Below are 57671 nucleotides of genomic sequence, written 5' to 3'. Positions count from 1 at the left end.
CCAGATGGCAAGCTGATTGTTACCGCATCTGATGACGGCACTGCCCGCGTATGGGATACCTCTGGCAAACTGCTAGCAAACTTCCAAGGAAATCAGCGCCCAGTAAGGGTAGCCAGTTTTAGCCCAGATGGACAGCGGATTGTCACTGTTGATGGCAATGCCCGGTTGTGGGATTTATCTGGCAAGCTGTTAGCGGAACTCAAAGTTAATCAGGGGTGGATCAACGATGCCAGTTTTAGCCCAGATGGACAGCGGATTGTTACTGCATCTAGTGAAGGTATTGGGCGCGTGTGGGATACCTCTGGCAAGCTGTTAGCAGAACTCAAAGGTCATGAATTGAGCGTAACGAGTGCCAGTTTTAGCCCAGATGGCAAGTTAATTGTTACCGCATCTCATGACAAAACCACCCGCGTATGGGATTTGTCTGGCAACCAACTGGCAATACTCAAAGCCAATCAGGAGTGGGTCATCGGTGCCAGTTTTAGCCCAGATGGAGAGCGAATTGTCACTGGTGGTGACAATGCCCGTTTATGGGACATTTCTGGCAAGTTATTAGTAGAACTCAAAGGACATTCAGGCTGGGTCCGCAGTGCCAGTTTTAGTCCAGATGGCAAGCTGATTATCACTGCATCTGTAGACCAAACCGCGCGTGTGTGGGATTTATCTGGGAAACAGTTAGCCCTTCTCGCTGGACATCAGGAAGAAGTCGAAAGCGCTAGTTTTAGCCCGGATGGCAAGCTTATTGTTACCGCATCCGGTACACAAAAAGTTTTTTTCTCTGAAGACACTGAACAATTCGCTCCCCGTGACGGCATCGTCCGTGTGTGGGATTTATCCGGCAAACTGCTTGCCGAATTTACAAAGCATAAAACCAGTGTTAACAACGCCATTTTTAGTGCAGATGGCAAGATGATTGTTACCGCATCTCAGGACAAAATCGCCCGTGTCTGGGATACTTCTGGCAATCTAGTAGCAGAACTTAAAGGTCATCAAGGATGGGTTAACAGTGCCAATTTTAGTCCAGATGGACAGCGCATTATCACTGCATCAAATGACGGCACCGCCCGTATGTGGAACACCTCTGGTAAGCTGTTAGCCACTTTGAGTTTGACTGCACCCCCTTATTCCCCGAAAGCGAAAGCAGACAGACTGAGGGATTTAGAATTTTATGCTCCAAATTGTGCCTTGGCATTATCTCCTTGGCAACAAGCACTAAAGATTTACCGAGAAATTGGTGATAAGGAGAATGAAGCTTATATTCTGCAAAAATTGGGCAATGCTTACTATTGCCTCAGCGACTATGCCAATTCCATTAAGTCCTATTCCCAAGCCTTACCTATTGCTAAAGAATTCAATTACCTAGAAAAGCAGGTAAAGAATCTCTCAAAACTGGGAACTGTTTACAATTCCTTGGCTGACTATGACAAAGCCATTCAGTCTTACAATAATGCACTCAAAATCTTAGAGCAGAATCCAAACCCAAAAAGCCAAGCACAGATTTTACGAAGTCGAGGCAATGCTTACAACTCTCAAGGCAACGCTGAACAGGCAATTCAAGATTATTTGCAAGCCTTAACTATTGACCAAGCTGAGAGAAACGGTGCTGGCGTAGCAGAAGATAAAGTCAGTTTGGCCCAAATTTACCAGTCCTTGGGTGACTATAACAAAGCCCTTCAATATTATAAAGAAGCATCAGAAGTAAGACCGATTGAAGCCCTGGCAGGTTTGGGAAATACTTACTTAACCCTTGGTGATGCGGCAAAGGCGATCGCTCTACACTCCTCAAGTTTAGAAAAAGCACGGCAACAGGAAGACAAGGAAGCAGAAGGCAATGCTTTGAATAATCTTGCTAATGCTCTGCGTCAAGCTGGCAAGGTCACAGAAGCCGAAAAATACCTCCGTGATGCTATCAAAATTTGGGAAGATTTACGAATTAAATTAGAAGATGCTAATAAAGTTTCCATTTTTGAAAGGCAAGCTCGTACTTACCGCCTACTACAAGAAGTTTTAATTGTTCAGAACAAAACTAATGAAGCACTGGAAATTGCCGAACGGGGCAGGGCGCGGGCTATTGTGGAATTACTGGCTTCTCGATTATCTCCTAACCCGAACGAGCAATTTAGCATTACTCCGCCCAATATTGAACTGATTAAAAAAATTGCCAAGGAACAAAATGCAATTCTTGTTGAATATTCGATTATTTACGATAGTTTCAAAGTTCAAGGTAAAGAACAAACAAAGGAATCAGAACTCTATATTTGGGTTATCAAGCCTACAGGTGAAGTGACGTTTCGGACATCTGACCTCAAACCCCTGTGGCAGAAACAGAATCTTTCTCTACAAGACCTTGTTGCTAACACCCGTGAATCTATAGGGGTAAGGGGGCGCGGTGGCGGTATTGTAGCGGAACTGATAGAGGAAGAAAGCCCGACCAAACGATTACAGCAACTCCATCAACTGCTGATTGAACCCATTGCGGAAGAGCTACCTGTTGATCCAAATGCTCGCGTGATTTTTATCCCACAAGATGCGCTGTTCCTCGCGCCATTTCCAGCTCTCCAAGATGCTTCTGGTAAATACCTGATAGAAAAACATACCATTCTGACGGCTCCCTCAATTCAAATGCTGGATTTAACCCATCAGCGTACAAAACGGGTTTTGGGGGATACACGGACTTTTTCTAGCAAGAATGCGTTGATAGTCGGCAATCCCACGATGCCTAAGGTGGTGCTGAAACCTGGAGAACCCGCCGAGCAGTTATCGAACTTGTCGGGGGCGGAACAGGAAGCTAAAGAGATTGCTAAACTACTTAAGACTCAAGCGATTACAGGGAAGCAAGCGACTAAAGCCGCGATCGCGCAAGCATTGCCTTCTGCCCGAATTATCCATCTGGCAACACATGGGATATTTGATGATATCCAGGGCTTGAACAGTGCGATCGCTTTGGCTCCATCCGGTTCAGATGAGGGTTTACTCACGGCTTCTGAAATCCTCGACCTAAAGCTCAATGCAGAATTAGTCGTTTTGAGTGCTTGCGACACCGGACGAGGCAAAATTACCGGGGATGGCGTGATTGGCTTATCACGTTCATTTATTAGTGCGGGTGTCCCCAGCGTCATTGTCTCTTTGTGGTCAGTTCCCGATGCACCAACAGCCTCTTTAATGACCGAGTTTTACAAAAATCTCCAGATCAACCCCGATCGCTCTCAATCATTGCGACAAGCGATGCTAACAACCATGAAACAACACCCCGACCCCAGAGACTGGGCGGCTTTTACTTTAATTGGTGAATCCGACTGAAACAAGTCGCTCTGGGCGGTTGAAAATTGAAAATTGGCTGAATGATAGGCGATCGCTGAAGTAGGGGTATCTTGGAAGGAAGCCGAGTGCTGTTGAATTTTTATGGCTTCTGTTCCTAATCCCTCTCTGGAAGCTGGTCTAGCAGCCCTGAAACAGGGAAATTATCCAGATGCGATCGCCCACCTAGAAGGCGTTTGCGAGTTTGAGTTGAGTCAAAAGACAGTCCTCCGCGCTCAGATGGGGCTGGTGGTTGCCTATGAACGCACTGGCGAAATCGAGAAAGCGCGATCGCTTTGTCAAACCCTCAGTCAAAGCAAATATCCCAAGGTGAAGGACTGGGGAGAGCGGAATTTGGCTAATTTGGTCAATCGTTATCCTCAACTTCAAAAAACGCCTTCCCCTCCACCAACGTCGGAGGCGACCGGGTTTGTCCCCTTACAAACACCTGCCACTTCACCCGCACAAGGGGCTGCGCCTGCGTCAGATGTCACCGGATTTATTCCCTTAGACCAACCGCCTCAAAAGCCTCAGCCATCCGTGTCGCCTGCTCTAGACGCGACCGGGTTTGTCCCCTTGCAAACGCCTGCCACTTCACCCGCACAGGGGGCAAAAGCCGCTCAACCTGCCTCTAAAAGCGTCAGGGCGAACAGCACTAAGCCAGTACAAAAGGTAACACCCTCCAACTCACCCTTAGTACAGGGCAAAGGGAAAGAAGCGGAAAGCAACCTAGAGGCAGAAGTAGCCGCCCCGACAGAAGCACCGATTGCGCCAGATACAGCAGCAGACACAGGGGTCATTTCTGAGACGCCATCTGAAACGCCATCTGAGACGCCAACAGATGAGAAAATTCTAGAATCGACCAGTATTATTGGCTGGCGTCAAGCAGGACGCGCCAAAGGATGGCGAGCAATGCCAGCAGTGAAACCAGAACGTCTGTGGTTGCTTCAAGCAGGGACTGCGATCGCGCTTTTTTGGGTAATTCGCGTTTTCGTGCAGTTCTTGATGACGACGACGAACAACTTCCTCATCAACCTGCCATTTTTGCAGCCTATCCCAGCTTTTTACGAAGACCCGACTTGGCCTATCGTGACCGTGTTGGTTCTGCTAGCGTGTCTGTCTCCCTGGCTACTAGACTTCTTCCTCAAGCAATTTGAGAAGATGCAACCGCTGTCGCTGTCAGCGCTGTCTAAATTCAGCCCAGAAGCCGCCAAGATGCTACCCCGCTATTGCGGACAGCGCCGTTTGCCCGTGCCGACTTTGCGGATCTTACCCATCAGCGCCCCAGTCGCACTCACTTATGGAAATCTGCCTCGCACTGCCCGAATTGTGGTCAGTCAAGGACTCTTAGATCAACTGGCAGAGGATGAAATCGCCACAGTCTATGCCAGCGAGTTGGGGCACATTGTCCAAAACAAGTTGGTCGGTTTGGTTATGGCAACCATAATGTTCCTGATTGGAGGCTTTTTTAGCCTGTTGAGGAACTCAGACTGGGCTTGGACTTGTTGGTGGATTGCCCTGGCTTGTTTACCGTTGGGATTGAATTTGGCAGTGATGTCCCTCATCATGCTAATCGCCCAGATTCCTTACACCTTGTACCGACAAGTCGCGCAGTGGGGAGACCGCTTACAAAGCCCCCTGCTAAAGATTCCAGCGGTGGTTGTTTCGGCTTTGAGTTACGGCTTATTTTGGCTAGTTTGCTTTATCGGTTTGTGGCTGTCGCGGCTGCGAATTATCTATAGCGATCGCATAGCGGCAGATATCACTGGCAACCCAAATGCCTTCTCCCGCGCTTTATTGAAAGTTACCCGTGGCATTGCTGCTGATATCCAAAAACACCAGTCTACCCGCTGGCTTTTGGAAGGCTTTGATTTACTGACGCCAGTGGGATATCGGCAAGCCATCAGCTTGGGCAGCTTTCCCGCCCAGACGCCTTGGGAATCCCTGTTGCAATGGGGCTACCTCAACCCCCATCGGCAGTGGATGGTCATCAACAATAGTCATCCTTTAATGGGCGATCGCCTGTACTTGTTATGCCTCTACGCCCGCCACTGGAAGCTAGAGACAGAACTTGACTTCACTCAAATGTCCGAACAGCGGATTCGAGCATCTTCGCTTAAAACTAAAAAGTCAAAACTTTGGTTACAAGGTGCCCCCTTCTTTGGCATTTTGTCTGGTTTAGCCTTGGGGTGCTTGTTCTGGCTGTTGGGGTGGATTGGCAGCTGGCTGGGAATCCGGCAACTTGCATGGATACTCGACGATTACTGGACGATCCTTGTCGGTTGTCTGCCGATAGGTTTTAGCATTGGCACCTTTTTGCGGATCAATTCCTTCTTTCCAGATATCAAAGCTTCCACTCTGCAAACGAACCCCAACCTATCCGATTTATCGACTCCGATCGATGCTTTACCTGTGGATAGTCAGCCGGTGCGTCTGCAAGGAAAACTCTTGGGGCGTCAAGGGATTAGCAACTGGCTGGGACAGGATTTAATCTTGCAAACCGACACCGGCTTGGTTAAGTTACATTATTGCTCTCAACTGGGTTCTATTGGTAATCTTTTACCCTTGTCCACTCGTCCCAGCGACTTCGTAAATCGGCAAGTCACCGCAACTGGATGGTTTCGGCGAGGCGCGACTCCCTGGATTGACTTAGAAACCCTACGAACCCAAGGCGGCATTACCAGTCTCAGTCGGCACCCTATCTGGTCAACGATTATTGCCTGTTTAGCTGCGGCTTGGGGAACTTACATTATTTTGTTCGGCATTTAATGCACAAGTTGGCACACGCACAAATGACTGTTTGTAAATAAATATTGCAGCTTTTGAAAAAAATGTGTTACATTCCTTAACAAGGGACGACTTAGTGTATCGAGACGCAGGTTGGCTATCTACGGGATAATTGCATAGCTTTTTCGTCTTGGCATCAGGTTTTCCTCCTCCCAACACAGCAAGCTTGACCAGTCGCCGCGAGTGGCTGGTTTTTTTTAGCATACTTACCCGCCAAAAGGCGTATGCAAAAAGAGAGAATTTCAGCGATCGCGCTTCTTTAACTTCAATAATCAAAAGATTTAGAGCCGTCGTGAATTCTATCTATTTCTGGTCCTTTATTTTCTTGGCGTCGCTTGCGAAGCAACGACTAATTTTATATCCCTAAAAATAAAATCGACAATCATTAGATTAGGAATAATTTCAAAATTTATATTGTTAAATCATTTCGCTTGTATAGACCCATTTTGGAAGTTAACTCGGCTTCTGACTATCTAGCGGAAGCTAAATTCCTAGAGAGTAATCCCGATAGCGCCGAATTAAGGCAGTTCGCAATTTTTAATCTCTCGCTGCAAGATTTAAACCGAACTAGAAACGCGCGATCGCAAGCGTGCATCCTCTACTTTATCCAGATGAAAATGAGCGGATAGACATCTTTAGTTCTGATGCTAAGATGTTGGGCATTCCCTAATTTAGGAGAGTTGGTTGATGAAATCCTCAAAGGTTATTCTAGGAATTTTATTAAGCCTAACCTTATTAGGAGTCGGGGCGAGACTAGGACTCCAAAAAACGCCAGATGATGTCAGTCAAGGTGAGAAATCTCGCGATCGCTATGTTGCCTTTGTTCTGCCTAAGCTAGTTCGGGAAGTTCAAATAAGGCTGAACCTGGGGAAGAATCCAGGGGAAATCAAGCACGATTTAAAAGAATTTGCTCCGAAATATGAACAACTGATTGCAGACGCCGGTCGAAAAGCAGACGAAAACCTGGCGAACGAACCAAGAGACGCAGCCTTTGCCGAGCGATTCTGGGCTGAGAAGAAACGTATTTTAAAAGCAGAGTACGGAATCGATTGGAAATCACCAGCAGACATGAATCCAGAAGTCGTTTTTGATTAATTAAGGGCTGCGAGGTTAAGACAAAGCTAAAATAGAGCCGAAGTGTTGCAATTATCTGCACTCTGTAAGCTCATGACGACTGCTGCTCCGGTTAAAACTCAGTACGAAGCTATTATCGGTCTGGAAACTCACTGTCAACTCAGTACCGAAACCAAGATTTTCTGTAATTGCTCCACCGAATTTGGTGCGACGCCCAATCAGAATGTCTGTCCAGTGTGTATGGGAATGCCTGGAGTATTGCCGGTGCTGAATCAAAAGGTGCTGGAGTACGCGGTTAAAGCCGGTTTGGCTCTCAACTGCGCGATCGCTCCTTATAGCAAATTTGACCGTAAGCAATATTTTTATCCCGATCTGCCCAAAAATTATCAAGTTTCTCAGTACGATTTGCCCATTGCCGAACATGGTTGGCTGGAGATTGAGCTAACTGACGCAGATGGCAATCCCATCCGCAAAAAGATTGGCATCACTCGCCTGCACATGGAAGAAGATGCTGGAAAATTGGTTCATGCGGGTAGTGAAAGACTCTCTGGTTCTACCTATTCTTTAGTAGACTACAACCGCACCGGCATTCCCTTAGTAGAAATTGTCTCCGAACCGGATATCCGTTCGGGGGTTGAAGCTGCTGAATATGCCCAAGAACTGCGCCGGATTGTCCGCTATCTGGGCGTCAGTGATGGCAATATGCAAGAAGGTTCGCTGCGCTGCGACGTGAATATCTCCGTGCGTCCGGTTGGTCAGAAGGAGTTTGGCACGAAGGTCGAAATCAAAAATATGAACTCCTTCAACGCCATCCAACGGGCGATTGAGTACGAAATCGACCGGCAAATTGAAGCCATCCAATCCGGCGAGCGAATTATTCAAGAAACCAGGCTTTGGGAGGAAGGTAGCCAACGCACAGTGAGTATGCGGAAGAAGGAAGGCTCTAGCGATTACCGCTACTTTCCAGAACCCGACCTAACTCCCATACAAGTCTCCGCTGAGCAATTATCTAAGTGGAAGTTGGAACTGCCGGAACTGCCAGCGCAAAAACGTCATCGTTACGAAAGTGAATTGGGTTTGTCTGCTTACGATGCCCGCGTCCTAACCGACGATAGATCGGTGTCGGAGTATTTTGAAGCGGCGGTTGCTGCCAAGGCAAATCCCAAGCTAGCGGCTAACTGGGTGATGGGTGATATTTCCGCCTATCTCAACACCGCTAAACTGAATATCGCTGAAATTGCCCTTAAACCCCAGATTCTCGCGGAACTCATTTCCTTAATTGAAGACGGGACGATCAGCGGCAAAATCGCTAAAGAGATTCTGCCAGAGTTGCTCTCTAAAGGGGGTTCTGCGAAAGAACTGGTAGAGAGCAAAGGAGTCAAGCAAATCTCTGACAAGGGTGAGCTGGAAAAAATCATCAATGAAGTTATAGCGGCAAATCCCAAAGAGCTGGAACAGTATCGCAGCGGTAAAACTAAGCTGTTGGGTTTCTTTGTGGGGCAGGTGATGAAGCAAACAGGAGGTCAAGCTGACCCGAAACTCACGAACCAAATGATGGCTCAGAAGTTGAACAGTTAGTTAGACAAGCCAAAATATACCGCCTTGCGGAGTCGTCAAAACCTACTCCGCAAGGCTGAAGCCCAGGCAACGGGTGCTGGTAGAAAATGTAGCGGATGTGCAGGCGATCGCTCGCAGAAATACGTATCTGCTACATTTGCCGCACAACCCTTTGCCTGATTTATGTTGACAATTATCTTCGTCTTCACTTCACATAAAAGCGAGGAAACTTCACGAAAAAAACAAAATAAGGGGTGACACCCCTCATCCCCAAGTGATATATTTTGTTTAGTAGATGCACCCTGATGATCGGGAGAGTCGCCCAAGTGGCTCTCCTTTTTTTTATGCCTTTTTTTGTATGGGAATGGGTCACAGCTTCATCGGATCGACCTACAAGCAGACACGCGAAGCGTCGCTCAAGGCGCTGTACCGGACGTTCGACTTCTTCGACAAGACGATCGGCGCGAACAGATAGTCCTGCTCCCATCGCGGGATATCTATCGCCTAACCAACGCTTACAGCCGTGCGGCTAGCAAGCAATCTCGTTATAGAAATCGCCTGATTGAAAGAACGATTGGTTTAGAGATTGCTACACGTCTGCGAGCTTTGTACTCAGCCCCGCCAAGTTTGCCACAGAAGCAATTAATTTGATTGCCTCAACGGGTTTAGGTAGGTGTACCTGGAAACCTGCTTCGAGTGCCTGCGATCGCTCCTCACCCCTGGCATAAGCAGTCAGCGCGATCGCGGGAATGCTCGTTTCTCCTCGCTGAGATTCCAAAGCTCTCACTTTGCGGATCAAGCCATAACCGTCCTCATTAGGCATTCCAATGTCGCTCACCAGTACATCGGGTTTTAAGTGTTCTAGAGCTTGCATCGCTTCCTGAACCGATGCCACAGCCGTCACCTGAGCGTGGTATTGTTCTAGCGCCGCCCTCAAAAAATCGCGGGTATCCGTATCGTCATCCACCACCAACACCTGCAACGTTTCCAGAGAGGGAGGAGACGCGATCGCGACTTTTTTACCTGAGGAGATAGACTCCAAATCGCAAGTCTTGAGCTGATCGGATACTACTGGCAGCTTCACGATAAATGTTGACCCTTTCCCTTCTCCCTCACTTCTTGCCTCAATCGTGCCGCCTTGCAGTTCCACTAAGTTGTGGACAATTGCCAAACCGAGTCCCAATCCACCATAGCGCCTGGTGGTGGTGCTATCTGCTTGACGGAAGCGATCGAAAATATAGGGGAGAAAATCTGGGCTGATGCCCACGCCGGTGTCGCTGATGCTAATTTGAGCGCGATCGCCATCCTTGAAAAGGCGCACCTGCACCTTTCCCCCTGAAGACGTGAACTTGATCGAATTCGAGAGTAGATTCCAAACAACTTGCTGCAAGCGGTTAGGATCGCCAGGAACCAGTTCCACGGCGCGATCGAGTACGCTTTCCAATTGAATCCCTTTATCCTCAGCCGCCGGACGAACCGCATCCAGCGCCGCCTCAATCACGGGGACAAGGTTGACTTGACAGATATTTAACCGTAGCTTCCCGCGAATAATCCGCGAGACATCGAGAATATCCTCGATCAGTTGCGCCTGTAACTTGGCGTTGCGCTCAATCGTTTCCAGGGCACGGGCTGTCGTCTTTTCATCATACTTGCGACTGCGGAGCAGTTGAGTCCAACCCAGCATCGAATTGAGGGGAGTGCGGAGTTCGTGAGACAGGGTTGCAAGGAACTCATCTTTAATTCGGTTCGCCGCCTCGGCTTCCTGTCGTGCCACCTGTTCGCGGATCATCTGAGCGCGGGCTTCCTCTGCGGCTTTGCGCTCGGTGATGTCTTCTAGGGTGCCGACATGACCGATAAGTTCGCCGGTATCGGTCAGCATCGGGGAGGAGCGCAGGTAAACCCAACGCACAATCTCCTCCGGAGTTTGGCAGCGAAACTCGTTAGAGCATTCCTGACCGATGCTCATGCAAGTAGACCAATGTCTATAGACGCGATCGCGGTCTTCTGGATGTACCGACTGCAACCAGCCTTCTTCGTAGAGCGAGGCTAAAGTTCCCGTTCCTACATCAGGCGTCAAGCCACAAATCGCTTGGCAGCGCGGATTTGCGTAGGTACAGCGCCCTTCAATATCGGTCATAAAAATGCCTAGGGGCGAGCAGGCACTTAACGAGCGAAAACGCTCTTCACTTTGCTTAAGTTCTAAGTTAACAGCAGTCAGTTGTGCCGCTTGTCGTTTCACCTCTGCGGTTTTCTTGAATAAGTCAACAAACACCCCCACCTTGGAGGTTAATATTTCCGGCTCCAGCGGTTTCAGCAGGTAATCTACTGCACCCAGAGAATAACCTTTGAAAACCAGAGAATCGCTGCTGCTAAATGCGGTTAGGAAAATAATCGGCGTGTGGCGCGATCGCTGTCGTTGTCGAATCAGCTTTGCCGTCTCAAATCCATCTAGACCGGGCATCTGGACATCAAGCAAAATCACGGCAAAATCCCGCTCAAGCAGACATCGCAAGGCTTGTTCGCCCGATGTAGCTCTGACCAAATTTTGACCGAGGCTGCCCAGGATCGCCTCCAAAGCCAGTAAATTTTCTGGGTGATCGTCCACAAGGAGGACGTTAACTATTTCTTCGGGCTGCATTTTCTGGAAGGTCGGGACTTGTTTGAGCGGCTTTGTCGAGCCTGCCACTGTTTCGCTATTGATACCACTATCCAAAGTTACAAATTTTAGAAACCAGAATCCAGGGTTTTTAGATGAAGATTTGATGTGTCTAGATTCGGCTGTTGAGCTACTAGGGCTTTGGCGTCACATATCTGATTTTTTCACCTCACAGCCGATTGACAAAGGTTGACTAAAAGAGGGGCAATGTCTTGGAGCTGCACAATCCAGTCTACCGTTACAGATGCGATCGCGGCTTCCGGCATGATCCGGCTTTCTGCTGTTGCAGGCTCTTGTACTATAGCCCGTCCGCCGCGTGCTTTAATTTTTGCCAAGCCTTTCGCACCATCCTGGCTTGCTCCGGTTAAAATCACCCCGATAACTCTCTGTGCATAAGCATCAGCCGCCGATTCAAACAGCACATCAATCGACGGTCGGGCATTGCATACAGGAGCCTCAGTGGAGAGTGCTAATGTGGCGATGCCTCCGTACCGACCTTGGCGGTGTCCCCATGCCTGTCGGGGTTCCACCAGTAAGTGATAATCAGCGGGAGCTAGGTATACCCGTCGAGGCAGAATTTCTTCTTTATCTTCCGCTTCCGCCACCGGCAAAGTGCTGTACTGCTGGAGAAAGAAGCTCAGCGTGTTATCAGAGGCTTTGTGACGGTGTTGGACGACAACCACAGCCGCTGGGAAAGTATTTGGTAGACCTGCGAGCATTACGGTTAAAGCTTGTAACCCACCTAATGATGTGCCGACAACAACAATATCAAAAGTCATACTCACCATGAATCAGTAGATGGGCAAAACTCAATAAAACGGGTGGGTAGTGAAGGATTTCCAATTACCTACTACTCTTGACCTAAAAAATGTTCACCTCCTTTTTATTCCATTGATTTGGGAAGTCTTGCATTTATGTGTAATTTGTAATTAGAAAGTTTTAATTAAGCCAATTTTCGGTAAATCTTTTCATGATTTTCTAACTCCTCATAGTGTTTTTCGTATAGAGTGGTTTTCAGGGATTCCTGACGACCTAATCCTAAAATCCCAAATCTACAAAGGCTATCGTACAAAAGATTGTGAACCCGTTCCTGAAGAAATGGATTGAAATAGATTAGGACGTTGCGACATAAGATGACATTAAATTCATTAAAAGAACCATCAATCGCTAGATTATGTTGAGAAAAAATAATGTTTTCTTTGAGTGACGCCCGAAAAATAGCGCTATCATAAGCAGCGGTATAATACTCCGAAAAAGACTTAATCCCGCCTGCTTTGAGATAATGCTGAGTATATTCCTGCATTAAATGGAGGGGAAAAATGCCACTTTTGGCTTTTCTTAATACCATCTCATTCATGTCGGTTGCATAGATGCGGCAACGGTGATAAAGCTCTTCTTCTTGCAACAAAATTGCGATTGAATAAACTTCCTCTCCAGTTGAACAACCTGCACACCAGATCCGAATAAATGGATATGTTCGCAATAAGGGAACAACTTTATTTCTAAATGTTAAATAAAAGGTCGGATCGCGGAACATGGCGGTCACGTTGACGGAGAGACCGAGCAGAAATCGCTCCATCGCGTTTGCATCGTGGAGGACTCTTTCCTGAAGCGCGGATACACTGCTTAAATGCTCCGCACGAATCGCATTCCAGATGCGGCGCTTGAGTGAAGCGGGAGCATAATTTCGGAAATCAAATCCGTAGTAACGATACACGCCCTCCAATAGCAACTGAATTTCAATATCTTCAAGTTCGCTGCTATTTTTGGGCGTGTTCATACAGTAAAAAGTAAAAGGTAGAAAGGTAAAAGAAACAGAGACAAAGAAACAGCAAGAACTTTTGCTGCTTCTTTGCCTTTTTTCTTTTGCCTTATCGATAGAGCCAGACGCGAAGCAGGGAGAGCAATTGCTCGGTATCTACAGGTTTGGTGATGTAGTCGGACGCACCCGCTTCAATACACTTTTCGCGATCGCCTTTCATGGCTTTGGCGGTGAGAGCGATCATCGGTAGTGTTGCGAATGAATCGAGCTGGCGAATAGCTTGCATGGTTTCGTAACCGTCCATTTCCGGCATCATCACGTCCATCAGGACAATATCAATGTCGGGGCGTTCTTGCAACTTCGCAATGCCATCTCTGCCATTTTCGGCATACAACACTTCCATTTGATGAAGTTCCAGCATACTGGTGAGGGCGAAGATGTTCCGCACATCGTCATCAACAATCAAGACTTTCTTGCCAGTCAGAACCGGATCGGTTTGATGCAATTGTTCCAGAATTTGTTGTTTCGGGCGGGGTAAATTTGCCTGCACTCGGTGGAGGAACAAGGCGGTTTCATCCAGAAGACGTTCTGGCGATCGCACGTCTTTGATGATAATCGTCTCGGCAATACGCTTGAGTTCGGTTTCTTGTTGCTTGGTTAATTCCCTGCCGGTATAAACAATGATTGGGAGTGTTGTCAGGCTAGGCTCCTGTTTGATTTGCTCCATCAACTCAAATCCAGTCATATCCGGCAGTCCCAAATCCAGTACCAGGCAATCATAGTGCCCGGTTCTCAGCTCTTCGAGTGCCTCTGTCCCAGTGCCTACCGCCGTCGTCTGCACGTCGCTATTGCCGATTAGTTCGACAATGCTGTGGCGTTGAGTTTCATCATCTTCTACGACCAGCAAGTTCTTCACGGGGCGCTCGACAAATCCCTTAATGTCAGATAGCGCCTGCGCTAACGCTTCGCTGCTGACAGGTTTTTGTAGATAAGCGATCGCTCCTTGTTGCAAGCTGCGCTGCTGGACTTCTTCGACGGAGATGATATGCACGGGGATGTGACGAGTGCCTGGGTCGTGCTTCAAACGGTCTAACACCGTCCAGCCATCCATCACCGGCAACCGAATATCTAGCGTAATCGCATCCGGCTGATATTCTCGCACCATTGCCAGAGCTGTATCGCTTCGCAACGCCACCAGCCCTTTGAAGCCTTGTTGTCGTGCCATATCTAACAAGATCCGGGCAAAATTGATATCGTCCTCCACAATTAGCAACACGCGATCGCCCGCTTGGATATCGTCCCGGTCATCGCTAATGTCAGCCATGTGTGCAGAACGCGGGTAGGGACTCGCGGCGACACTTGCCTCTCCGAGGCTGGAGGAACGAACGCCGTCGTTTCGATTCGCCGGTGGAGTCGCCAGTGGAGTCGCTGGTGGAGTCGCCAGTGGAGTTGCCGATGGAATCGCCGGTCGAACATCAAGGGTCTGAGGGATACTGGGTGCGAGGGTACTGGGGGCGACGGGACTCCGCGCTCCTGGAAGGATACTTCGCACTTCCGGACTCATTCCTGCTGCCCCATCTTGATAAGCTTGCGGCAAATAGAGGGTAAACGTGCTTCCCTGTCCCGGACTGCTCACCAGACGAATTTCTCCGCCCAGCAGTCGGGCAATTTCTCGACTGATTGACAAGCCCAAACCCGTCCCGCCGTATTTGCGGCTGGTTGTTCCATCCGCCTGCTGAAAAGCCTCAAAAATAATTCTCTGCTTATCTGGTGCAATCCCAATCCCTGTGTCGCTGACGGCAAAAGCAATGACGGTCTGGGCGCGATTTAAACTCCCCTGCTCGGAACTCCAGCCGCCTGTGGCTAGCTCGACTCGTAATCGGACTGCACCCTGATCCGTAAATTTAAAGGCATTCGAGAGCAGATTCTTCAGGACTTGTTGTAACCGTTTCGAGTCGGTATACATTCCCTTGGGCAGTCTTTCGTCGGATTCCACAGTAAAGGCGAGTCCTTTGTCGTGCGCCACTTGCTGGAACGTTCGCTCCATCTGGCTCCGCAAATCGGTAAATAACATCTGATCGATGTCAACCGACATCGTTCCCGATTCAATTTTTGCCAGATCCAAGATGTCGTTAATCAGTCCCAACAGATCGGTGCCTGCGGAATGAATGGTGCGGGTGTATTCGACTTGCTTCGGCGTCAGGTTCCCCTCTGGATTATCAGAAAGTAGACGAGCCAAAATCAACAAGCTATTTAGCGGCGTCCGCAATTCGTGGGACATATTCGCCAAGAATTCCGACTTGTACTTCGAGGTGAGTGCCAGTTGCTCGGCTTTTTCCTCCACCGACTGTCTTGCCTGTTCGATTTCTCGATTCTTGCGCTCGACTTCGCGGTTTTGCATCGCGAGTAAGCGCGATCGCTCTTCCAGTTCTTCGTTGGTTTGCTGCAACTGTTCTTGTTGATTCTTGAGCAGTTCCTCGGATGCCTGGAGTGATTTGGCTTGTTGTTCCAGTCGCTTATTCGTTTCTGTGAGTTCTTTCTGCTGGGTTTGGAGTTCTTCTGCCAGGGCGGTAGATTGCTTGAGCAATTCTTCGGTACGCATCGAAGCCGCGATCGTATTCAGAACGATGGCAATGCTTTCGGTGAGTTGATCGAAGAAGGTGAGGTGAATCTCGCTAAATCGTCGGAAAGAAGCCAGTTCAATCACCGCAGTCACTTGTCCTTCAAAGAGGACGGGCAACACAACAACATTCAGCGGAGTCGATTCCCCTAAGCCAGAGCTGATCTTGATATAGTTGTCCGGCACCTCGCTGAGCAGAATCCGTTCTTTTTCCAGGGCGCATTGTCCCACCAAGCCTTCTCCTAAATGGAAGTGGTTGGCGAGATGCTTGCGCTCGCGGTAGGCATAGGTACTCAGGAGTTTCAAGAATGCCTGATGTTGCTCGCCACTTTCCATCAGGTAAAACACACCGTGTTGCGCGGATACCAGAGGAGCGAGTTCCGAGAGAATGAGTTTGGAGACGGTCTCCAAATCTCGCTGTCCCTGAAGCATCCGGGTAAATTTGGCGAGGTTGGTTTTCAACCAGTCTTGCTCGGTATTTTTCTGCGTTGTTTCCCGCAGGTTGGCAATCATCTGGTTGATGTTGTCTTTGAGGATGGCGACTTCGCCTTGTGCAGCGACGGAAATCGACCGGGTGAGGTCGCCTCTGGTTACAGCGATCGCGACTTCTGCGATCGCTCGTACCTGCGTGGTTAAATTCGCCGCCAGTTCGTTCACGTTGTCGGTCAGCGCTCTCCAGGTGCCGGCAGCTCCCGGCACCTTCGCCTGCCCTCCCAGCTTCCCTTCAATTCCGACCTCTCGCGCCACTGTCGTGACTTGATCGGCAAAGGTTGCCAGCGTGTCGATCATCTCGTTGATCGTATCGGCTAAGGTTTCAATTTCTCCCTTCGCCTCCAGCATCAGTTTTCGCTTCAAGTCCCCATTGGCAACTGCCGTTACCACTTTGGCGATGCCTCGCACTTGCGCGGTTAAGTTCCCCGCCATTGAGTTCACGTTGTCGGTCAAATCCTTCCAGGTTCCGGCAACGCCGCGCACCTCCGCTTGACCGCCCAATTTCCCTTCAGTTCCCACCTCTCGCGCCACCCGCGTTACTTCTGAGGCGAAGGAGGAAAGCTGATCCACCATCACGTTGATCGTGTCTTTGAGATCCAAAATCTCGCCTTTGACATCAACCGTAATTTTCTTAGAAAGGTCGCCATTTGCTACCGCCTTCGTCACTTCCGCGATGTTCCGCACCTGCGCCGTTAGATTCCCCGCCATCAAGTTGACGTTATCGGTCAAATCTTTCCAGGTTCCGGCAACCCCTCGGACATACGCTTGTACGCCGAGTTTTCCTTCCGTTCCCACCTCTCGCGCTACCCGCGTTACCTCCGAGGCGAAGGAGTTGAGCTGATCCACCATCGTGTTGATCGTGTTCTTCAGCTCTAAAATTTCCCCTTTAACATCGACGGTAATTTTCTTAGATAAGTCGCCGTTCGCCACCGCCGTCGTCACTTCCGCGATGTTTCGCACCTGCGCGGTCAAGCTTCCCGCCATGAAGTTCACCGAATCGGTGAGATCCTTCCAGGTTCCGGCAACCCCTCGCACCTCCGCTTGTACGCCGAGTTTCCCTTCCGTACCCACCTCTCGCGCTACCCGCGTCACCTCCGAGGCGAAGGAGTTGAGCTGATCCACCATTGTGTTAACGGTGTTTTTCAGCTCTAAAATTTCCCCTTTAACATCGACGGTAATTTTCTTGGATAAGTCGCCATTCGCCACCGCCGTCGTCACGGCGGCAATGTTTCGCACCTGCGCGGTCAAGCTTCCCGCCATGAAGTTCACCGAATCGGTGAGATCCTTCCAGGTTCCGGCAACCCCTCGTACATCTGCTTGCACGCCGAGTTTTCCTTCCGAACCCACCTCTCGCGCTACCCGCGTCACCTCCGAGGCGAAGGATGAAAGCTGATCCACCATGATATTGATCGTGTTTTTCAGCTCTAAAATTTCGCCTTTAACTTGGACGGTAATTTTCTTGGATAAGTCGCCATTTGCGATCGCAGTTGCCACTTCCGCAATGTTTCGCACTTGTTCGGTGAGGTTCCCCGCCATCGAGTTCACCGAGTCGGTGAGATCCTTCCACGTTCCGGCGACGCCTCGCACTTCTGCTTGTACGCCTAATTTCCCTTCCGAACCCACCTCACGCGCCACCCGCGTTACTTCTGAGGCGAAGGACGAAAGCTGATCCACCATCGTGTTGATCGTCTTTTTCAGCTCTAAAATTTCGCCTTTGACATCAACCGTGATTTTCTTAGAAAGGTCGCCGTTCGCTACCGCCGTCGTCACTTCCGCGATGTTCCGCACCTGTGCGGTTAGATTCCCCGCCATCGAGTTCACCGAATCGGTGAGATCCTTCCAGGTTCCGGCAACGCCTCGCACTTCTGCTTGCACGCCCAGTTTCCCTTCCGTTCCCACCTCTCGCGCCACCCGCGTCACTTCTGAGGCAAAAGAATTGAGCTGATCCACCATCGTATTGACGGTGTTTTTTAGCTCTAAAATCTCGCCCTTAACATCGACGGTAATTTTCTTAGAAAGGTCGCCATTGGCAACCGCCGTCGTCACTTCCGCGATGTTCCGCACCTGTGCGGTCAAAGAACCCGCCATGAAGTTCACCGAATCGGTGAGATCCTTCCAAGTTCCGGCAACGCCCCGCACCTCCGCCTGACCACCCAGCTTCCCATCTGCGCCTACCTCTCGCGCCACCCGCGTTACTTCCGAAGCGAAGGAAGAAAGCTGATCCACCATGATATTGACGGTGTTTTTCAGCTCGAAAATTTCCCCTTTGACATCGACAGTAATTTTCTTCGACAAGTCGCCATTTGCTACCGCCGTCGTCACTTCCGCGATGTTCCGCACCTGCGCGGTTAGATTCCCCGCCATCAAGTTCACCGAATCGGTGAGATCCTTCCAGGTTCCGGCAACTCCACCAACTTCTGCTTGTACGCCCAGTTTCCCTTCCGTACCCACCTCTCGCGCCACCCGCGTCACTTCCGAGGCGAAGGAGTTCAACTGATCCACCATCGTGTTGACGGTGTTTTTTAGTTCTAAAATTTCCCCGCGCACATCGACGGTAATTTTCTTCGACAAGTCGCCATTTGCCACCGCCGTCGTCACTTCTGCGATGTTCCTCACCTGGGAGGTTAAACTTCCCGCCATGAAGTTCACCGAATCAGTGAGATCCTTCCAAGTTCCGGCAACTCCCTTCACTTCTGCCTGACCGCCCAACTTCCCATCTGCACCCACCTCACGCGCCACCCGTGTGACTTCCGAGGCAAACGAGTTCAGCTGATCCACCATCACGTTGATGGTGTCCTTCAAATCTAAAATTTCGCCTTTGACATCAACCGTGATTTTCTTGGAAAGGTCGCCATTTGCTACTGCCGTCGTTACTTCTGCAATGTTCCGCACCTGCGCTGTCAAGTTCCCCGCCATCAAGTTCACCGAATCGGTGAGATCCTTCCAGGTTCCGGCAACGCCGCGAACTTCTGCTTGACCGCCCAGTTTACCTTCTGTACCCACTTCGCGGGCAACCCGCGTGACTTCTGAGGCAAACGAGTTCAGCTGATCCACCATGACGTTGACGGTGTTTTTCAGTTCTAAAATCTCGCCTTTGACATCGACGGTGATTTTCTTAGAAAGGTCGCCATTTGCTACCGCAGTCGTCACTTCGGCGATGTTCCGCACCTGCGCGGTCAAATTTCCTGCCATCAAGTTGACGTTATCGGTCAAATCTTTCCAGGTGCCTGCGACGCCCTTCACTTCTGCTTGCACGCCCAGCTTGCCTTCCGTGCCTACTTCACGGGCAACCCGCGTGACTTCTGAGGCAAAGGAGGAAAGCTGATCCACCATCGTGTTGACGACCTGTGCGGTTTGGAGGAATTCCCCTTGCAAGGCTCTACCTTCAATCTCCGGTGCGATTCTCTGAGATAGGTCGCCATTGGCAACTGCCCGGATCACGCGAGCGGTTTCAGCGGTCGGTTGAACTAAATCTGTAATTAGGGTATTGACAGAATCTACACTTGCTGACCAGGAACCCCCTGCCGTTCCAATCGAAGCACGCTGGGCGATTTTTCCTTCTTTCCCAACAACCGTGCTGATCCGTTCTAGCTCAGTCGCCATCCTCTGATTCATCTCAATGATGTCGTTGAGCGTATCGGCAATTTTCCCCGCCATGCCAGTCTGGTCAATCGGCATCCGGACAGAAAAGTCACCTTTTTTAACAGCTACGAGCGTTCTCAGGAGCTGTTTGGCATCGAGATTATCGGTATCGGGGGTTGCCGGTGCAGTGGGCATAGCTTTATCCTTCGAGGATGGTTACTTTTTGTCGCAGCCTGAGTAACTGGTGCAAAATTCTGTCATATCAATGATGATTCTGACGCACTGCGACCCTTTTTGAATACTTTTGGGCGACTCAAACGTGTTAACTTCTCGTTACAAGACGCAGGCTGAGCATTGCTACTTATCATTCAACAGCCGCGTTGTCGCTAACCAGTGGTGCGTAGATGCTTGTTTTCCGAGACTTGTTTGAGTTTATGAGTACAAGGTCGCCGTGTCAGTCATTAATATATCAAGAATCAGTTGGGTTGAGGGGTAGGTGCTAAGGGCAAGGGAGAGAGGATGCGATCGCATCCTCTCTCCCTTACAAGCAGACTAGCCTAGAAACGAAGACAATTTTGTAGGGACATCCACAAGAGGTACCCCTACACAATTTCAATTGTCAGCAATGCTAAACTTTGAGCATTAATTTTGGGCATGAAATCTATTCGTGTTCTACCACAAATATATTGGCATAGAGGTTTGCTAATATCTGCTTTCCCTCTTGCGTCAGCTCTAAGTAGCGTAATCCATCCTGGATGTAAGGATAAACGACATTCCAGTAAAACTTCGGGTAGTTTCTTCGCAAATCTCCGGGAGTTTTGTAACCCAATGTTTTATTCACCCCAGTTTCTTCAAATTCGTAGAACAATCCACTAATTTTTTGCAAGTAGCGCGGATCGCTAAGTTGACCAATTAAATCGGCGGCGCGAATTAAGCCTGGAAAGTTATTAGTATCTTGATGATCTGCATCTGCTGGCACAGGAAAACGAGTTAACTCAATATTCTTCTTGATCGTTTCTGTATCTATCAGTTTGTGACCGCCAAAACGCTCTTCAATAAACAGTTTTCCGCGATCTACATGATAAGGTGTAAGGCTGGCATCGGTTAATCCGGTTGGCAGCGAAATGAGCAAGTTGTCAATACCTGTGGCATACACCCTTTCACTGGGTCGATCTTGCAGGCAAACTCCTTTGACGTAGCCAATATCATGGCACAACAAAGAAATGATACAGTGCAACCAATCTTCGCAATAAACTCCCCCAAAGCGGATATGTTTGCCCCGCAGAATTGCTTGTCCCACTAAGGTGACAAAGATGGTGTGTTCGACGTTGTGATAAAGGGCGTCGCTGTTAGCAATATTTTCCAGAGCCATGTTTCCAGCCCAGACGATGATATCAGGGTAGTCTGGTTTAAGACCGCCGTAAGTGCGGCAATAGGCAGCTCGCAGGCGTTCAACGAAGGTATCGATCATCACCATTGTGGGATTAAACATCTCTAGTCCCCTGATAAAATTGAGAGCGCATTTAGAAAATTCAATTAAAGAAAATCAATTGTTATAAATTGATTAAAATTTTGAAGCGTTTACTGATTGGCCTAAAACTACTCTTCTAGGGCGTTTAATTTTATTCATTTTCTAAATTAAAACACGCTTACTTGCTACTTCTATCAGTAGTTTCACTTACCTTTATGCAGACCGCAACCAGGAAAGCTCAGAAGTTCTGAGTGTTTTTCAGGCTACAGCCAAACTGAAGACGCGAGAGCATTCAGTTTGGCTAACCCCTGTTACACATCAGACCTAATTAATTCAGGAAACCCCAGGAAAGTTCAGGAAATCTCCAGTCTTTCCTCTGTTATCTCCTATAGGAGATTGTTTTTGCTTGCACCTTCCCAGGGTTTCTTAAGGTGGTGTAATACCATTTCAGTAATTGCCTGCAACACAGCCGACGAATTGCTGCGATGGGAGCACCGCTACTCTAGTAACAAGGAGGAGAAAGAGAAAATCGCCAGTATAGTGCCAGTAAAGCCAATAGGATTTCTGAGAAGTGTCAAAAGTTGCCCTTTTTTCTAGCGTTAGCGTTCGTGTAGCGGCGCGGATGTGCGATCGCACATCCCTTTCGCGCATCCGCGCTGCTTCGCGGGGATGCAAGGGATATCTCTACCGTTTAAGCGTCTCGATTAGGACTTTTCAGACATTCTCTAATAGGTGTAAGAAGATTAATAGCAGGAGAGCGTCACGCTTTAGACTCAGCCATCAGGATTCCCTTAGAGCTTAGAAAGAAGGAGTCCCTGGCTCAGGGGAGTTTTGTCCGCTTTATTGCCATCGACGGGCTGTGGCAGCTACATTTTTATAATAGGAAGTCATCCTAGGCTTACTGTTTGGTTGCACTTATAAAAAGTTATCAAATATACGCAAGGTGCAATTTTAAATAGGCCCTTGATTCCATCAGTTTCTATTTTCAGATAAAGACTGATCAAGATTTTCATTGGCAAGAGGTGAGAACGCTATGTAAATTTAATCGATCCATCTCTTAAAATGAACTTTCCTATGTGAATCAGGTTGCAAAATTTATTAAATGTTAAATATAGCAAATTTGCTCGATTTTCAATCTGTTTTTAAGGAACCGCTAAGGACGCACTAGCCTTAATTGAGCTATACACTTTCTTCGCTAGAGCAAAAAAACGATAAAAAAAATTTCTGAACACCTAGAATTGTCATATATCAAATAGCCCTTTCAAGCAAGCATGGAAATTAACGAAGCATTAAGTTTTATAGACAATTTAATTTTTGTTAAAACAGGAAAGCACTTAAACGATCTTGAAAGGGAAGTATTTCTAGGATCTTGGGAAGGAAAAACTTATGAAGAGATTTATCCTTTAAATCCTCAATATGTAGAAAAAGATGTTGGCTATAAATTATGGAAAAAGCTTTCGACCGTTTTGGGGGAAAGAGTTAGCAAAAAAAATTTCAAAGGGGCAATAGAACGCGCTCAGAAGCAGGAGTCGCACTCAGCAGAACTACCACCGAACGGGAACCAGAACCATTCCCAAAAAGAGGTAGAAGTATTTACGAAGAGAATTTTTATCTCGCACCGCGCACAGGAGCCAGATAGGGGACTAGCAACTCAATTTTACGAAACCCTGAATGCTTCTGGATACACAGCCTTTATGGCGAGTGTAGGCGCACCTACAAGGGATGTCCAGAAAGGCGAGGGTCAGAGACATTCCTCAGAAAAAATCGGATGGTCAGCGCCGCCTCTTCTTTCTCAAATTGATACAGAGTTACAGCAATGCGACTACTTTTTGCTGCTAATTTCTCCCCAAACGGCGGTAAGTGAAATGGCGATCGAGGAGTTGCGACGAGCGAAGGAATTGCGCTCTATTCAGAATAAGCCAGCCGTGCTAACAATTCGCGTTAATTGTCCCTCGAATACTCCGCTAAATCACGATTTACGCAGCTATCTTGATGGAAATGAACAATTTGAGTGGAACTCGCCTGCTGACACTCCAAGTATTGTGCAAAAAATTCTGAGTTTACTGGCAAGAAGCGTGGAGTCCGGCGTTGTAGAGGCAGATTTAACTAGGATATCCGTGGGGATACCTGAGGAATCAATCGATTCATCTCTAGAGAAGCCTGAAAGCCTAACTCCTTTAATTTCCCAGGAGGATGAAGGGCCATCCGTCATCCTGCATTCTTCAGATGCACCCCTGCCAGTAGCAGAACCAGAGTTACCCAATGGTCAGGTGCGTCTGGCTTCTGCGTTTTATGTAGAGCGAGTTCCTTATGAAACTCAGTGTTACAAGGAGATTTTGCAACCAGGCGCTTTGATTCGGATCAAGGCACCGAGACAGATGGGGAAAACTTCGCTGATGGCGAGGATTCTTTATCGAGCAAACGAGCAAGGTTATCGGACGGTACCGTTGAGTTTTCAGCACGCGGATACGGCAGTTTTTACAGATTTAAATCAACTTTTGCGGTGGTTTTGTGCCCGAATTTCTCGAAAGCTGCGCCTTCCTCATCAATTAGATGATTATTGGACGGATACTTTTGGTAGTAAAGATAATTGCACGATTTATTTTGAGGATTGTTTGCTGTCAGCATCTGACAGTCCGTTAGTATTAGGGTTAGATGAAGTGGATCGGGTTTTTCAATATCCCAAAATTGCTGACGATTTTTTTGGGTTGTTGCGGGCTTGGTACGAGGAAGCTGGTTATGGGAATGGCGATAGCGATCGCTGGCAACAACTCCGGCTGGTGGTGGTACACTCAACGGAAGTTTATATCCCTCTGAATGTCAATCAATCCCCGTTTAATGTAGGGTTGCCGATTGAGTTACCGGACTTTAGCCCGGAACAGGTGCAAGATTTAACTCAGCGGCATGGACTGAATTTGAATGCAACGCAGGTTGAGCAATTAATGAGGCTAGTTGGTGGACATCCTTATTTAGTCCGATTGGCGCTTTATCATATCGCGCAGCAAACGATTACGCTGGATCAACTGTTAGAAACTGCACCCACAGAGGCGGGACTTTACGATGACCATTTGCGAAGACATTTATGGAATCTACAACAACATCCAGAGTTAGCAGATGCTTTCGCTAAAGTAGTGATGGCGGACACACCCATCGAATTAGAGTCGGTGCCAGCATTTAAATTGCATAGTATGGGGCTGGTACAGTTGCAGGGCAATTATGTCACGCCGCGCTTCGATTTATATCGGCAATATTTTAGCGATCGCTTGTCAATTAAAAACTAAAAATTAATAGGGATTAGTTGAGTTAATAGTTGGGCTATCTCTTAGGCAAATTTTAGATAACTGTTAGCTAAAAGTATAGATCAGTTATTCATTACTCACAAAAAACTCATTTGTCAGAAGCATGGTGTTTTCTACCCAATCAGAACCCCTTATGAGTCAAGAGCCAAACTTAGCCTATAACTACAAAGTGGGTGGACATTTACCGCTTGATGCTCCTACTTATGTAGTGCGACAGGCAGATTTTGACCTTTACGAAGGGTTGAAGGCGGGAGAGTTTTGTTATGTGTTGAATTCTCGACAGATGGGGAAAACTAGCTTGCGGGTGCGAACGATGCACAAGTTGCAAGCGGAAGGATTTGCCTGTGCAGCGATAGACTTGACGAAAATTGGGAGCCAAGATATTACGCCGGATCAGTGGTATGCCGGAGTGATGCGGCGGTTGGTGACGAGTTTCCAGCTTTCAGACAAGATTAACTTACAGAGTTGGTTGCGCGATCGCGCTTTTTTACCTCCGGTACAGCGCTTGAGTGAATTTATCGAACAAGAGCTGCTAACATCAGTCAGTCAGAAAATTGTTATTTTTATCGACGAAATTGATAACGTCCTTAGCTTAAATTTTAAGACTGATGACTTTTTTGCGTTTATTCGCGCTTGCAATGAATACGAACGTCTGACTTTTGCCTTGCTAGGAGTGGCGAGTCCCTCTGATTTGATGCAAGACAAAAACCGGACTCCTTTTAATATTGGTCGGGCGGTTGAATTATATGGTTTTCAATTACACGAAGCGCAGCTTTTAGCGGGGGGGTTAGCTGGGAAAATTAGCAATCCTCAAGAAGTGCTAAAAGCGGTATTAGATTGGACGGGAGGACAGCCGTTTCTTACCCAAAAACTTTGTAAATTAGTCCTTCAACAAGCAGAGAAAAACTTATTACCCATTAGCCAAATCCCAGATTGGGTTGAGAGATTAGTGCGCTCGCGGATCATCGAGAGTTGGGAAGCAATGGATGAACCACCGCATCTAAAGACGATACGCGATCGCATTCTCCGAATTGGACAGCGCAGCCGTACGCTACTGGATCTCTATCAGTTAATTTTGCAACAAGATGAATTAGCATTTGACGAAAGTCCCGAACAAATCGACATACTACTATCAGGAGTAATTGTCAAGCGGCAAGGGAAGTTAAAGGTATGTAACCGCATTTATGCCTCTGTATTTAACGAGAGGTGGGTAAACAAGGCGTTAGCGGATATGCACGCCGACTTCATGCAAGTTGTTGCTACCCAAGAACAAAAACTTCTATCGATGCTTAGCGTGATGGAAGGCAAAACATTTGATGATATTCTTTCAGAAATATTAGGTTCTATTACTTTAAAAATGGGCGAACTACTGAGTGTAGATCGCACAACAGTTTTCTTTATAGATGAAGAAAAAAGTGAACTTTGGTCAATTATTGCTAGGCATGAAGACGGAAATCATCCCGAACTTCAGATTTTGTCAAATAAAGAAACTAAAGGACGATTAACTTATTTCAAAAAATTTGTCAGCACTCCCTTTAGTTTTTGCGACGATCCCGCTGAGTTGGAAGCGGAGGAATCAGATACAAATAAGGGATATCGCACCTACAACGAGTTGATTTTACCAATATTAAATGAGCAGGGAGATTTAGTTGCTGTTGTTCAATTACTGAATAAGTTAAAGCAGCCGAATAATCCACAAGCTCGCTATTCAGAAAGAATTGATAAATACGGTTTCACAGAAGCCGATCAAAAACAGTTTGCTGACTATGCTCCGGCAATTCGACGAATTCTAGAAAGATGTCAGTATTGTTACAAATTAACCCAAAGACTACAAGCCTCAGAAGCACTGACAGAAGCAACGCGATCGCTCTCTCAAAGCAGCCTTGACTCTGAAGAAGTCTTGGGTCGTGTCATGGATGCGGCAAAAAAACTGATGAATGCCGATCGCAGCACGCTTTGGCTAATCGATCGAGAGGCAGATGAACTATGGACAAAGATTCCTTTTGAGGACGGTTCTGTTCGAGACTTGCGAGTCAAAGTAGGGCAAGGTTTCGCTGGCAAAGTTGCTGCATCTGGAGAAACTTTAAATATTCCCTTCGATCTGTACGATCACCCTGATTCGGAGACAGCTAAGAAAACAGATCAAAAGACGGGTTATCGAACTTGTAGTTTACTCTGTATGCCCGTTTTCAGCCCTGATGGTGAATTATTGGGTGTTACCCAATTAGTGAATAAAAAGAAACCGGGTGTTTTTCCAGAATATAACCCAGATCATTGGCCCGAAGCCCCCGAATGCTTCAAAGCTAGTTTTGATGGGAATAGTGAAAAATATATGCAGATTTTTAACTCTCAAGCGGGGGTTGCTCTGCAAAATGCCCAGAAATTTGCCAGCGTCAAACAAGAGGCAGAATCTCAACAAAAAAATGTGGTCAGTCAAACTCTGGCGATGCTCAATAGTGTCATGGATAACCAGGGTTTTGATGATATTTTAGATAGCACCTTGCGTTCGATTACTCTAAAAATGGGCAAATCTTTGAGTGCCGACCGCACGAGTATCTTTTTATTAGATGAAGACAAACATGAATTTTGGTCAATTATCGCCGAAGCCGATGGAGATGGTTCTTTAGAAATTCGGATACCTGCTAATAAAGGAATTGTGGGCGAAGTGGCAGCCCGCAAAGAAGTTATCAATATTCCCTTCGATTTCTATGACGATCCTCGCTCTGATGCAGCAAAAGAGCAAGACAAAAAAAACGGCTATCGCACTTATACAATGTTGGCGTTGCCACTCTTAAATGAGCAGGGAAATTTAGTCGCAGTTATTCAGTTACTCAACAAATTAAAGCGATTTGGCGACCGGACTACATCCTTAGCAGAAAGAATCGATCGACAGGGCTTTACAAAAGCAGATGAAGAAAGATTTGCGGAAAATGCCCCAATGGTTCAAATGATTTTAGAAAGCTTCCGCTCTTATCATAAAACGGCTAGAGGGCAACGAGTGGCAGCCGCATTAATGGCAGCAGCTCGTTCAGTGAATCAAAGCAGTTTGGATCTTCAAGAAATTCTCAAGCGGGTGATGGAAGCAGCCAAGAAACTGATGAACGCCGACCGCAGTACTTTATGGATTTTAGATCAAAAGCCTGGTGAATTGTGGACGCAGATTCCCTTTGATGATGGTTCGGTAAAAGAATTGCGGGTGAAAGTAGGACAAGGTTATGCTGGCAAAGTTGCCGAATCAGGAGAGCCTTTGAATATTCCTTTTGATTTATATTCTCGCCCAGATTCGGAGACAGCTAAAAAAACCGATCTTCAAACAGGTTATCGCACTTGTAGCTTACTCTGTATGCCAGTTTTTAGTCCCGATGGTGATTTGATTGGCGTGACTCAATTAGTGAATAAAAGAAAGCAAGGAGACTTTCCAGAATATGACAGTCCCGATCAATTGGCATTTCTACAAGAGGAAGCTCCGGAATATTTTAGGGCTAGTTTTGATGACAGCGATCAAAAATATATGCAAATTTTTAATAATCAAGCTGGAGTCATCCTCCAAAATGCCGAACTTTTGGCAGCAGTTAAAAAACAAGAGCGATCGCTTCGAGACAACCTGAGTGAATTGTAAATTTAAGCGTTGGTTCAGTACTTTGGGAATAACCCCATCCTGCCTTACTAAAAAACAGTGTTGAAGTTTTAAATTATCTAAAATTATCTAAATGCCTGCCCCGTCGAGGAACTCCGTAATCAGCCGATTAGAAGCATTTGAAATGATCGCCTTCTGAAGGCTAGCGTGCATGGCAACGGGTACCTTTCTTTGAATTTTTAACGATTCAATTTCCTCCTCTAAAAATTGAATCCGGTCAAACAAAGCCCGTATCACTTCTGCTTCTGGATCTTGCAGGCTTTCATTGTTAACGGAAGCATCCAAATTATCTTTGCGGCGGACAATTCGACCCGGAATGCCAACGACCGTGCAATGTGACGGAATATCCCGTAAAACAACGGAACCGGCACCAATGCAGACACTATTCCCAATTTGGATATTGCCTAACACCTTCGCCCCCGCTCCCACTACGACATTTTCTCCTAATGTTGGGTGGCGTTTGCCTATTTCTTTGCCAGTACCGCCGAGCGTCACGCCTTGGTAAATCAGAGCGTTGTCTCCCACGATTGCAGTTTCTCCAATCACAACGCCAATGCCGTGATCGATGAAAACGCCTTTGCCGATTTTGGCTCCTGGATGAATTTCAACTCCCGTGAAGAAACGAGCCAAGTGGGAAATCAAGCGAGGAATGAAGGGAAACCCAAGGCAATAAAACCAGTGCGCCACCCGATGAAAGAAAAGTGCTTGTAAGCCTGGATAGCAGAACAGCACCTCCAGCCAATTGCGTGCCGCTGGGTCGCGCTGAAAAATTATTTGGAAATCAGCGATCGCAGTCTTCAGCAAGGGCCGCTTCTCCCTTCAAGTGTTAGATGGACAGCAGGCACAATTAAATTACCTGTAATTCGGTAGGGATACCGTAATTTCTTCATAAGTTAGGAGTATGCCATAGCCTATCTGCAAAAACAATCCCTAAAAGTGCATAATTCCTATCGGCAAACCGTAGTATACTGGGAAACGTTCTTGGCTGTCGATAATCCCACGCGATGGAGCTGTCCTGGAAGGTGAGGTACGCTTTGTTGGTCTTAGAACTAGCCAGCCACCAGAAGCTGGGAGACTTCCTGCAAATAGACCACATTGCTGTCGGTCAACAAATACTAGACTGCTATTTAGGCAGGTGTTGATGACGTTGTGGCGCTGCGGCTTAGTCCTCAGTCAACAAGGCGCTTTCATCTGGGTATTTGTTGGCGGAGGAACCCCAGCGAATTACGGTGTGAGAGGTGCTTGGAACCCTTGAGTCCAGCTGCTTCGCAAACCCTTGAAGATTTTATGATTCAGGAAATTTGACAGGAAGCGACAAGAACAGCGATTCGCTACGGGCGATCGCTTCACGCCGTCTTGCAGTGCGAGACGTTACAGGATCTGCTCTCGAAATGGGATGAGAGTCAACAGTTGAGTCCATGTTTTACATCTAACTTTGGCGGAGTAGTAAAGATGCGAATTGCTCATAATGTCACGGAATTAGTTGGTCATACGCCTCTGGTTGAGCTGAATCGGATTCCGCAATCTGAAGGCTGTGTAGCGCGAATTGTTGCGAAGTTGGAGGGGATGAACCCGACCGCTTCAGTAAAAGACCGCATTGGCGTCAGCATGATTCAAGCTGCTGAAGAAGCGGGTCTAATTCAGCCGAGAAAAACGATTATCATTGAACCGACTTCTGGCAACACTGGCATTGCACTGGCGATGGTAGCGGCGGCGAAAGGCTACGCCTTGATTTTGACGATGCCAGAGACAATGAGCCAAGAACGGCAGGCGATGCTCAAAGCCTATGGTGCCCAACTGGAACTGACTCCTGGCGCTGAAGGCATGAAGGGAGCGATCGCCCGTGCCGAACAAATTGCGGCGACAACTCCGAACGCTTTTGTACCGCAACAGTTTCGCAACCCAGCTAATCCCAAAATCCATCGGGAAACAACAGCCGAGGAAATTTGGGCTGATACTGACGGTGAAGTAGATTTCTTGGTTGCGGGAATTGGGACGGGTGGCACGCTGACTGGAGTCGCTGAGGTCATCAAGGCACGAAAACCGAGTTTTAAAGCGATCGCTGTAGAACCCGTCAGCAGTCCAGTCCTCTCTGGCGGTCAGGCGGGAGCGCATAAAATTCAAGGGATTGGTGCTGGATTCATCCCAGATGTTCTCCGAACTGAGCTGATCGATGAAGTGATTGCTGTTACGGATGAGGAGTCGATTTATTACGGTCGCCGCTTGGGTCGAGAAGAAGGATTGTTGTCGGGTATCTCTGCCGGAGCAGCTTTAGGTGCTGCAATTCGGATTGCTAAACGTGAAGAGAATGCAGGTCGTTTGATTGTTATGGTGCAACCCAGTTTTGGCGAACGTTATCTAAGTACACCGTTATTTCGAGAACTGGAACCTCAGGAAGCTCAGGCTGCTCCAATTCTGGTTTAAACCCACGGCTGGAGTGGTTGTATCGCTGCATTAGTGCCAATACTTTGAGGCAAGACGCGATCGCATTTATTTTGTTTGCGATCGCGCAGTAAACACATTCCTGGCACCTCTGGTAGGTGAAATCACTCTAGGCAGGGCACCTACCAGAGGTGCCCCAACATTCTCTGCAAACGGAGAGAGCGATCGCCAGGTTAGTTTTATTGTTGCTTTTAACCTATTCTTAACCTAAACTAATTTCTAAACCCCAGTAAACCCAGCGAATTACTGTAGTTACCGTGAGATAGAGAAAATATCGCCTAGCCAGTCATAAATAACTGGGCTACTCTAGCCCAGTTTTTAATCAGTACATTGGGGGACTGAGGGATAAGTGTTCTAGTTATTCTGGGAGTTCCACCAATGAGTTCGATGTTTTTCAGTCCAAGCGATTGGCAGAGCGTAACTTTTAGGCTTACCACTGCACTACTGGTTGGTGGCGCGATTGGCATGAACCGCCAACAGCCTGGTAGACCTGCTGGCTTGAGAACTTTCATGATAGTTAGCTTAGGTGCTGCCGCATTTGTAATGATTCCCTTGCAGGTGGATGGTGACAATACCTTTTCTTCTTCCAATGCTCTGAGTCGTACCATCCAAGGCGTTGCTACGGGAGTCGGGTTTCTGGGTGCAGGAATGATTCTGCAACAATCTCATCAAAAACTTAGAAAAGCCGAAGTCAAGGGGCTAACTTCCGCCGCAGCTATTTGGTTGGCGGCTGGATTGGGAGCAGCCGCAGGCTGTGGATTATGGCGAATGAGTCTGATTGGAACGCTATTTGCATTGGTGGTTCTTAGTGGAGTGAAGAAACTCAAGAAGTCTCCCTTGATTCGTCTTCACGATGACAATCGGACAAAAATACCGGAAAAAGACGCTGCATCGAATCAAGATGCAGCGAAGTAATAACTTCATTGGTAGGACTGGTAGGACTTTTAAGAGCGATCGCTGCGATATTTCTTAAGGCTTGGTTGGTGAAACAGACACTACCCATAGAAAACAGCTATGGAATTCTTGCATCTGATTGTGAGAGTTTGCTGACTGATGAGCTTAGTTACCCATCGCGTAACTTTAATTAGAACAAAGTTTAGTAACCTAACCACAAGGTTTTCAGGTTACAAAAATCCAATAGTTTTATTAGGACAGCGATCGCCATCCGATGAAAGCCTATCAAAACTTCTTTTCAGAGTCAAAATTAATGATTTCCCTAGGTGCTTACATAGTAAGCATTTCCATCTGTGCGTGGCGACTGGTAACAGACTCGCTACTTTTAGGCCAGATAAAACGTCAGAATTCACTGATGAATCCTCAGTTTCTCCTAGCCTATCAAGAACAAGACCCTACAACTTCGACAGATGCTTTGTAACAAAATTTGAATCACTTGTCTCGACCGTTGGATCTGTTGCTACTAAATTTTCATGCACTGATAGAAGTCAACCGATGCTCAGCGGATTCTCGGTCTGTACCCCTGTAAATGGTTATGAGTATTAGCTGTATCACTTGTTCAATCAAACAAGTTCAGGGATAGATTGGACACTAGCTCCTGAGAGATTAGTCGTTTATTTAAACAATTCTACGCCAATTCGGTCGGAATACCGTAATATATATCCAAAGACTGATATTCAGTAAAGATTTTCTGTATAAATATATCTATAAGTCTTAAAGTACAGTAACCCTACCGAAAAGCCGGAGTTAACACCAAGTTACAACTAAATAAAGCATAACTATCTGGATTCAGAACCATCGTTCATGGCAATCAAAAATGCATCATGAACAATCGAGCTTATTTAATAAAAGCTGCAAACCGCTACAAGTAACAACTTAGCTGGAGAATGACTGATGTTGTTATCGTGCGCCTTCGCATCTTCCACCCGCTCCAGGCTCACAATCCAGTCAACAGATGGAAATTGAGTTTACCTTCTCTTTAACTGGGTTGATGAGGGTGTGATTCTCCATCGGGTACTAATTTTCGTTTCCTTGAGACATTTATAAGGATACCTATGAACCATCTCACCGCTCCGCTAGTTACAACTCTTCAGCCTCGTTTTGACGTTCGTGACAGTTCGTGACAGATGGAGGTTATCTATTTATTCTTTACAGATCATCTCAATCCTATCGATCTCTTTGAATCTGAGTAAATTTAATTAAAATTCTCTTTCGTAATCATGTTAAAATATCGGTTTTTATTAACATCTCTGATAGTTCTCACCTTCGGGATAACCTCTTGTAGTAGAGAAGAGGAAAAAAAGGCTCAGGTGAGTATTGATGGTGGAGCAGTAGGCTTTCCTATCCATCAATCGGTGGCTGAAGAATTTCAAAAGGTTAAACCTGATGCTCAGGTTAGTGTGGCTTCAAGCGGTACTGGCGGCGGCATGAGCAAGTTTTGTGCTGGAGAAATTGATATCGTTGGTGCTTCACGTTCCATTAGGGATGAAGAAATCAAAAGATGTAAAAAGAAGGGCATTGATTTTGTAGAACTGCCTGTTGCTTTAGACGGAATTGCCGTGATTGTCAATCGTCAAAATAACTTTGCTAAATGCTTGACTATCGAGGAACTTAACAAAATTTGGAATTCCAAATCAGACCGCAAAATAACCAACTGGAATCAAATTAATTCAAAGTTCCCCGACCAGCGGCTCAAGCTTTATGCTCCTGCTTCTGATACTGGAACGTTTGATTATTTCACACAAGCTGTCACTGGCAAAGCAAAAAATAGCCGCACAGACTACACTCCTAGTCACAATCAAAACGTTCTTGTCCAAGGAATTGCGGGCGACACAAATGCTATAGGTTACGTGGGGATATCTTACTATATGGAAAACCAAGACAAGCTGAACTTGGTTGGTGTGGAAAGTCCAAAAGGAGAGTGTAAAAAACCAGTTCCGCTAGACAATGTTGTTAGAAACATTTATCTACCTTTATCGCGTCCCCTCTTTATCTATGTCAGCAAGACTGCCCTAGATAACAAACCTTCGGTAAGAGAGTTTGCTGAGTTCTATCTAGAGAATTCGTGGAAATGGGTCGATCAAGTTGGTTATGTAGCGCTACCCGACGAGGCTTACCACAAGGTAAAACAAAAACTTGCCTCTGGGCAAACGGGTTCTAAATTTAAAGATGCAAAACCTGGCGAACCGATCGCAAATCTTCTTTAAGAGGAACATAAAATCTACAACAAAGCTTGAAGAAGATTACTCAATTAATAACAGCATTTTTAGCTGAACTTTATTTATGCAAAATACAAACTTTAGCAATCAATTTAATGGCGCATCCAGGCGATCGCTTGAAAAACAAGCGTCTGACGATATCCAGGAAAAAATTATTGAGGCGATCTTATTTTGTTGCGCCTTGATTTCTGTCCTTACTACGTTTGGAATTGTTTTTATCATCTTCCGGGTAACGTTTGATTTTTTCCAAGAGGTTTCGTTTGCTCAGTTCTTTCTCGATACTAAGTGGACACCTTTATTTGCAGAGAAACATTTTGGAATTTGGCCTTTGATCAATGGCACTCTAATGACTACGGCTATTGCCATGCTCGTTGCCATTCCTCTGGGTTTATGTTCAGCTATCTATTTAGCCGAATATGCTTCACCCAAGGTAGCAAGAATTTTACGCCCGGCGGTAGAACTGTTAGGGGGAGTACCTACTGTTGTCTATGGCTACTTTGCACTTTTATTTGTTACACCTGTTCTACGCTTATTCCTTCCCCTAGAAATTTTTAACGCCTTAAGCGCTGGGCTAATGATGGGAATAATGATTAGCCCTACAGTGGGTTCCATCAGCTTAGATGCCATACAATCTGTGCCTCGCTCTTTGCGCGAAGGAGCTTACGCAATCGGCGTAACTAAACTGGAAACTATTATCAAAGTTGTCCTTCCTGCCGCTCTTTCTGGAATTGCTGCCTCGATTATTCTGGGCATTTCTAGAGCCGTTGGTGAAACGATGACGGTTCTAATTGCTGCTGGGCAAGAGCCACGAATAAGCCTTAATCCCTTCCAATCAGTGGAAACAATGACAGCTTATATGGCTCAGATTTCAGGGGGAGATAGCCCTCGTGGCAGTGTTAATTACAACACTTTATATGCTGTGGGAGCCGTTTTGTTTTTAATAACGCTTGGGTTGAATGTTGTCAGCCATTGGATTTCTAATCGCTTCAGAGAGAAATACGATTAATAAACATGAGTAGTTCTATTTCCCGAAACAAATCCCAGGAACCACAAGGAGAATTTTCTGCGAATGTAGAGCAGAGAGAAAGCACAGGCAAAATATTTGAAATTATCTTTTTGCTTGGTCTATCTATTGGTTTAGTGGTTCTTGCCGTCCTAGTTTTTGATGTCTTTAAGGATGGGTTAGGGCGGCTGTTGAGTCCTGGCTTTCTGACCGAAACTCCTTCCCGGTTCCCCGATAGAGGTGGCATACGCCCTGCTATTTTTGGCAGTATGCTTCTAGGTGGATTAGTCATGTTAATTTCCGTCCCTATCGGTGTAGGAGCGGCTTTGTATCTGGAAGAATATGCACCGAAAGCTTGGTGGACGGATATTATCGAGATTAACGTTAGTAATCTCGCTGGAGTCCCTTCAATTGTTTACGGTCTACTGGGATTAGGGGTTTTCAATTATCTTTTGAATTTCGGGCCAGCTTTACTTTCAGGGGCACTAACGTTATCGTTGCTGTCTTTACCAGTAATTATTGTGACAGCCAGAGAAGCAATTCGAGCTGTTCCCGATTCTTTACGGCAAGCTTCTTATGGCTTAGGTACAACCAAATGGCAAACGGTGTGGAGTCACGTCTTACCTTATGCGATTCCAGGCATCTTAACAGGGGTGATTATTTCCATCTCCCGTGCGATTGGCGATGCGGCTTCTTTAATTGTTGTCGGAGCTGTGAGTTTTCTCACATTTAATCCTGGGTTGTTTCAGCGCTTTATGGCTCTGCCCATTCAAATTTATACCTATATCACTCGCCCTGAGCCTGGTTTTGCTAATGCAGCAGCAGCGTCAATCATTGTTTTACTGTTATTGATTTTGGTCTTAAATGGTACTGCAATATACCTTCGACAACGCTTCTCTACCTTTAAATAGGGTTTCAATTAAAGTTATGAGTTTTTAGCTTTAATTTAAAAAATGGCTCATATGCCTCGTAATTATTTCGTGGCGTAAACTCAAAACTCAACGTTCAAAGCTTGAATGTAATAAATACTGGAAACTACACAATATGCGCTCACCAAAAAAAATTCAAAGCACGCAAACTAGCCCAGTTCTTAACGCCCAAGGTGTTAAAGTTTACTACGGTGATTTTCTGGCGCTTCAGGAAGTCGATATGGAAATTCCTGAAAGAAAAATCGTCGCCTTTATTGGCCCTTCAGGATGTGGAAAAAGCACCTTCTTGCGATGCTTCAACCGGATGAACGATCTAATACCTGGAGCAAGGGTAGAAGGCCAGATTAATTACCAGGGTAAAAACATTTATGATGGCAAGATTAATCCGGTAAAAATCCGCCGTCAAGTGGGAATGGTATTCCAGAGACCGAACCCTTTTCCAAAGTCAATTTACGAAAATATAGCCTTTGGCCCTCGTGCCAATGGTTATAAGGGAAATATGGATGAACTGGTAGAGCAATCGCTGCGACGAGCTGCGCTTTGGGATGAGGTGAAAGACAAGTTAAAAGAAAAGGGTACAGCTTTATCTGGAGGACAGCAGCAGCGGCTGTGCATTGCACGAGCGATCGCCATGAAGCCAGATGTTTTATTGATGGATGAACCCTGTTCTGCTCTCGACCCAATTTCAACTCAGCAGGTTGAAGAACTTTGTCGCGAACTTAAAGAACACTACACCATGATTATGGTGACTCACAATATGCAGCAAGCCTCGCGAATCTCAGATTTAACTGGCTTTTTCAATACAGAAACAGATGCGAGTGGCAAGCGGAGAGGAAAATTAGTCGAGTTCAGTCCTACCGAAGAAATTTTTGATTCTCCTCGTACTCAAGAAGCTAAGGCTTACATCAGCGGTAAGTTTGGTTGAGTCATGACAGTAAAAATGCCCGTTATTGCAGCAAGTCTTAGTGAGGATTTTGATGAGCAAGTGGCAATATACTCCCAAGCAAGGGATGCAGGCGCTCGCGCAAGTTCAGCATTATCTTGTTAATGCTTTGCAAGCTATTGGACAATGGTGCCAACAACCGATAAGAAGTTGGTGGAAGGGACGTTCTCTATGGCGCTTTGTATCCGTGTTTTTGGTAGGAGTTGGCTTGAGCATGGCGATCGCTGCTTGTGGCAGCAACGCTAACTCAGCTTCTAAGGGTGGAGACGTAAAATTATCCCTTGTCTCCTATTCGGTTACTCAAGCAGCTTACGAGAAGATCGTACCGAAATTTGTAGAAAAGTGGCAAAAAGAACATAATCAAAACGTCACTATCGAGCAGAGTTATGGCGGATCTGGTTCCCAAGCTCGTGCTGTCATTGATGGCTCGCAAGAAGCAGATATCGTCCATCTCTCACTTGCCCTTGACACCCATAAAATTGAGGAAGCCGGTTTAATTGAACCCGGTTGGGAAAGAAAATCTCCCAGAGGTGGCATTGTTACCCGTTCCGTCGTCGCTATTGTTACCCGCCCTGGCAACCCGAGAGGCATCAACACTTGGGAAGACTTGACAAAAGATGGTCTGAGTATCATTACCGCTAACCCCAAAACATCTGGTATTGCTATTTGGAATTTCCTGGCTTTGTGGGGTTCTGTGACTCAAAAAGGGGGCGATGAAGCTCAAGCCCGGGAGTTTGCAACCAAAGTCTATAAAAACGTCCCCGTGCTAACCAACAATGCGCGTCAGGCGAGCGATATATTTTTTAAGCAAGGTAAGGGAGATGTCTTACTCAACTACGAAGACGAGGTAATTTTGGCTCAGCAGAATGGTGAGAAACTACCTTCTGTGGTACCCGACGTTAACATTTCGATCGACAACCCTGTCGCTCTTGTAGACAGAAACGTAGATAAACACGGCACCAGACAAATTGCACAAGCATTTGTCGATTTTCTTTACACAACTGAAGCCCAACAAGAATTTGCGAAGTTAGGATATCGTCCCGTTAATCCTAACGTGGTAGCAGAAGTAGCTCAGAATTATCCCCAACTCAAAACCCTCTTCACCGTTCAAGATTTGGGGGGTTGGGATGATGTCCAGAAGAAATTCTTTGCTGAGGGGGCAATTTTTGACCAAATTCAGGTTGCTGGCAAGATATGAGCCTGCTGATTACACAAGGGCGAGTCCAGCGCGTGCATCCCACTTTTGTAAAACGCCTGACGAGTAAACTCTAGGCGATACAAACGAAGGCTGCCTAGGCAGCCTTCTCCCGATTGCAGGTTCGCGTGGTTAGGCGCACATCCGGGCGCTCCTACAGATGATAAATTTTCAAAAATGGGATGTACGGATGTCAGGACGCGATCGCTACTTTTTCCCCTCGTCATCCCACTTAGCTGAGTTTGTCTACCCAGCCTGGAAAAGATGGCTTGAGAAAGATTCTGACCATCAACCATTTAATCTCGACACATCAACTGTAGATTAATTGCCTAAATTTTACAGCTCTTGGGAATTGGACAAGAGCGCCTGTACATGGCAATCTTTCCTCTGCTCCTTAGTGCCTTGTAATCAATGCGTAGCTAGGCTCTCGTGAGTTATTTTCCGAGTGGAGTTTCCCATCGAACCAGCCAGCCTCATCCCTCAGGTAGAAGTGTTCTTAGTTTTATGGTATTAAATGTACAGTAACTTGAGCGATTAACCGTAGATTCAAGGTATTCATCTAAACCTAATTCGGTTTGTTTATCAAGGGAACCAGTACTTAAGGAAAATGGGGAAAGAGTCGCTATGAGTATTTTGATTCAAGACGTATCTAAACGATTTGGCTCCTTCCAGGCGGTTTCAGAGGTGAATTTAGATATTAAAAGTGGCTCTTTAGTGGCGCTTTTGGGACCTTCTGGATCGGGGAAATCCACTTTATTGCGGCTGATTGCTGGCTTAGAGGCTCCAGACAGCGGCAGAATCAGAATTGCCGATCGGGATGTGACTCAGCAAAGCGTGCGATCGCGCGGCATCGGCTTTGTGTTTCAGCACTATGCGCTGTTTAAGCACATGACCGTCCGCCAGAATATTGCCTTTAGTCTAGAGTTACGCAAAGCGCCCAAAGTCAGGATTCGACACCGGGTAGAGGAACTTTTAGACTTGGTGCAGCTTAATGGGTTTGGCGATCGCTACCCATCTCAGCTTTCTGGGGGACAGCGGCAACGGGTGGCTTTGGCGAGAACCTTGGCTGTCGATCCCGAAGTCTTGCTGTTGGATGAGCCATTTGGAGCTTTGGATGCCAAAGTACGTAAAGAACTGCGAGCTTCGTTGCGACACTTACACGAACGGGTGAATGTCACCACCGTTTTTGTCACCCACGACCAAGAAGAAGCAATGGAACTTGCCGATCAAATTGTGGTGTTTAACAAAGGTCGGGTAGAACAGGTCGGGACTGCCGCAGAGATTTATGACCATCCAGCAACCCCGTTTGTGATGAGTTTCGTTGGCCCGGTGAATGTTCTACCAAGTTCTGCTGGTATTTTTCGCTTATCAAAGTTGGACTCGCCAACTTCTCATGTGTTTTTGCGTCCCCACGATGTCGCGATCGAGACTACGCCTGAGGAAAATGCTGCCCCAGCTAAGGTCAACCGCATTGTGCATCTAGGTTGGGAAGTTCAAGTTGAGTTGAGGTTTAAGGATGGTCAGGAAGTGACAGCCTATCTGACGCGCGATCGCCTGAACCAGTTGCAGCTGCAACCCCAGCAGCTAGTTTATGTCAAACCTAAACACGCCAAAACGTTCCCTGCATACTCATTAAATTGAGGCATAGGACAGCAACAACGTTACTACTTGGTGGTGCCCTTACTCAGAACACAACTCATGGGGTTGAGAGGAGCTGTGAAGACGAAATCAATCACTCCAGCTCCCAGCAGTGTAACGGCAAGGCTGAAAGCTATCACCCAACGGTCTGTCGGTTCGGAGGTATCCTCATCGATGGCATCGCGGATGGCAAAGTAATCCCCAAGAGCAATTAACACCGTCACCAGACCAACCAGGAGAACCGTAAACCTAATTTCCAGCCATTATTGGGACGGTGTGCCTCCCTTGGTGTGGAAGTTGCGAAGGCGCACGATGACGCCGAAATCCATCAGAGCGATCGCAGTCTGCTTCCACACCTAAGAAGTATTCTTAGAATCCCCCGCTTTATCGGCGTGGGGAGAATGTCAATCGGATTAAATTTCGTAGTGCCAGAATGGCTGTTGCTCTTGCAGAACAATGAAGCGATGAGGCAGGCGCTGAATAATTCCCCGCTTCTCAAATTCATTGAGCAGTCGCGTCACCGTGACTCTGGTAGAACCGATGAGTTCGGCAATTTCCTGGTGTGTCAAGCGCAAATCGATCTGTTTTCCTTGCTCGATTTCACGCCCAAACCTTTTCGCCAGCCAAGTTAACAGTCGCAGGAGGGAAGCGTCCACCGATTTGCAATGCAGAATCTCTATGAATTCTTGAAATTGCTGAATATGCAGAATCATAGACTCGGTGGCTTCGTGACACTTGCTAACCGGCAGAACTTTTACCTCTACCAGCGTTAGGCATTCAATTTGATAAGGGTTAGCCTTGGATAGCACTCTGCCAACAATATCTCCTGGTCCCCATAAACCGAGCGTGATGGTTGTGCCGTCTTCGAGCCAGGTTACGGTGCGAACTACCCCAGTCTCAATTTGCCAGAGATAATTCTGCTCTAAGGGTAATAGAGAGCGCCGAGAAAATGTACGTCGCTTCAGGTGAGCAGAGCTAGGTAATAAAAACGGGGAAGCAGTCATGGATAGTCATCCAATTTTAAAACAGCTACGAAAATCCAGAGCGATCGCAATTACGGTTGCCGAACGCTGGTTGCGGGGATGCGTTGAAGAGGTTTCACCCAAATATACTATATTCCGCTAGGAAAACTGTGGATTAAAAAAAATAAAATTGTCGCATTCCCGAAGTTGTGCGGCAATTGATAGCACGGTATGCGAACAAGAATTGCTTGACTCGCTGGAATTGCCCGATTATTTGGGTGCAATTGTATTGATTGACTCTGTGCAGTCAAAAGCTGTGCAGTCAAAAGATGATGACGCGATCGCTCTAATGTACGATGCGGCTACAGGGGGCGGTTACGAGATAATCGGCTCATAGTAGAAAGCAAGGCTGTTGAAGGGAAGCGTTTAGATGTCCGAGCCATTACTCATCGTCGATGTGCAATCTGGTTTTATCAACGACTTCACGCATCATATCCCGGAGCGTGTTGTCCGCCTTCTCCAGCGTCACGAGTACGCGCCAATTCTGTTTACACGCTTTATCAATGTGTCCGACGGACCGTACTATCGCTTTCTGAACTGGCACGGCTGCGATAGCGACGCAGAAACAAGCCTTGTCTCGGAACTCGAATCCTTTGCCAAACCAGAACTTGTGTTCTCAAAGTCGGGACTGTGCGGAATGCCAGACAACCTGGTGAACTACCTGCGCGAAAATTCGATTGAGCGGATTTCTGTCGTCGGTATCGATACCGATATGTGCGTGTTGAAGATTGCAATGGATCTGTTCGATATCGGCATTGAACCACTTGTACTGACTGATTGCTGCGCCAGTACAGCCGGTTTGCAAGCGCATTTGGCGGGACTAGCGGTACTCAGCCGCAATATTGGTGCCCAAAGGTTGCACGATGCGGGTCTTGGAGGAGGCATGCTAGCTGCGCCGTAGAAGCAGCAGATAAATAGTTCGGTTAGTAAAAAGACGCGAGAATTTTCCCTCTATAGAGACGCGAGAGACGCGAAGCAGCACCGCTTCGCGTCTCTACAATCTATGCAACCGAACGAATCATCTTATTTGTTTTTCTGGAGGGTTTTCGCTTGCTCCAGCGTGATTTCTTTCAATGACTGATAGGAACTAGCATTTGATGCCCCTTCAATCGCTTTAACAGCCAGATCCTGAACCTGCTTGAGGGCTGAATCGAGTTGTTTCGAGAGACTGAGAATTCGCGCATCCTGATTGCGAATCGTCTCCTCTAACGACTGAATTCTCTGTTCGTGCAAACGCTTTTGCATTTCCACATCTTTAGCATACAAATCAGACTTAATTTTGGTTTGGTAATGGGCAATGCCTTTGCCTTCTTCCTTGGCTTTTTTGATAGCCGCTTCCAGTTCCTTAGGAAATACTTCTACCTTAGCTTTCGCCTCATCATATTGTTTTTCTCGTTCAGCGATCGCTTTCTCCCGCTCATCCCACTGTTTCTCTTTTTCTTGCTGAAATTCTTCCAGTTGCTTATACAAACCTTTCTTGGTTTGATCGTACTCGTCTTGGTTGATGTTGCGTTGGAGTTCTAGATCGTACTTATACTCTTTAGCATCCCGCTGTCTTGTTTTAGCTTGCGTCTCATTGCGCTCCTTAATCGAGCGTTTACGTTCTTCTTGCTCTTTGAACCAAGCGTTTTTTTGCTCTAGTGTTTCTTGTTCTAAATTTTCACGTCTTTGGCTAAGTTCCTCTTCAAAAGTTTTGGAACTTTCTTCATACTGTTGGATGAGCGTATCCAACATTCCTTCTGCGATTTCTAAATTATGCAGTTCTTCTAATTCTTGAACCTCTGTAGCGACAGAACCCCTGAGTTCTTGCAGCTTAGAAGCTTCTAACGTCAGTTTCTCTGACAACTCGCTGACAGCACTCCCGAATCCTAATTGCAGCTTCGCTAGACTTTCAATTACTCGATCCATTTTTTGTTGATCCGCAGCAGCCTGATTCATTGTTATCCTCGATTCCAATGGTTGTTTATCTTTAATCGCTGGCAGGTTACTTTGATTCAGTTGCTTCAGTTGCGAGTCTAACGCTGCTTTCTCTTTACTTAATTCCTCATACGCCGCTAAGATTTCAGCCTTGGTGTTTTTGTCGTTGGGCTTTCTTGCCATTGATAATCTCCTATTTTTGAGAACCGCTATTTATGGAGCCAGCTAGAAGCGAATTTCTAATTTCTCTTTTCGGTACCTGTCAATTTAGCGGAGGAATTTTCAAAGGCTCTCATGGCAATATCTTGTGCTTGCTTCAAGGCGGCTTGAAGTTGGGCAGTCATTTCTGCTATTTGTTCCGATTGTTTTTGAATTGTCTGCTCTAGGGATTGAATTTTAAATTCATTCGCCTGTTTAGTCGCTTCCCACTCTTTTTCATACAAATCAGCTTGCACTTTAGCATCTTGGTGAACGTCTTTAATTGCCTCTTCCCTAGCTTTTTTAACAGCGTCCTCCAATTCTTTAGGAAATCCTTCTATTTTCTGTTGATGCTCTTTAAATTCTGCTTGGCGCTTTGTTAGATTACTTTCTCGCTCTGACCACTGTTTTTCTTTCTCTTTTTCAGATTGTTGCAATTCCCGTTCCAGGTTCCGCTTAATTTCTTCGTACTCATCCGTCTCTATTTTCCGAGTACGTTCTAAATCGTATTGATATTCTTCAACTTCCCGCTGGCGTTCGGCAGTTAATAGAGCATTTTGTTCTTGGAGTGTCGTTTCAAATTCTTCCTGCTCTTTTTGCCAAGATTTGCGGATGGTAGACTGTTGTTTTTCCAGTGCTTCCCGTTCGCTGGCGGTTTTTTGTTCAAGGGATTTTAGGTTTTCTTGGTGTTCTTGCGTCAAGATGTGTAGCGCATCTGCGACGACTCTGACTTGCTGAAGTTCTTGTAAATGTTGCGTTTCAATATCTAACGCTCGTTTGAGTTCGTCTAACTTTGAAGTTTCACCTGTTAATTTTGAGGACAATCCAGAGACAATACTGCCAAACTCTAATTGCAGCTCGGCTAAACCTTTGACAATACGGTCGATGGTATAAGTGGAAGCTGCTTGAAGAACTTCTTTGTTCTTTTCTTTTTCTGCTTCTTGTTCCTTAGTTGCGATTTTTGACTCGATTCTTTTCTTGTCTGCAATTAGTTGTTTGAAGGCTTCTAGAATCTGTTCTTTGCTGTCTTTGGATGCCACTTTATTCATGCTTTCTCTCCATAAAAAAGTTGCTCGGTTGTAGGTAAATTTCCTACAGCAGAGTGTCGCAATCTAACCGGGAACACAGCCTTTAAATAGAACATTTGTTCTATTTTTAGTGCAATATACTCAAGGAATTATGGCATTGTCAAGGGAAAATACGCCGGGAGACAGGTGTATAAAAAGTTACTTCCTGTAGATGGCCTGAGCAGGTAGTCGCCCATACCAACATTTCAGCAGGCACGGCAATGCCCTACTCCTGCACCAGGAAACGAGAAGGTGAGGTGGGGATGAGAGTTAGTAGGTTGATTGGGTAAGGGTTTGGTGAATTTGGTCTAACACTTCTGCCATCGATAGGGTGGGCACGCGCAGAATTTTGGTAGCGATCGCGCTGAGGATTTCCGGCAACTCTAAGGTAGGTTCATCGACCCCATCATTTTGATGCTCAAGCACCAAAATCGGCGGCAGAAAAGGCATCTGTCTCAAGGAAGCCAGCGCCTCCATCAAGGCTGGATTTAGCTCCATGTCTGCCAGATCGATCAGCAATAAATCAACGTTTTGCTGTTGAAGTTGCCGCAATACTTCAGTCCAAGAGCGCGAAAGTATACTTCTAAACCCGGCTTTTTGTAGGTAGTGAATCAGAGGCGATGCCTTCGAGCTGCCCCGCTGGGGTTTCGCGAACAATCGAGGGTCGAAGGCTTCGGTGGTCGGGTAGCGATTGACGCTTGCCGACAAATCCATCAGCGATCGCGCATCGACGACTAAAATGCTTGGCTTACAGCTCATCCCGACGGCAATCTGAATCACCTGCAATAAGGCGGCGGTGTGATCGTTCCCATCTCCTGCCAAACAGGGAAAGACACAAAGACTGCTCACTTGATTTGCCGCCTCAGTCGTCGGGCGATCTAGCGTTACTAAAGGTAGAGAAGCTAGGGTCGTCTGTGAGGCAAGTTGTTGGAGATAGGCAAGCGGATCTTCTAGACCCCCACCATCGAGGATAACGACATCCGGCTGCCAAACGCGAGCCAGAAGTTCTGCCTGCTCTAGATCGTCGGCTTCTAGAACCCGGTGATTTGGCGAGAGTCCCAATGCGGTGGGCGAAAATTCTATCGCGGCTTGCTCAAGAGAAGTGAGATGTAAAATCGTCAGGCTGACGTTGGTGCATTGCTTTGGCTTGGTTAAACAAGTCAGGCTGTGGCGTAAAGTTTCCGCCTGGACTGGCAGCGTTAAAAAGCCATCTGCTCGGTTGGAGGCGGCTTGCTCTTTTTCGGCGTTAGCGGCTGTCACGATGACTGGAATGTGGCAGGTTTGGTCGTCTGATTTGAGCAGAGTCAGCACGTCCCAGCCGGAAAGCAGGGGCAAGCACGGGTTGAGCAGTATGGCTTGTGGCTGAAATCGCCGTGCTTTTTCGAGGGCTTCTGTCCCGGAACGAGCGATCGCAGCTCGATAGCCTAAACTGGTGAGTTGCTGAGTGAGATGGTCGATGTACTGGGGTGCGGCTTCAACGATCAAAATCAACCGATTGCGGTTCAAGGATGAACGATGGGGAGTGAAGGATGCATCCCGATTTTTTTGAGCCTTCATCCGGCTTCCTTCCTCCTGGCGCGTCGGGGGAATCGGAGGAAGTAGCAGGGTAAACTGGCTTCCCTCACCGGGTTTGGAGATAAAGGAAACATCCCCACCGTGCAGACGAGCCAAACCTTGGGTTAAAACCAGCCCCAACCCCGTCCCGTCAAAGCGGCGGGTCATGGGGTCTTCTAGCTGTTGAAATTTTTGAAAAATTAGATGTTGTTTTGCCTCTGGGATACCAATGCCAGTGTCCCAAACAGTAAAAGCAATCCAGCCTTCCCACCGACTAACTTTCAGTCCAATTTCGCCGCCCGCTTCGGTAAATTTGAGGGCGTTGGAAAGCAGGTGCGTGAGCATCTGGCGCAGACGCAAATCGTCCGCCACAATCGTTTCTAATCCAGGTTCGATACTGAGTGTAAAAGCCAGTTCCTCTTTGGCGTTGCTGACTGGTTCATGCCCCGTCGCCGGTTGGTCTTTCAAGGTCTGGAGTTGTCTCGCTTGAGATAAGGCGCGATCGCACACTGTCAGAAGATTCACGGGTTCTGGCGACAGTTCCAACTGCCCCGTCTCCATGCGGGTCAAATCTAAAATATCGTTGACCACCGTCATCAACTGACGCCCACTCTGATGAATCAGCTTTGCATAGCGTTCCTGACGCTCGTTCAGCTGTCCCAGTACCCGATCCTTGAGCAAGCTGGATAAACCCAGCACGGAAGTTAGGGGAGTCTTCAGTTCGTGGCTGATACAGGCTAAAAACTCATCTTTCATCCGGTTGAGTTGCACCAAATCCGCATTTTTAGCCGTTAGTTCCTTGGCAACCTGCTGCTGTTCCGTGATATCAGTTGCCATCACCAGCCATAAGTCAGTGCCGAGTGCTGAAGATTGCGGGTCAGGATTCAGTGAAGAGGAAGAAGCGGGAAGATAAGAATTTCCTCGGAACTCCTGTAGTGGGGTTTTGCCTAAGGTTTCGAGAAGTTCTAACTCAGCCCCGTTCTGCCACAGGGGAATTTTGACAAACTGCCAAATGCGCTCGTTGCTCTTTTTCCAGGTTCTAGAAGGTTGGGTTGCTGAGGAATTATCGAGAGGGTTATTTAGAGTCAGGGTGGCTTCTGTCGCTGACATCACGCTGGCAGAATCACCGCTAACAGAGGCTTCATCTGCACCCAAATCGGATCGGTTGCTTTGCTTTGAAGGCTCCCATCGCCGAGCAGGCTGAATTTCCTGGGCGCTAGAACTTCCGGCGAATATCTCGCTCCACACCGAGGGCAAGGAATCTAATCTGGCAGGTGCCTCTTGCTGTACTACGGGTGGGTTAAAGCTTTCCCCAATCTGCTGACGCCAAGTTAGGTTCTGGGCGATCGCTTGTCCAGAACTTGTTTGCAACCTTAAAGGCAATGGCAGTTGTTCCAACAGTTGCACTAAGGTTTTGTGCCCGCCGTGCGATTGCCCCACTTGTCCCCCTGTCGGCTTCTCCGCAGCAGGGCGTTGAACTGTGTTTGTTGCGACTGACCAAGGGAAGGGCGGTTTGCGTAGATGTCCGGATGCCTGGAGGGCGGCTTCTCGGAGCGGGGTTGCTTCCCGCAAGGCGATCGCGTCTTCTTGGAGTTCTTCTGGGGTATAGGCTTGGGAAGCTCTCTTCTGACTACTGCCGATGCCCCATTCCTCGCTGCCTTCGGCGGTTGCCATGAATTTCAAGATCCGCTGGCTATCTAACAAACCCAAGAATTGATGAGTGGGATCGACCACAGCCCAATGTTGCGGTATTTGGGAATTGTATGAGCATAAATACCGCCTAAATTCCTTCAAAGAAAGCTGACTCGGTAACGTTGTCAACTGTTCAATCAGAGGAAAATTCAGATGACACAGGGGTTGCTGTAAATCCAGCGTCAAAGGAGCAACCAAATAACTTTCTTGGCCGAACGAATTTGTTACTAGAAGATGAGGCATGATTGCCCGCAGATTGATGACTCCCAGTGGATGTTGTTGTTCGCTGACCACCACCAGGCGATCGCAACTACCAGAGCTAAAAATCTCCAGCACCCTCACCAATGCCACTGTTTGCTCGCAAACGGGAACTGGCTCGATAAATTCCTTTAAACTGGGAGTGGATATGGACATGACCAACCTGGCTAGGGGAAAGTGCAACAAGAACGCACGCAGTACGTCGCCGCTCGAATTCATCGCTGAGGCTCAGTAGGTGCGGAGAGCGCTTGGGTTTTTCCCTGCCTACAGCCTATAGGTATTTAAAAAGGAGTTGACAAAGGTTGAATTTCGTAGAGCTAGTTTTAAAAAAGCAAAAACAAGGTACTGCTCAATTATGCCTCGGTCGAGGGGGCTTCTTGAGCCTACTAATTACAATTAATAACAATTGGATTAATGATTAAATTAATATTAAGTAGTTAATGAAGAATGCCGGTGAGAGATCCTCCTCCTGAGCGATGTCTCCAGACAAACAGTAATTTAATTTCTACTCTAGAATAGTTAAAGTTTTGCATCATCCGCTGTCTATTTGTACTTTTGTGCGCTCGGAGTCGCTGGCACAGTCCTTACGCGATTCATTGTGCAGCGAATCCCCCAAAGAAGCGATCGCAGTAGAACATCGCTATCTTCTAAACCAGATATCGTCCTTACCGGAGTTGTTTGACTGGGTTGAGCAGTACAAGCAACAAATTGATTGTTTGGTTTTACAAGAAGACTCATCGTTGCGCCCCCTCGTCAATCGTTTGTACGAACAAGGCATACTGCTGCCAGTTGTGATTTTATCTGGGGTAGCAGACGAAGCCAGTCAGGGATCGACCACCCTAGAGGGGCAAAATCCCCCCCGTACCGCCCCGAATTCTACCCAAGCCTTGGAGACTTACATCTACCACCCTGGGGAAGTTTATGTAGCTGCAACCGAAGCGGACAAGATCGCGCGGTTGATTGAACAGGCGATCGCTCAGTTTCTTACTCTTGCTCCCACCTGTCTCCTGCCAGATCGCTCCATCACCGTCGATCCCATCACCGAGTTGCATACTCAAAATTTTCTCATGCTACAGCAGCGACGGCTGTCTGAAAAACTTAAGGAGCGATTAGGATACTTGGGTGTGTACTATAAGCGAAATCCACAGTCTTTTTTCCGCTATCTATCCCGAACCGAGAAGCAAGAACTTTTACAGCAACTCCGAGCAGAATACCGCAAAATTGTTCTCAGTTACTTTTCCACAGAGAGTACACTGAATCAAATAATCGACCAATTTGTGACAACGGCTTTTTTTGCCGATCTCTCTGTTTCTCAAATTGTTGAAATTCACATGGAATTAATGGATGATTTTTCCAAAAAACTGAAATTAGAGGGGCGGAGTGAAGAAGTCTTACTGGACTATCGATTGACTTTAATTGATGTCATTGCTCACTTGTGCGAAATGTATCGCCGTTCCATTCCTAGAGAGTCATGAGTTTGCGCTTTAAGCGATTCATTTAAAGCAGACTCCGAAAAAAACTTAGACTTTAGACAATCCCGATTTCCCACTCCAAAACTCTTACCCTAATCCCTAAGCTATGAGTGCGCTAAAGAAAACTTATGTTCTCAAGCTCTACGTTGCTGGAAATACTAGCAATTCTGTACGAGCTTTGACAACACTCAAAAATATCCTCGAACACGAGTTTCAAGGTGTCTACGCTCTCAAAGTGATCGATGTTCTCAAAAATCCGCAACTGGCAGAGGAAGATAAAATATTAGCCACACCCACCTTAGCAAAAGTATTACCACCTCCAGTCCGCAAAATCATTGGGGATCTTTCAGATCGGGAAAAAGTCTTGGTAGGGCTAGATATTCTCTATGAAGAACTTGCTGAAGCCGAAGCGGATTTATAAACTTTAATTCGGACTGGAGACTTTAGACTTTAAACTGTTGTAGGTTTCCTAGCCCGTTTCTGCAAGTAGAGCCAATTTTTGCGACGGAAGAGCGATGAGTAAAACTAATCCGATTGAGCCACAAGCCGAATTGGCTCCGGTGGGAGTACAAAAAATCCGGACGATGATTGAAGGCTTCGATGATATTAGTCATGGAGGCTTACCTTTAGGGAGAACTACCTTATTCAGTGGTACTTCTGGAACTGGCAAGACATTATTTGCCGTTCAATTTCTTTATCATGGAATTGCCTATTTTGATGAGCCTGGGGTATTTGTTACCTTTGAAGAATCTCCTACCGATATCATCAAAAATGCCTCCAGTTTTGGTTGGGATCTGCAACGCTTAATTGATGAAGGAAAGTTATTTATTCTGGATGCTTCACCCGATCCGGAAGGGCAGGAAGTCGTCGGGAACTTTGACCTTTCCGCCCTAATTGAGCGGATTCAGTACGCCATTCGTAAATACAAAGCCAAGCGGGTTTCTATCGATTCTGTCACCGCTGTTTTTCAGCAATATGATGCTGCTTCTGTGGTACGAAGAGAAATTTTTCGCTTAGTAGCTCGCCTCAAACAAATTGGCGTCACTACGGTGATGACGACGGAAAGGCTCGAAGAATATGGCCCGGTGGCGCGGTTCGGAGTAGAAGAGTTTGTTTCCGATAACGTGGCAATTGTCCGCAACGTTTTGGAAGGAGAACGCCGTCGTCGCACGATTGAAATTCTTAAACTTCGTGGCACCACTCACATGAAAGGGGAATACCCTTTCACCATGACCAATAATGGCATCAATATTTTCCCGCTAGGAGCGATGCGGCTTACCCAGCGTTCTTCTAATGTCCGGGTGTCTTCGGGTGTCAAAACCCTTGACGAAATGTGTGGAGGTGGATTTTTTAAAGATTCTATCATTCTGACAACGGGTGCCACGGGTACTGGCAAAACGCTTTTAGTCAGCAAATTTTTGCAAGTTGCCTGTACGAACAACGAACGTGCCATTTTGTTTGCCTACGAAGAATCTCGTGCCCAACTGTCTCGCAACGCCTACTCTTGGGGCATTGATTTTGAGGAGATGGAACAAAAAGGATTGCTGAGAATCCTTTGCACCTATCCAGAGTCGGCTGGGTTAGAAGACCACTTGCAGATGATTAAGTCGGAAATTGCTGAATTCAAGCCGTCTCGCATTGCCATTGATTCGCTTTCGGCATTAGCTCGAGGCGTCAGCAACAACGCCTTCCGGCAGTTTGTGATTGGTGTTACAGGTTATGCCAAGCAAGAGGAAATCACTGGCTTTTTTACCAATACCACAGACCACTTTATGGGTTCCCACTCGATTACGGATTCCCATATTTCTACCATTACAGACACGATTTTGATGCTGCAATATGTGGAAATTCGCGGTGAAATGTCCCGCGCTATCAATGTCTTTAAAATGCGGGGTTCGTGGCATGAAAAAGGCATCCGCGAGTACACGATTAGTGATGCAGGAGCTGAAATTAAGGATTCGTTCCGGAATTACGAACGAATTATCAGTGGTTCTCCTACTCGGATTGCGGTTGATGAAAAGAGCGAACTCTCCCGAATTGTCAGAGGGATGAGGGAAAACACTGACGATACAGAAATCTAATACTGCTTTCAGCATCTGGAATCGGTAACGACTCTATCTTTAGGCTTATATCCGAAGATATACGGATATAAGCATTTTCTCACCCACAACCCGGAGTGCGGTCATTTTTCCTAATTTGGAAGCAGATTGAAAACGGTTAAATCGCCTAGAAGCCTTGATTTTACGAGAAAATCCAGAATTTATTGTCTTGAGAATTTCAGTCTTCTTTACAGAAACTTTATACTTCTGCGGTCAGCTCTCTTTTTATTTAAAGCTTAAGTAAAGATAAGCTCTCAGCCATAGCAATATTTTTGAAGGAAAGATTAAATATAAAGAACATCAGTCCGGATATTTACGGAGTTACCCGAATCTTTAAGGCTGGGGTACTGAAGAATACAAAATAGTCGCTTTCATCCAACCACAGCCTAGGGGAGGAGATTGAGTCAAATGCCGACCTTAAAAAAATCTCAACTTCAGTTAAACAATTTTCAACTGCTCAATGAGATATTTTTCCCGAAAAACTATGAAGCTGATTCCAGATTGAATCTGAAGCAAATCTGGGAGAAAGCTGCACTGCAATGGGAACAAACTACCCCTTCTCAAAAAACTCCTAAAGAAATTTGGGAGAATATTCCGACAGGCAAACATTTTGATTCGATTTTGGATCTGGGTTGTGGATATGGCAGACATGCTGCCTATCTTTCAAAACAAAAAAAAATTACCTGCAATCAGTATTACGGAATAGATATTTCCGAAAATATGCTGCGTCGGATGTTGACCTTTCATAAGGCATACAATTTATTCTCTTCATCGGATTTTTCTTTGATTTGTATGCCAATGGGTCAGTTGCCCTTTGAGGACAATTCAATAGAATTTGTAATCTCAAGTAGTGTTTTTCTTCACCTAGAAAAACAACAACTCAGCAAGAACCTGGCAGAAATTGCTCGTGTCATCAAGCCAGGGGGAGTCTTTATTTTTGAGGATTTATTTTACAACCGATACTGTCCGGCAAATATTCTGGATAACGTTTTGAGGAAAGTCAGGAAATCCGGACTCAATTTAGCCGATTTAAAGCAATACTCGTTGCGGGAAATCAACTGGCTGCTGAAAAATTCCCAACTCTCGCAAAAATGCCCCCAATACACGATAAAACCCCATAAATCTGCCCTGCTACCAGAACAACTGAGGGGAGTTGATATTTCTGCTTCGCCAGATATCGAGCGGGAAGTGAATCCTTCCAAATTTTTAAAAGGGATTTTGGCGAGTGGTTATTGCGTTTACTCGAAAGGTTAAAGTTTAAAGGCTAAAGAAGAGACGCGATCGCGCCTCTTCTTTTTGGAGCTTTCAACGAGCATGGAGGGATTCGAACCCCCGACCCTCAGAACCGGAATCTGATGCTCTATCCACTGAGCTACATGCCCTAATAACTTGAATAGTATAACATTTTTTGGGATTTAGCAATTCGGGCATTCCAGATGCTGTTACTTTACGGTAAATTGGTCAGCGGTTGGGCGATGCCTCTCAAAGAAAATGATTCGCTTTGCACCTGACGCCAGAAGTCTTCATTTTGATTGCTCCTGGTCTATATCAGCCTTTTTTTTGCTGCTGAATCGGAATCTCTATAATAAACTCTACGCCCTGTAAGGGTGACGAAATACAGCGAATCTGTCCCCCGTGACGTTCCACCACAATCGAGTAGCTGATAGACAATCCCAAGCCAGTGCCAGCTCCCACCGGCTTCGTCGTAAAGAAGGGGTCAAATATCTTCTTTTGCACTTCCTCTGTCATGCTAGGCCCATTATTCCCAATCCGGATTGCAACCCGATCCTCCTCTACAACAGAGGTGCGAATCCAAATCGTAGGTGATTGTTCATGATTCATGGTTGATTGTTCATGGTCATGACCCGCGAACGATAAACCACAAACCTCTTCTAAGGCATCGATTGCATTACTGAGAATATTCATAAATACCTGATTCAACTGACCTGCATAACAGGCCACTTTAGGCAGGCGAGCAAATTCTTTAACCACCTCAATCCCCAATCGGTTTTTCTGGGGTTTGAGCCGATGCTGCAAAATTAACAAGGTAGATTCAATGCCTGAATGAATATCTACTGGCTTCATTTCTGCTTCATCCAAGCGCGAGAAGTTTCTCAATGACAGCACAATAGATTGGATACGTTCGGCTCCTACCTGCATAGAAGATAAGATTTTCGGGAAGTCTTCTTTCAAATATTCCAATTCAATTGTCTCAATCTCCCGCTGAATTTCTGGAACTGGATCGGGGTAAAACTGCTCATACATCTGTATAAGATTGAGCAAGTCTCGCGCATAGTCATTTGTAGGGGCAAGATTGCCGTAAATAAAATTTACTGGGTTGTTAATTTCATGGGCTACTCCTGCCACCAGTTGCCCAATACTAGACATTTTTTCTGCCTGAATCAGCTGGGCTTGGGTGCGTTGCAATGCGCTTAAAGTGAGTTCTAGCTGTTGTGCTTTCTCTCGTTCTCGCGCTTCTGCTTGCCGCAGCGCCTCCAGATTAGATAACTGAAGATGAAGGTTGATGCGTGCTAGAAGTTCATTTTTCGAGATTGGTTTAATGAGATAATCGTTGGCACCAGACTTAAATCCTTCTACTAGGTCTGATACTTGATTTTTGGCAGTTAACATCAAAATGGGAAGTTCGTTCAGCGAATACTGTTCGCGAATTTTCTTGCAAACTTCATAGCCAGTCATGCGCGGCATCATTACATCCAATAAAATGATGTCAGGTCTTAACCCCTGCGCGATCGCTGCCAATGCTTCTATGCCATTAAAGGCTTGAGTTAAGGAATAGTTTTGCTCCGATAGATAGTTGACCAGCACCTGTACGTTAACTGGCTCATCATCCACTATCAAAATCTTGATGTCGCCACTTTGGGTTGCAAATTGCTGTTTAGCAGGTTGCAGGTTTCCAAGCCGAGGTTTCAATTCTTTAAACTTAAACCTTTCTTCAACCTTCAATTCTTCAACCTTCACCTCTTTTGAGAGGGGTAGGGTAAACGTAAATTGGGAACCAACGCCCATTTGAGATTCTACGCAAATTTCTCCATTGTGCAATTCCACTAGCTTTTTAGTAATCGCAAGACCAAGACCAGTCCCTCCATAAATTCTTGCTGTTGAGCCATCAGCTTGTTCAAAAGATTCAAAGATTTTGCCAAATTTCTCTGGGGGGATACCAATTCCCGTATCGGCAACGGTAATCGCTAGATAAGGTAAATATTCAGCGTCAGAAGAATCTTCCTTCTGTCCCTCCTCGACCACAGATGCCGACACTTCTACCACACCAGAATCTGTAAATTTAATAGCATTACCGACCAGGTTGTAGAGAATTTGTTGCACCCGATCTTCATCAGCATTAACAGACGGTGTATTTGGAGCAATTTTATTGCTCAGGTGCAAAGATTTTTTACCAATTAGAGGCTGGCTGAGAGTCAGCACCACATTGGTAATTTCTCTCATTCCCACCGGCTTGATTTTAAGTGGTAGATTTCCATGTTTCAGTTTAGAAAAATCAAGGATATCGTTGATCAAATTGGATAGCCGGTGAGCGCTCGATACTACCATTGATAGATTATAAATTGTCTTCTCAGGCAAATGCCCCGTTACACCATCTATCAAAGATTCGGTAATGCCAATGATGCCATTAAGCGGGGTGCGGAGTTCGTGGGAGGTATTTGCCAGAAACTCGTCTTTTAACTCCTCCATCCGTTTGCGTTCTGTAATGTCTTGGAATCCACTCAGCATTGCTTGCTCGCCGTTGAATGCGATTGGCTGAATGGATAAATTAATCCAAAATGGCGTTCCATCTACCTTTTTTGCCTGAAATTCGTAGTTGCGGACGTACCCATTTTTAGCCAGTATCTTCAGCAACTCTTTTCGAGCCTCAGGATCGTAATGAAACTCTTGTGCCTGACGACCTATCAATTCTTGTGTGGATAGACCCAAAGTTGAGCTACACGCCATATTCGCATACAGAATTTGGCTGTCAGATACACGACTTATCAGTAGAGGAACCGGAGTAGTTTCGGCAATCAATCGAAATCGCTCTTCGCTTTCGCGTAAGCGATTTTCTGCCTGCTTGCGCTCGTCAATTTCTTGCTTGAGGTCAGCATTTAATGCTGTCATCTCATCATAGAGTTTGGCATTCTCTAGAGAGATAGCAATTTGAGAAGACAGCATTTCCAAAACTTTCAATCGGTCAGGTGTAAAAGCATTAGTCGTCAGATTGTTTTCAAGATAAAGCAGACCAATTAGATGCGTTTGCTTAATAATGGGAAGACATAATATAGATTTAGGCTGATATTGTAAAACGTAAGAATCTGATTTAAATAAGCCTTGGTTAGTGGCATCGTTTAAAACTAAATTATTCTTCGTTCTTTTTACATAATTGACAATAGCAGGAGAAACCTTCTGACTGGATTCTACGGGAATAAATTGGAGAACAGTTACCTCAGCCCGATCAACTTCTCCCTCAGCAGCGATCGCTAAGTTGCCTGATTCTTCCAGAATGAGAAAGCCTTTCTGCGCTCCAGCATTCTCAATCACAATTTTCATCAACTTTTCTAACAACTTGTCTAAAACGATCTCACTCGCTAAGGTTTGGCTGGCTTTCACGACTGTCGTTACATCCAACAATCCCGAATCGCTGCCAGTACTAGAAGAAATTATGTTGCTCACACCCCCAGCTTTGCCGGTTACAGATACTCCGGAAAAGAACTGCGGATATTTTTCTTCCACATGATTCACTTTAGCGATCGCGCCCCATTTAAGATAGCCATAGTGAGCTTCCAGAATATGGGCTTTTGCCAGCACAGTGTATCCTTTACCGAGAAAGAACTTTGCCGCTAGTTCATTGGCTATCGCTTCGTTCTGGATATAATCATTTTCTCTAGCTGAGTTAATTGACTTTTCATATAAATCCAAAGCCTCCCCCTCTTTGCCGGTAATTCGCGCTATTTCAGCGGACATTAGTAAATATTTGTGCAAAAAGTTGTCTGGGCAAGCTTCAGACCACTTCCTCATCTTTTCTAGATTTATCAATAGATTTTGCATTGCCTGCTCTTTCTCTACTTCCAGCAAAGTAGGATAAAGAGCTGTTTGAATTAAAGTAGAATAAAAATAATGTTCTGGTATCATGATGGTCGCAAAGGGAATCGAGATCAGTGTTTCCCCTTCTGCGATCGCTTTCATCGCATCATCATATTCCTCGTATAAATAAAGTAGTTGAGCCTTTAAAATACAATAAGTAACATAAAGAGCTGGAACTTTTTTCAATTCATCCCAATGGTCTTCTTCTTTAAAATTATTATCGTTAAAACTTGTTTTTTGTTCTGTTTCTCCTTTTAAACTTAAAACAAACTTTTGGATGACTAAAAACATATCAACAAAAGAGCGTATTTTCTTTTTTGATGTAAACTCTAAATATTTTTGGGATTCTTGATAAACTTCATCCAAATTATCTCCTTTAAATGTTAATTTAACAGCTCGATAGTAACCTGAATAAGTAGCCCATTGAAAATCGCCAATTTCAATTCCGTCCTGAAAACCATTTTTTAGATATCCCTCACACTCTGTCCTCAAATGATTTTTCCAATGACTAATATACGAACCAAAAATCATGTTGAGTTTACATTTGAAAGTTATATTATTAAATTTTTCATTCACTTTTAAGGCTAATTCACCATATTGATAAGCTGATTCAAACTCATCTCTTCCTGCCAGAGTCCATCCATAGGACATATAGGCAAAAGAAGTAACATTTGAATTGCCATATTTTAAAGATATATTCACCATTTTTAACATTATTGAATCAAATATATGCTTCCCAATAAATCGGGCAGGCGGAGTCATATTTATAAGAATCTTGGTAGCAGCTACTTTCTCCAAATCGGTCATATCTGGCGCATCAATCAAATCTTTAACCTCTCTCCCTGCCAGATTAGCTTTAACCTTTTGGGTCTCAGATTCTATTAGTTTCCTTAGTTCCTTTTCACCATCGGGGAGAGAGATACCAAATAACCTCAATCCTGCTTTACCGATTTCAATCGCTTCTTTAGTTTTCATCAAGTTAGTTGTATATATGATGATTTTCATGATATATACACTTGCTTTTTCTAAATTAGACGCGGCTTTATTTAAAATAATTTCAAAAAACTTTTCACATTCATCAATATTTCCGTTCAGGTATTCGCATTCTGCGCGTTCTTTATAAAGAGATAGTATTAACGGATACTGGAATTCCCAGTCTTTCTCGCAAAGCAGTTCCATTCCAGCAGTTATATATTTTAATGCCGGTTCAAAAGCTGTAGATAGCTTTGCTTTTTTACCAGCCGTTAGATTTAAATTTGCTAGTTCATATTTTGCCTCTTGATTAGTTATGATATCTTTGCCGCAATTAAGCTGATTAACTATATCAAAAATTTTATCTTCTAGTTCTTCTCGATCTGTATTTTTAAGTAATAGCTGACCTACTTTGAGATGAACCTGTTGTTTATCAGTTTCTGGGATTAAGGAATAAACTGCCTGCTGTACGCGGTCATGCAGAAATTTGTAGGCAACAGCTAAATCATTATTGAGAGAAACATTTAAAGTATCTTCTGTATAATCTTGAACGTATTTATATGCATTCCCAATGGGTAGAATCAGCCCTTCCTTAAGGGCTTCCCTAAGTTCAACAGAAGTTTCTACCTGAGACTTTTCATTAACAATCGATAAAACTTTTAAATTGAATTCGTTGCCAATACAAGCTGCAAGTTTTAGGGATTTCTGAGTAGACTCAGACAGCTTTTTAACTTTTATCACCATTAACTCAACTACATTATCCGTGATTTGC

36 protein-coding genes and 1 tRNA gene (2 of these 37 cut by a window edge) are annotated in these 57671 nt (G+C 46.0%); 22 read left to right on the top strand and 15 right to left on the bottom strand.

From position 1 onward, the window contains the following. The 5 genes from NDI33_RS09535 to NDI33_RS09515 all read left to right on the top strand — a co-directional run. Positions 1-3300 carry the 3' portion of a CHAT domain-containing protein gene (locus NDI33_RS09535; protein WP_199302486.1) on the top strand. The gene continues 2961 nt to the left of window position 1, outside the view, so only the last 3300 of its 6261 coding nucleotides appear in the window; its start codon lies off the left edge, out of view; the stop codon is at positions 3298-3300. A gap of 102 nt (positions 3301-3402) precedes the next feature. Then, positions 3403-6066 (top strand): zinc metalloprotease HtpX, encoded by a 2664-nt coding sequence (locus NDI33_RS09530; protein ID WP_190676564.1) that lies wholly within the window; start codon positions 3403-3405, stop codon positions 6064-6066. A 705-nt stretch (positions 6067-6771) separates the two neighbouring features. Beyond that, complete coding sequence (locus tag NDI33_RS09525) at positions 6772-7179, top strand: hypothetical protein (protein ID WP_190676562.1); 408 nt, start codon at positions 6772-6774, stop codon at positions 7177-7179. 72 nt (positions 7180-7251) lie between these two features. Further along, on the top strand, positions 7252-8736 hold the full coding sequence (gatB, locus tag NDI33_RS09520) for an Asp-tRNA(Asn)/Glu-tRNA(Gln) amidotransferase subunit GatB (RefSeq protein ID WP_190676561.1): 1485 nt from the start codon (positions 7252-7254) through the stop codon (positions 8734-8736). A 24-nt stretch (positions 8737-8760) separates the two neighbouring features. Beyond that, entirely contained in the window at positions 8761-8895 is a 135-nt protein-coding gene (locus NDI33_RS09515; protein WP_277877538.1) for a hypothetical protein, read from the top strand. A 409-nt stretch (positions 8896-9304) separates the two neighbouring features. On the opposite strand, the gene NDI33_RS09510 is transcribed toward NDI33_RS09515, so the two are convergent. The 5 genes from NDI33_RS09510 to NDI33_RS09490 all read right to left on the bottom strand — a co-directional run bounded on the left by NDI33_RS09510 (position 9305) and on the right by NDI33_RS09490 (position 21319). Further along, the gene (locus tag NDI33_RS09510; RefSeq protein WP_190667571.1) at positions 9305-11353 is read right to left on the bottom strand and encodes a response regulator; all 2049 of its coding nucleotides are present in this window, start codon (positions 11351-11353) and stop codon (positions 9305-9307) included. 182 nt (positions 11354-11535) lie between these two features. Continuing rightward, positions 11536-12150, bottom strand: coding sequence for a chemotaxis protein CheB (locus NDI33_RS09505; protein ID WP_190411999.1), 615 nt, complete (start codon positions 12148-12150; stop codon positions 11536-11538). 164 nt (positions 12151-12314) lie between these two features. Next, positions 12315-13151 carry a protein-glutamate O-methyltransferase CheR gene (locus NDI33_RS09500; protein ID WP_190411949.1) on the bottom strand — a complete coding sequence of 279 codons (837 nt, stop codon included), beginning with the start codon at positions 13149-13151 and terminating at the stop codon, positions 12315-12317. A gap of 91 nt (positions 13152-13242) precedes the next feature. After that, the gene (locus NDI33_RS09495) at positions 13243-20022 is read right to left on the bottom strand and encodes a HAMP domain-containing protein (RefSeq protein ID WP_190676559.1); all 6780 of its coding nucleotides are present in this window, start codon (positions 20020-20022) and stop codon (positions 13243-13245) included. 466 nt (positions 20023-20488) lie between these two features. After that, a complete protein-coding gene (locus tag NDI33_RS09490) occupies positions 20489-21319 on the bottom strand; it encodes an Npun_R2479 family HD domain-containing metalloprotein (protein WP_190415962.1) in 831 nt (276 codons plus the stop codon). A gap of 1250 nt (positions 21320-22569) precedes the next feature. Here NDI33_RS09490 and NDI33_RS09485 point away from each other — a divergent pair. Both NDI33_RS09485 and NDI33_RS09480 read left to right on the top strand, forming a co-directional pair. Then, positions 22570-24579, top strand: a complete 2010-nt coding sequence (locus tag NDI33_RS09485) for an AAA-like domain-containing protein (protein ID WP_190676557.1) — start codon at positions 22570-22572, stop codon at positions 24577-24579. Positions 24580-24730: 151 nt separating this feature from the next. Continuing rightward, complete coding sequence (locus NDI33_RS09480; protein ID WP_190676555.1) at positions 24731-28216, top strand: GAF domain-containing protein; 3486 nt, start codon at positions 24731-24733, stop codon at positions 28214-28216. Positions 28217-28303: 87 nt separating this feature from the next. On the opposite strand, the gene cysE is transcribed toward NDI33_RS09480, so the two are convergent. Together cysE and NDI33_RS09470 are read right to left on the bottom strand one after the other, a co-directional pair. Beyond that, positions 28304-29038, bottom strand: coding sequence for a serine O-acetyltransferase (cysE, locus tag NDI33_RS09475; protein ID WP_190437305.1), 735 nt, complete (start codon positions 29036-29038; stop codon positions 28304-28306). Positions 29039-29519: 481 nt separating this feature from the next. Continuing rightward, entirely contained in the window at positions 29520-29654 is a 135-nt protein-coding gene (locus NDI33_RS09470) for a hypothetical protein (protein ID WP_277878909.1), read from the bottom strand. A gap of 32 nt (positions 29655-29686) precedes the next feature. Between NDI33_RS09470 and cysK the strand changes: the two genes are divergently transcribed. From cysK to NDI33_RS09435, 7 genes are all read left to right on the top strand, one after another. After that, positions 29687-30658 carry a cysteine synthase A gene (gene cysK / locus NDI33_RS09465; protein WP_190525478.1) on the top strand — a complete coding sequence of 324 codons (972 nt, stop codon included), beginning with the start codon at positions 29687-29689 and terminating at the stop codon, positions 30656-30658. 405 nt (positions 30659-31063) lie between these two features. Then, the gene (locus NDI33_RS09460) at positions 31064-31591 is read left to right on the top strand and encodes an MgtC/SapB family protein (RefSeq protein ID WP_190676670.1); all 528 of its coding nucleotides are present in this window, start codon (positions 31064-31066) and stop codon (positions 31589-31591) included. 1259 nt (positions 31592-32850) lie between these two features. After that, positions 32851-33837 carry a PstS family phosphate ABC transporter substrate-binding protein gene (locus tag NDI33_RS09455; protein WP_190676553.1) on the top strand — a complete coding sequence of 329 codons (987 nt, stop codon included), beginning with the start codon at positions 32851-32853 and terminating at the stop codon, positions 33835-33837. A gap of 76 nt (positions 33838-33913) precedes the next feature. Beyond that, positions 33914-34855: a phosphate ABC transporter permease subunit PstC gene (pstC, locus tag NDI33_RS09450; protein ID WP_190415955.1), complete on the top strand. Its 942-nt coding sequence runs from the start codon at positions 33914-33916 to the stop codon at positions 34853-34855. Between the two features lie 5 nt (positions 34856-34860). Continuing rightward, entirely contained in the window at positions 34861-35763 is a 903-nt protein-coding gene (pstA, locus tag NDI33_RS09445; RefSeq protein ID WP_190415954.1) for a phosphate ABC transporter permease PstA, read from the top strand. A 133-nt stretch (positions 35764-35896) separates the two neighbouring features. After that, positions 35897-36706 carry a phosphate ABC transporter ATP-binding protein PstB gene (gene pstB / locus NDI33_RS09440; RefSeq protein WP_190676551.1) on the top strand — a complete coding sequence of 270 codons (810 nt, stop codon included), beginning with the start codon at positions 35897-35899 and terminating at the stop codon, positions 36704-36706. A gap of 52 nt (positions 36707-36758) precedes the next feature. Next, the gene (locus tag NDI33_RS09435; RefSeq protein ID WP_190676549.1) at positions 36759-37922 is read left to right on the top strand and encodes a sulfate ABC transporter substrate-binding protein; all 1164 of its coding nucleotides are present in this window, start codon (positions 36759-36761) and stop codon (positions 37920-37922) included. Here the strand turns inward: NDI33_RS09435 and NDI33_RS09430 are convergent. After that, complete coding sequence (locus NDI33_RS09430) at positions 37901-38215, bottom strand: hypothetical protein (protein ID WP_190415951.1); 315 nt, start codon at positions 38213-38215, stop codon at positions 37901-37903. The two genes, NDI33_RS09435 and NDI33_RS09430, sit on opposite strands and share 22 nt — an antisense overlap. 328 nt (positions 38216-38543) lie before the next feature. Between NDI33_RS09430 and NDI33_RS09425 the strand changes: the two genes are divergently transcribed. Beyond that, a complete protein-coding gene (locus NDI33_RS09425; RefSeq protein WP_190415950.1) occupies positions 38544-39560 on the top strand; it encodes a sulfate/molybdate ABC transporter ATP-binding protein in 1017 nt (338 codons plus the stop codon). Between the two features lie 23 nt (positions 39561-39583). Here NDI33_RS09425 and NDI33_RS09420 read toward each other — a convergent pair whose 3' ends face one another. Together NDI33_RS09420 and NDI33_RS09415 are read right to left on the bottom strand one after the other, a co-directional pair. Continuing rightward, positions 39584-39775 (bottom strand): hypothetical protein, encoded by a 192-nt coding sequence (locus NDI33_RS09420; protein WP_199302484.1) that lies wholly within the window; start codon positions 39773-39775, stop codon positions 39584-39586. Positions 39776-39970: 195 nt separating this feature from the next. Beyond that, positions 39971-40561 (bottom strand): Crp/Fnr family transcriptional regulator, encoded by a 591-nt coding sequence (locus tag NDI33_RS09415; RefSeq protein WP_190415949.1) that lies wholly within the window; start codon positions 40559-40561, stop codon positions 39971-39973. Between NDI33_RS09415 and NDI33_RS09410 the strand changes: the two genes are divergently transcribed. Genes NDI33_RS09410 through NDI33_RS09400 form a run of 3 tightly spaced genes read left to right on the top strand, consistent with a single transcriptional unit; the run spans position 40560 to position 41480 of the window. Then, positions 40560-40682 (top strand): hypothetical protein, encoded by a 123-nt coding sequence (locus NDI33_RS09410; protein WP_277878406.1) that lies wholly within the window; start codon positions 40560-40562, stop codon positions 40680-40682. The two genes, NDI33_RS09415 and NDI33_RS09410, sit on opposite strands and share 2 nt — an antisense overlap. Positions 40683-40709: 27 nt before the next feature. Next, positions 40710-40916 (top strand): hypothetical protein, encoded by a 207-nt coding sequence (locus NDI33_RS09405; protein ID WP_190676547.1) that lies wholly within the window; start codon positions 40710-40712, stop codon positions 40914-40916. Positions 40917-40949: 33 nt separating this feature from the next. After that, entirely contained in the window at positions 40950-41480 is a 531-nt protein-coding gene (locus tag NDI33_RS09400) for an isochorismatase family cysteine hydrolase (RefSeq protein WP_190676545.1), read from the top strand. 122 nt (positions 41481-41602) lie between these two features. On the opposite strand, the gene NDI33_RS09395 is transcribed toward NDI33_RS09400, so the two are convergent. From NDI33_RS09395 to NDI33_RS09385, 3 genes are all read right to left on the bottom strand, one after another. Continuing rightward, entirely contained in the window at positions 41603-42679 is a 1077-nt protein-coding gene (locus NDI33_RS09395) for a hypothetical protein (protein WP_190676543.1), read from the bottom strand. A gap of 56 nt (positions 42680-42735) precedes the next feature. After that, positions 42736-43743, bottom strand: a complete 1008-nt coding sequence (locus NDI33_RS09390; protein ID WP_190676541.1) for a hypothetical protein — start codon at positions 43741-43743, stop codon at positions 42736-42738. A gap of 288 nt (positions 43744-44031) precedes the next feature. Then, complete coding sequence (locus tag NDI33_RS09385; protein WP_190676539.1) at positions 44032-47421, bottom strand: ATP-binding protein; 3390 nt, start codon at positions 47419-47421, stop codon at positions 44032-44034. Positions 47422-47792: 371 nt separating this feature from the next. Between NDI33_RS09385 and NDI33_RS09380 the strand changes: the two genes are divergently transcribed. From NDI33_RS09380 to NDI33_RS09365, 4 genes are all read left to right on the top strand, one after another. Then, a complete protein-coding gene (locus tag NDI33_RS09380; RefSeq protein WP_190676537.1) occupies positions 47793-48740 on the top strand; it encodes a circadian clock protein KaiA in 948 nt (315 codons plus the stop codon). Positions 48741-48843: 103 nt separating this feature from the next. Next, positions 48844-49158 carry a circadian clock protein KaiB gene (kaiB, locus tag NDI33_RS09375; protein WP_190415941.1) on the top strand — a complete coding sequence of 105 codons (315 nt, stop codon included), beginning with the start codon at positions 48844-48846 and terminating at the stop codon, positions 49156-49158. A gap of 94 nt (positions 49159-49252) precedes the next feature. After that, a complete protein-coding gene (gene kaiC, locus NDI33_RS09370) occupies positions 49253-50818 on the top strand; it encodes a circadian clock protein KaiC (protein ID WP_190415940.1) in 1566 nt (521 codons plus the stop codon). A 426-nt stretch (positions 50819-51244) separates the two neighbouring features. Continuing rightward, positions 51245-52090 (top strand): class I SAM-dependent methyltransferase, encoded by an 846-nt coding sequence (locus tag NDI33_RS09365; protein WP_190437325.1) that lies wholly within the window; start codon positions 51245-51247, stop codon positions 52088-52090. A 55-nt stretch (positions 52091-52145) separates the two neighbouring features. Here the strand turns inward: NDI33_RS09365 and NDI33_RS09360 are convergent. Both NDI33_RS09360 and NDI33_RS09355 read right to left on the bottom strand, forming a co-directional pair. After that, positions 52146-52218 (bottom strand) — tRNA-Arg (locus tag NDI33_RS09360). A gap of 166 nt (positions 52219-52384) precedes the next feature. After that, positions 52385-57671, bottom strand: the 3' portion of a protein-coding gene (locus NDI33_RS09355; protein WP_190676535.1) for an ATP-binding protein. 1775 nt of this gene lie beyond the right edge of the window; the window shows 5287 of its 7062 coding nt (coding positions 1776-7062); the start codon falls outside the window, past its right edge; the stop codon is at positions 52385-52387.

This window comes from Trichocoleus sp. DQ-A1, from assembly GCF_039961955.1.
GTDB lineage: Bacteria > Cyanobacteriota > Cyanobacteriia > Cyanobacteriales > FACHB-T130 > FACHB-T130.
The sequence above is the reverse complement of the archived record's forward strand: the minus strand, read 5'-3'. Positions and strand labels throughout refer to the sequence as shown.

What these genes read in the sequence shown, in the direction of transcription:
- NDI33_RS09530 (WP_190676564.1), top strand. Translation starts at nt 3,403, where the DNA reads ATGGCTTCTGTTCCTAATCCCTCTCTGGAAGCTGGTCTAGCAGCCCTG.
- NDI33_RS09525 (WP_190676562.1), top strand. Translation starts at nt 6,772, where the DNA reads ATGAAATCCTCAAAGGTTATTCTAGGAATTTTATTAAGCCTAACCTTA.
- gatB (WP_190676561.1), top strand. Translation starts at nt 7,252, where the DNA reads ATGACGACTGCTGCTCCGGTTAAAACTCAGTACGAAGCTATTATCGGT.
- NDI33_RS09510 (WP_190667571.1), bottom strand. Translation starts at nt 11,353, where the DNA reads ATGCAGCCCGAAGAAATAGTTAACGTCCTCCTTGTGGACGATCACCCA.
- NDI33_RS09505 (WP_190411999.1), bottom strand. Translation starts at nt 12,150, where the DNA reads ATGACTTTTGATATTGTTGTTGTCGGCACATCATTAGGTGGGTTACAA.
- NDI33_RS09500 (WP_190411949.1), bottom strand. Translation starts at nt 13,151, where the DNA reads ATGAACACGCCCAAAAATAGCAGCGAACTTGAAGATATTGAAATTCAG.
- NDI33_RS09495 (WP_190676559.1), bottom strand. Translation starts at nt 20,022, where the DNA reads ATGCCCACTGCACCGGCAACCCCCGATACCGATAATCTCGATGCCAAA.
- NDI33_RS09490 (WP_190415962.1), bottom strand. Translation starts at nt 21,319, where the DNA reads ATGTTTAATCCCACAATGGTGATGATCGATACCTTCGTTGAACGCCTG.
- NDI33_RS09485 (WP_190676557.1), top strand. Translation starts at nt 22,570, where the DNA reads ATGGAAATTAACGAAGCATTAAGTTTTATAGACAATTTAATTTTTGTT.
- NDI33_RS09480 (WP_190676555.1), top strand. Translation starts at nt 24,731, where the DNA reads ATGAGTCAAGAGCCAAACTTAGCCTATAACTACAAAGTGGGTGGACAT.
- NDI33_RS09470 (WP_277878909.1), bottom strand. Translation starts at nt 29,654, where the DNA reads ATGGACTCAACTGTTGACTCTCATCCCATTTCGAGAGCAGATCCTGTA.
- cysK (WP_190525478.1), top strand. Translation starts at nt 29,687, where the DNA reads ATGCGAATTGCTCATAATGTCACGGAATTAGTTGGTCATACGCCTCTG.
- NDI33_RS09460 (WP_190676670.1), top strand. Translation starts at nt 31,064, where the DNA reads ATGTTTTTCAGTCCAAGCGATTGGCAGAGCGTAACTTTTAGGCTTACC.
- NDI33_RS09455 (WP_190676553.1), top strand. Translation starts at nt 32,851, where the DNA reads ATGTTAAAATATCGGTTTTTATTAACATCTCTGATAGTTCTCACCTTC.
- pstC (WP_190415955.1), top strand. Translation starts at nt 33,914, where the DNA reads ATGCAAAATACAAACTTTAGCAATCAATTTAATGGCGCATCCAGGCGA.
- pstA (WP_190415954.1), top strand. Translation starts at nt 34,861, where the DNA reads ATGAGTAGTTCTATTTCCCGAAACAAATCCCAGGAACCACAAGGAGAA.
- pstB (WP_190676551.1), top strand. Translation starts at nt 35,897, where the DNA reads ATGCGCTCACCAAAAAAAATTCAAAGCACGCAAACTAGCCCAGTTCTT.
- NDI33_RS09435 (WP_190676549.1), top strand. Translation starts at nt 36,759, where the DNA reads ATGAGCAAGTGGCAATATACTCCCAAGCAAGGGATGCAGGCGCTCGCG.
- NDI33_RS09430 (WP_190415951.1), bottom strand. Translation starts at nt 38,215, where the DNA reads ATGGTTGATGGTCAGAATCTTTCTCAAGCCATCTTTTCCAGGCTGGGT.
- NDI33_RS09425 (WP_190415950.1), top strand. Translation starts at nt 38,544, where the DNA reads ATGAGTATTTTGATTCAAGACGTATCTAAACGATTTGGCTCCTTCCAG.
- NDI33_RS09410 (WP_277878406.1), top strand. Translation starts at nt 40,560, where the DNA reads ATGGATAGTCATCCAATTTTAAAACAGCTACGAAAATCCAGAGCGATC.
- NDI33_RS09415 (WP_190415949.1), bottom strand. Translation starts at nt 40,561, where the DNA reads ATGACTGCTTCCCCGTTTTTATTACCTAGCTCTGCTCACCTGAAGCGA.
- NDI33_RS09400 (WP_190676545.1), top strand. Translation starts at nt 40,950, where the DNA reads ATGTCCGAGCCATTACTCATCGTCGATGTGCAATCTGGTTTTATCAAC.
- NDI33_RS09395 (WP_190676543.1), bottom strand. Translation starts at nt 42,679, where the DNA reads ATGGCAAGAAAGCCCAACGACAAAAACACCAAGGCTGAAATCTTAGCG.
- NDI33_RS09390 (WP_190676541.1), bottom strand. Translation starts at nt 43,743, where the DNA reads ATGAATAAAGTGGCATCCAAAGACAGCAAAGAACAGATTCTAGAAGCC.
- NDI33_RS09385 (WP_190676539.1), bottom strand. Translation starts at nt 47,421, where the DNA reads ATGTCCATATCCACTCCCAGTTTAAAGGAATTTATCGAGCCAGTTCCC.
- kaiB (WP_190415941.1), top strand. Translation starts at nt 48,844, where the DNA reads ATGAGTGCGCTAAAGAAAACTTATGTTCTCAAGCTCTACGTTGCTGGA.
- kaiC (WP_190415940.1), top strand. Translation starts at nt 49,253, where the DNA reads ATGAGTAAAACTAATCCGATTGAGCCACAAGCCGAATTGGCTCCGGTG.
- NDI33_RS09365 (WP_190437325.1), top strand. Translation starts at nt 51,245, where the DNA reads ATGCCGACCTTAAAAAAATCTCAACTTCAGTTAAACAATTTTCAACTG.